We start from the raw sequence: 57190 nt of genomic DNA, 5'->3' as shown, positions 1-57190 counted from the left end.
GGGTTCATTGGTAAATCAATGTCAATAGCCCCAATTACTGGGGTTAACTGTAGTAGGGCAGTCCACTTAATGCCAATGCTCTTAAGCAGCATCATCATGCCCACATGCTCGTGTGGAACATAGAATAAGTCAAAGTACTGTAAATCCCTCTTAATGTTACTTACAGCATCATAAATGTACTTTGGGTAAGCGTAGAAGTGGGTTATCTCCATGGGTGGTAACTCCACGGTATTATTGATTACGAAGTCCCTGAACCTACCCTCAAAGTAAACATCAAGCATGTTAAGGAGCTTAACGTAGTAATTCTTAGGTATTAGGAAAGTAGGTCTCCTAGGGTACCTGGAGGACGCTTCCAGTATCCTCACATGCCCCCCAGTTAGTGAGGATAATATTGTGAATAACGCTACCTGCATCTCATGAACCATTGCGGGCCTATTTTATTAATATTTCCGTGAACACGCGTCAACTTAAAGTTAACTCACGTGCACTGCTTCCCAGGTGAATAATGCATATATAGGTAAAGGAACCTAACCCCCATGGCTAGGAAAGTAGTTGTAATAGGGGCTGGGGCTGCAGGTGCATCAGCGGCGGCTAGGGCTAGGAGGCTTGACCCTGAGGCTGAGGTGACTCTCATTGAAAAGGGACCGTTAATTAGCCATGCACCCTGTGGAATACCATACTACATAGGTGGTGTTGTTAAGGATGCGGGTGAATTAGCCATATATAGTCCAGAGGAGTTTGCTAGGGAGAGGAGGATTAACGTTAGGGTTAATGCTGAGGCTATTGACATTGACTCAACGAGGCACTTAGTGCTTACTAGGGAGGGTAATGATGTGGTTAAGTATGAGTGGGACGCATTAATAATAGCCACTGGGGCTAAGCCAATAATACCCCCAATTGAGGGAAGTGACCTAAAGGGTATTTTAACCCTAAGACTCCCCCATGAGGCGCCTAGGCTTAGGGAGGAGGCTCTGAGGGCTGGTAAGGTGGCTGTGGTTGGGGGTGGTTACATAGGCCTTGAGTTAGCTGAGGCTTTAAGGGCTTTGGGTAAGAGGGTGATGCTGTTTGAAATGATGCCTCACGTATTACCGACAACATTCGATGAGGATATGGCTAAGATAATACACGAGGAGTTAACTAGGAATGGTGTTGAACTACACCTTGGTGAAAGGGTAGTGGGCTTTAAGGGGGATGATGAGGTTAAAGGTATCTTAACGGAAAAGGGTGAGTATGAGGTTGATAAAGTATTCATGGGTGTTGGGGTTAAGCCTGACGTGGACTTAGCCCTAAAGGCTGGTGTTAAGCTTGGTGAAACTAAGGCAGTCTACGTTAATGAGTACATGGAGACCAGTGTTCCAGGCATTTACGCTGCGGGTGATGTGGCTGAAACGTGGAGTATGATAAACGGGAGGAGAATGTATGTTGCCCTCGCACCTCCAGCCAATAAAATGGGGCAAGTGGCAGGTGCCAATGCGGTTAAGGGTAGGTTCCTTAAGTTTCCTGGAGTGCTTGGAACAGCAATAACTAAGGTGTTCAACCTTTACGTTGCCAGAACCGGCTTAACCGAGAGACAGGCGAGGGAGTGGGGGTTTAAGCCCTATTCAGCGACTGTTAAGGTTAAGACAACTGCCCACTATTATCCAGAGGGGGGCAGTGCTACGATAAGGCTTACTGCAGATGAGGATTCTGGTAGAGTTATTGGAGCTCAGGTAATTGGTACGGATAGGCTTGTTGCCGGCTACATTGACGCGGCAGCAGCCTTAATAGGCAAGGGGGCTACTGTCGATGACTTCTTCTTCGCAGACCTATCATACTCACCACCAACTGCGCCAGTGTGGCATGGATTAATAGTTGCTGCCAGGGTTCTTTCAAGGGGGAAGTACTAGAAATGTGGAGGAGTTACGGCTAAGGGGGTGTCAGGTGGGTAGCCGCCTAAGTGACCCACCCTCATACGCCCCACTTTAAATGCGGTAAAGCGGGTTTTAATAACTAACTCGAATCAGGGTGTTTGGTCAGTTACCTTTACCTTCTTCTGGCTTCCATACATTTCAAATATCTCCTTAACAGTGGTTGCGTCCTCAGGTCTCTTATCAGTCCTATACCTACCAGTGAACCTTGGGAACCTTATCGCTAACCCAACATCACCCTTAAGCATTGTTGAGCAGCAGGTGTGGAGAGGGGACATTGTTATCTCGGCGCCGGTTATCTCTAGCACTAGACCTGGTGTAAACCACACGTCGGGTTCCATCTTAGACACAACCCTGGGGTGCCTATGGGGTATTTTATATGGCTCAAGCATCTGCGGTAGCTTCTTAAGATCCTCGTCGGTGAAGCCGCTTCCAACCTTACAGACCGTGTAGAATTGGTCTGAGTCAGGGTCGTATGCAGCTAGGAGGAGTGCACCGTAGGCTCCAGCCCTCTTGCCACGTCCCCAGAATGCGCCAACTACAACTAGGTCCATTGTGTCTGATAGTTCACTCTTATAATCCCTCTTATACTTAATCCATAACCAACCCCTAGCCCCCATCTCGTAGACTGAGCCTATTTTAATTGACTTACACATAACGCCCTCACAGCCTGATGATATTGCGTCAAGGAAGAATTTCTCAAGTAAGTCAGCGTCATCAGTTATTATCCACTCAGCGTGGTATACGTGATCATGAGGCTTAATTATTGAGAACAGCACTTTCTTCCTATCTGGTAAGGGTAGGTCTGTTAAGTCCTGTCCATTAACGTACATTACGTCAAATAAGTATAGGTTAATGGGATACTCCTCAATAGCCTCCTTAATATTGTGCTTCCTCTTCCTATGCATTAACTCTTGAAATGGCTTAAACTCACCAGTGTATGGATCAACAGCGACGCCTTCACCCTCAACTATGAATTCCTCTGCGTTAATCGCCTCACGGGCGTATTCAGCTACATCAGGGTATTGGTTCGTTATGTCCTCCATCCTCCTACTGAATATCTTAACTGTACCATCCTTAAGCTTATGTATCTGCATCCTTTCCCCATCATACTTAAATTCACACATCGCAACCCCACCCAACTTGTTCAAAATCTCCTTAGGGCTACTCAGCCTCTCAGCCAGCATTGGTTGTATTGGTACACCTGGTGTAACCCTAATTGCCTTAACAGCATCCTCACCCCCCTCAGCCAGGGTCTTGGCTATCTTACCGAGATCCGGGTAAACGTGATAAGCCTTCTCCAGTAAATCCCTATTCACATCGAAGGCGTCTGATAAGGCGTCTAGGATTGTCATGTCAGCTACCCCTAACCTCAGTCTCCCTATCACGAACCTAGTAATGTACTTAGCCTCATCTGGTTCAGCGTCAGTTAGTAGACTTGATAGTAACTTAACCTTAGTATCCTGTGCACCCTCCCCAGATGCCTTAGCTATGGCCATTAGGGTGTCGTAAACCTTACTAATCGTTAATGTTTTCCTAACGCCAGTACCAATGAAGTCGAATATTGTTCCACCAACACCCTTACTCTTCTTAATTTCAATAGCCCTCTTAGCCACCTCACCAGCGTCACCAAGCTTCTTGTATAATTCCTCAACCTGCCTCATTGGTAAGCCTGTGGCCATTGATATTGCCTTAAGCGTAAGCCTCTCGGCTAACCCTAGCTCCACGCCTTCCCAATCAGGTCTAAGGCTACCTAATAGGAAGTATATGACCTTATCAATTACTTGCGGGGGAGTCTTAGTAAGTAGGCTTGAAAGAGCCTTAGCCATAACGGTCCTTTGCGTTGTAGCCTCCACTAGCTTAAGTACTGATACAATGTTGGAAAACTCCAGGTCCGACTCCACGTTTTCTCTAAGTAATAGATATTAATTAACCTTACGTTAGGTTACTGAATTCACAACCGCATGGAGCCCCTTAATGTGATATTAAGTATTATTCTATTGTGAAGTCCGTGAACTCACCCTTATAGTTACTCCACTTAATGTTTAATTCCTTAATCTCCACAACATTAATGTTCCTCAATGACTCTACGAAAGCCCTAATATTACCCTCCTCACCCTCCGCAATTATGGAGACTGAACCATCCTCATTATTCTTAGCAATACCAGTTAATCCAAGGGATTTCGCATTCCTCCTAACCAATGGCCTAAAGCCAACACCCTGAACTTTCCCCATAACCACTATTTCAGCCCTTGCAAGCCTTAATGCGGGATGCCGCCTAGCAACACCCTGAAGAATGTTGGACGCCATGGTGAGCTTAGCAAGCATTGCCTTATCCTTAATGTACTTAGACACATAGTCTGGGACAATTAAAGCACCCTCACCTCTTCCAATAACTTCGCCTATGACCATGGGTTTTAAACCCGGTATTCTTCCTAGTTCAGTAAGCACATCATCAACTAGCTCACTGGAGACCACTAGGGCAACTGCTCCATTAGTGCCTGCCGTAGCGTCTGCAATAACGTAGTTCGATGCCGCAAACTCAGCCACCTCAGGGCTTATTAACGGTATGTTACTTAGCCTAATTTTCACATTGGCGGTTTCCGCAAGCTCCTTAAACACAAATATCCCTGGTCCACTGATGTCTATTGTTGCCGCTATGTGTGCATCACTGTTGAATTTCCGCCCAATTTCAGGTAAGTGCCCGTATATTACCTTGGCAACATCAATATTCGGCTTAGCCATTTGGCTTAGCGCGTATTCCTTAATCTCCTCAAGCTCATCAACACTCATAATCTCCTTCTCAAACTTATCATATAACTCTTCGTCAACGTGAAGGGCAACGTAAGTCCCTATAATGCTTAATTCACCGAATGGCCTTGTCACAACAATCTTAAACCCCTCCTTAACCTCACTGTAAAACATGGGTGGTTCCCTATCAAGCCTACTGGCCACTGTGGAGCCTATCAATAAGTAGCCTAAATTAGGCTGCTCAACTTCATGCAGTTTCCCACCTAACTCATTAACATAAGTCTTCACCTCATTAAATAACTTATGATTATACTCACCTGGTGCATCATAGATTGGGTAAAACTCAAGGTCTTTAAACGCACCCTTAGAGAATAAGTCATTAAGGGCGTTATTTAACGCCACTGAGACTTGCCTACGGGATGCTATTTCATCCATAGGGTCTATGACTTGTATTGTATCATTATTAACTAATGTATATGCATCATCCTTAATCTTCGTCTTAATGAAGTCCAGTACATGAACGCTTGCATTAGGTTGCGTACTCACTATGCTGTGTCCCTTACCTATCACTATTTCTCTATTTATCTTAGCTAACTCCCTGAACAACTTTATCATAACGTTGGCGAATGAGTCTGGGTCACTGGCATTGCCTTGAAACGCCTCAACAAGCAGTATTAATGAATCTGGGTTAAAATCATTAATGCTATTGATTGGTAACTTCGGTGAATCAACACTAGTTATAATTCTCATTACCTCCAGTTCACTTCCCTTGAGAACGGCCACATCCTCACGTGGGGCTATCTTAATGTTTAATTCACCTAATTCCCTTTTAACAATAGATAACGCTGGATACAGTACATTATAAAGGTCAACCTTAACAGAACACCCTAATGCAAGTGACGCTAAGTTAACCCCTATTGAGGCATATTTGCCAACGTGGTTCAGGAACCTGCTAATCCTCTCCTCCTTGCTTACTTTCATTAGCATCACCACTACTTGAATTGAATTTAAAGTAATGATTATGCTGCATTTTATGCCTAATTATTTCACATCTAAAAAGAAATCAACTTAAACCCCTACTATGAATACGCAGTATGAGATAAACGTTAGTGGTATGAGTTGCCCCACGCCATTGAATATAGTAGCAAGAGAATTAGTTAAAGTGCCTATTGGATCAAGGTTCGTAATAAAGACTGATGACTACGTGTGCTACATGATGCTTCTAAGATTCTTGAAAATACTGGGTGAGTCCATTGAAAGTAATGTTGAGCATGATAACGCTTACATAATCGTAGCAATTAGGAACTCTTAGTGTAGAGACTCGGTGGAAATGCCGTGATTAATATCATTAATTTAATGACGGTATACTTTTAACTACGCAGCTTGATCTGGAGGATATGATTAGGCTTAGGGAAGGTAGCTCTGAGGCTATTATTTATGAGAAGGGGGCTTACCTATATTCATGGAGTATTGGGGGAAGGGATGTGATCCTAAAGGGTAATCTTGATGCACCAACTAGGGGAGGTATGGCTATATTAATACCGTACGCCAATAGGGTTAAAGGAGCTGAATACGTGTTTAATGGAGTTAAGTATACGTTGCCTGTTAAGTGGTGGCCACCTAGGGAGGACCATGCAATCCATGGTCTGGTCCTTGATAAGGATTTCATAGTGAAGGAATCAACCGTTAACTCCGCCTTACTTAACTACGTGCTTAGGCATAGTGGATACCCATCAATACTAGATATCCTGGTCAAGTATGAACTCGGTGGTGATTCATTAAAGGTGAGTTTCACAATAAGGAACATCGGATCCTCAGATGCGCCACTCACAGTTGGGGCTCACCCTTACTTCCTAGTTTCCAGTGACTGGAACATAAGGACTGGTGGGGAATCATATCAATGTGAGGCAGTGGATAAGATACCTACAGGTAGGTTAATAAGGCGTGAATTAAGTAAGGGTGAGTGGGATGACTGCTTCATTGTTGATGACCCAATTGAATTAACCTCATCATACTCAGGAATAACCATAACTAGAGTTAACATGAAGTACCTCCAAGTCTACACTGGTATTCCTAATGCAGTAGCTGTTGAACCCATGAGCGGAGCACCTGACGCATATCATAATGGAATGGGTCTCATAACCATTAAGCCCAATGAGACTAGGGAATTCTCATTCACAATAAAGGTAACTAGGATTCCTACTTGAAACGTTTTAAATACCCTTAACTACTATAGCTTAGGTCGCAGTGACCGGAATTAGGATAAGGCCAGAGCTATGCTTAGCGTGTAAGGGATACAGGAACCTATGTGGATTACCCAAGTGCCCACTGTTGGAGAGAAAGATTACGCTAAGTCGAATTGAAAGGTATATTAACGGCAATGTCGATGGCTCCTCACCACCATCAGTAATAATCGGTGAGCATGGGTACCCATCAGTGAGAGTTATGGTTAGTATACCGCCTGGTGTGCATGGTGATGCAGCCTCTAGTTACGATAATCCAAGTGAATGGTGGGGTAAATTAAGCCTATTTGACATTATTAGGCTTAGGTCATCTATGGTTGCGGCCTCAACCACCGTTAAGGTTAATGAAGTCAGTAAGCTTTATGATAATGAATTATCATTGGCGTCAGTTTCAGAGAAACCAGTGGATATGGAGGCTCTACTCAAGGGTAAGTTAACTGGATTCAGCATTAATGAATTACTGGCACCCACGCCTCCCTCCGCGAGGGCTTTAAGGATAAGGATTAACAATAACCCCAGGGTACCTAAGCCTATTGAGATGTTAATTAACGATGATGTTGAGGCCGGTGATGCAGTTTGGGAAGCCTATAGAGCGGGTATAGGGGTTTACCCACTGGTAAGGGCATTATCAGTAGGCATGTTGGGTAGGAGAAGAAGTAGGAAACTAGTGCCCACTAGGTGGGCTATTACCGCAGTGGACTCAATAATAGGTGACAAGTTAAGGAGCAGGGTTACTTTAATGCCTGAGTTAAGTGAGGACTTACTCTTCTACGGTGAGTACCTTGGTAACAGATTCATGATAGTGCTTAGGCCTGGTGCATATAGGGCTAGGTGGATTGAAGTGTGGTACCCATCCTCAGCCTTAGTCTTAAGTAATGAAACTGCGGTGCATGTTGTTGACGAGAATCACAGGGGAAAAGTCAGCGATATGGATGGGGGCTTTTACGCTGCTAGGTTATCTGCCTTAGAGTACCTTAATAGTATTGGTAGATCAGCCGAAGTGATCATATTTAGGGAGGTTTTACCTGAATACTTCGTAACTGTAGGTAATTGGCATATAAGGGAGACTGTTAAGAGGGCGCTTGAAAATGGACCAATTAGGAGAGGTAATGAAGTTTACGCGGCCCTAGTTGAATTACTTAAAAGTAAGGATGTCATTAAACTTATGCCTAGTAGGCATAGCCGCATTACTGATTACATGGGTGTTAATTATGGTTAAGATAAAGCTAACGTCTGAAGTGGAAACATTGATACTTCGTAATGCACCAGCCATAGCACTTCTAATACTTTTAGTTATGCTTTACGATATCCTAGTTAGGTACATGTTCAAGATGCCGATAGGTGTGGGTACCTCATTATCAATACTACTATTCCTTCTACTGGTTTCATCAGCAATGGTTCTACTCACTAGGGTGTACGTCAGGGAAAGGATCATAACTTGTAAAAGCGCTAATGGATTAGTGGGCGGTATCACTGCACTATTGTATATTTCAATATACTCAGCATTAACCTATCAATCATTCTACGCCATGGCTACATCCATACTAATGGGTATTGCGTTAGGCTTCGGAATGTATATGACAATCCTAGTTGATGTATCAATATGCCAAAGGATACCAAGCATTAGGATTAGTTTAATTGATCCGCAACTCGAGTTCAATAAGATAATCCTAGTGAGGAATAGAGTTACAGTGGGGAGCGGTAAAGGCAGTGATATTATTCTGCCAGTTAAGGTAACGGACCTATCCATCATAATAACTAACGATAAGGGTAAGGTTACTGTTACGGGTAAGGGGTTAATGATTGAGGATAAGGGTAAGCTTAAAGGCGTTGACTCTATAGTGGTGGAACCAAGTGAATCTTACGTAATTTGGATTAACAACATTAGAGTTAGGATAACTCGCTTAAGTTAAGCCTCCGTCAATATGCGTAGGGATGCGTATAAAAGCATATAAACACCTATTAGATTGAATGCCGCAATGCAGAATAATAAGGGTAATACAACACTTAATGTTAAGGACCTGGGGACAGAAACCACTAGGCATGTGGAGCAAAAGCCTGTTAAGAGAATTAGGATAACTTTCATAGAATCAACGGTTGACTCACTTAAGAACACTGCAGTAGACCTTGACGTGGTTTACTTCGATTCAATAACTATAGGGAGGGCACCAGACAACATAGTGGTTGTACCGGATATAACAGTCTCAAGGAAGCACGCAATGATATCCAAGGATCCCAGCGGCTCAATAGTACTAGTTGACTTAAACAGTAAGAACGGCACATACGTGTACAATAATGGTGTTTTCGAACGCGTTAATAAAGTTGAATTAAGGGATGGGATAGTGGTAAGGTTAGGAATATACACTATATTAAAGATAAATCTAATTCAAGGCTAATTTAACTATGGTCAAGCATTAGTTACGTATCCTCATTAGTTTGAACCCACACTGCATCTAACCGCAGCTTCATTAATCATTAAGACCCTTGATTAAGCTAATCCACTGGTTAAGGTGATGGAGGGGCCGTGAAAACGCTGAGCACCGCAATAATCTCATCAATGCTTGGACGCATTTGAGGATCCACACTTAGGCTTCTTAGTATGATACTGGCAATCGGTGGAGGTATACGTGGATCCATGGGTGGCGTAATGCCCCTTAGGGTATACTGCTGCGGGTTGAAGCCCATGAGCATCTCGTACATTATTAAACCCAGGGAGTATACGTCAGCCTTATCTGTGGCTGCCTTATTCATAAGAACCTCGGGGGCTGAATACGCCAGTGAGAATTGGGATATTTCAACCCTCTGCCCTGCATAAACTCTTGAAGCCCCCAAGTCACCAAGCTTAACAACTCTCCTATTCTTATCCTTAAATAAAACGTTCTCCGGCTTAAGATCAAGGTGAAGCATACCCATGCTATGTAGTTCCTTTAAGGCAACAGCTATCTCGTAAGTTATCCTAACGGCCTCAGCTACATCTAACTTACCTTTCTCCCTAAGGTAACGTCTTAATGAACCATACTCCATGTAATCCATGACTATGTAAGGTGGATCCTCCAGGTAGGACTCAAGGTTCCTGTAGGGTAGTTTATCCTCATTTATGTGTATTTCATATACCTTAACCACCCTATCACTGTTAACCAGTAGGTAGCTAGTCATCTCCCTCTTAAACGATTGAACAACCTTTAAGTCACTGGCCAATGGAGTATTACTAGGACTAGTGTACCTAAGAACCTTAATAGCGTACTTCTCATTACCGTAACGACCCAGTAATACGTAACTGAAGCCTCCAATATCAATAACCTTCTCAATGTAGTAGCGACCACCAATCCATGCATCAACCCATGTTTCAGGCGGTGGCACACCCTTATGGAACCTCACCCTCCTGAACGTTGCTAATGCTGGGATTAGGAGAAAAGATGCTTGCGGTATGAAGACGAGTGGAATCGATGATAATGCAACAGCTAAAGCCCGCTTAAGCCTACTTGACTTAATCAGCGGTATTGTTAATACAAAGCTAGCCAGTATGCTTGGTGCAGCTTGAGATACGTTGGCATTTAATCTTTGGCTAAGGAGAATTAGCACTAGGGGGGATATTGAGAGAACATACATCACCCAAGGTGGGTACTTGTAGGTTGATTGAAGGGGACCACTGGATGCCCTCACTGCCATATACATTAATAGTAGGAAACTGAATATAATGTATATTAAGGAGTACGTGTTAGCTGTTGAAGTGACCACGAGCACATAATAAGCACCAAGTAGAAGGTAACGTAACCATACTGGTAGTTGAATGATTGTTAGTAAAACAGCCATTGAAACGCCTACCATGACTATTAACTCATTTACGAACCCTAGTGAATTAATGTTGCTATAGGTTATTAAGGCTAAGGCCAAGTATAGTGCACTTATTGTTGCGTAATTCTTAGCGAAGGGAAATAGAAGCACAGGGAGCATTGTTAACGTGGTTACTATTATCATAACCATACCTTCATTAAAGGTTATCCCAATGGCCGTCGTTAATACTGCTAAGGCTGAAGTCTCCGCAATCCTCTCAATTAAATCATAGTAACTATACCTTAATTCACTGCGCATTTCAGCTAAGCACCCCATGTAGGGTTTATTAACCTAGAGCCTAATGAAAAAGTAATGATGATTGAGGGTGTTTTAGTGGAGGGTATTGATGAGGTGATGGGATTAATTAAGGATAAAGTCATGATTGAAGCTCCAATAGGCCTTAATAAGGTTGCTGTGGCATTATCGAGAATAATCACTGAGAAGTATGGTGTTAAGGAGGTTATTGTAAGTGGTAGGAATGCTTGGGGGGCATGCGACATAATTGCTCCCCCACCTGGTTTTGATCTTATACACATTGGCCACGCATTACCCCCAAATATTGCTTCATTAATGAGGATGAATGGTTACGTTGCCGAGAAGAATGGTGTGAAGACAGTGATTACTGGTAAGGGGTTTAAAGCATATATTTTACCAGCCTACTATGTACCTGATGATGATGTTGTTGAGGCATTGGCTAGGAACCTAGGAAAGTATGAGGGTTCATTCGTCCTTTACCCAATTCTTTACAAGCTTTACGCGGAATCTCTGGCTAAGAGGATACATGGTACCGCATTGGGGCCATTCACCGGATGCTTCATGCCCGTTAAGGCTGATAAGGTTGTGGTTGTTTCAGGTGGTTACTTCTACGCATTGACTGCTAAGTTAATTAACCCAAGTTCAAGAGTAATGGTGGCTGATCCACATAGAGTTATTGTGGAGGATATTGAACCTGTTTACAGGAAGTACATTAGTTTGAAGGTTAATTCCCTGCTTAAGGCCATGGAGGCGAGGAGGATAGCCATAGTATTAACTAGTAAGCCAGGTCAAGGTAACATTAACCACGCATTAAGTGTTAAACGCAGGCTGCGGCAGAATGGAAAAGACGCCTTCATACTTTACGTTGACGAGGTTTCATCCGAAACTATAAACAATATTGATGCTGACGCAATTGTTATTGAGGCTTGCCCTAGGATATCATTAGATGACTTGGATAGGGTTAATAAACCACTTATAGCACCACTTGAGGTAAGGTACATTATTAACGGTAAGATAAGTGAATATAAGGCGGCGGCAGTAACCCTAATACCACTTAATGATGGGCAATAGTTTAAAGTCCTCCGCTCATATATTACTTGATTCATTATTAAAGGTTCCTTAAGATACTTAGCATAGTCTTAGCGTTCTCCAACATCCAGTGGTCATTATTGAAGAAGATATATACCTTAACTGGGTTAAGGGCCATTATTTCATTAGCGACTTCACGTAATTCACCATCACTATAATTGTGGAAGTACCAGTTACTTCTTCCATGCATCCTTAGGTAAACTACTCCATTATTAGACCCTACCCATTTAATATCCGGGGAGTCTACAGACACCACGGTGACTCCGATTTCATTAATAGTGTTAACTACATTATTATTGAACCAGCCGCGTTCCCTAAACTCAATCGCAACCTTTTCACCACCTCCTATTTCACTTATAAAGTCATGAAGCCTATTTAGGTTATCATCAGTGTACTTGAAAGATGGGGGTAATTGAATTAGGTAGAAGTCAATACTATTATTAAGTGGTTTAAACAATTCAATCATCTTACGCCACTCCTTAAGGGCATTACCACTGAGTTTAGCTACATGGCTAATGTACCTATAGGCCTTAATTGACCATCTTAGTGCCGAAGCCTTATTAACCCATGAGTTAACAACTTTAGGTTTAGGTAACCTATAGAATGATGAATTCAACTCAACTGCATTCAACCCACTATACTTAACATACCAATCTAGGGAACGACCCCTATTCCAATTGTATAACCAACCTGAAGTACCTACGTAAATTTCCACGTTAATCACCCAATTATAGTAATCTAAACCCTTGCCTTTTAAGGCATCTTCTCTTAGCTGACGGCTCCCTGTCTTGAAGGGTGGGGTTCTATACTCATTAGGGCGTCCCTCATGGCTCAAGCACCCCTCACAGGCGTGGCATCACACCTGCCAGACCCACAGCGCACTAACTTAAACATAATGCTCGCAAAACGCCTAATAAACCATACCCCACCACTAAAAAGCGAAACTTCTCATTAGATTTTATGAGCCCGTAACCTATATGCAGCATAGGTGAAGACGACTATGTGAAATAAAGGATTTATTATTAATGTACTAATGCCCACTGATAATTATGGTTCATAAGGTTGTTGCACACGTATCAGACTTAGAGAAGGTTAAGGCGGCGTTGATATCATGTAGGAACCTGCTTAATGATGTAAGTGATGTACAGCTTGAGGTTGTTTTTAACCAAACCGCCGTTAAGGCATTAGTTAAGGGTAGTGAATATGAGGATGATATTAATGAGCTTATTAGAATGGGTGTTCTGATTGTAGCGTGTAGAAATGCAATGAGGCTAAGTAACATTAATGAGGGGGAATTAATTAATGGTGTTGTAACCGTTAATGCTGGGGTAGGGGAAATTGTGAGGAAGATGGCTGATGGCTGGCTGTACTTAAGATTGTGATTAAGTCACTGTATTATTTTCTGAGTTACTCCCATTGGCATAATCCTTTGAAAATCATTGCCCTGGCTTACTTTGAGGCTTCTTCTTAGCCTTAGTAGCCTCCTCTATCCACTCTATCTTCCCTAGGAAGGGTTGCCTCATCGTCATTGATACATTCAACCTAACCCCATTGGCAGTTGATACGTAACTAACCCCCACTATCCTTGCTCTTACCACATCCCCTCTCCCAACCTTCTTCTGCCTATTCTTCTCCCCCATGAAAACACCGCTTTGCCTATCAAAGAGAACAACGTTTTCATCCATTACTTGAGATCTATGTACAAAGGCTGTCAGGGCACCAAGCCTAACGTGAGCACCATACTCCTTAACATCCACTACATCCCCTTCAACAATCTCATTAATTAGTGGAACAAAGACAAGGGCCTTAAATGAGACCTTGTGGTAGGTTGCACCGTCACCATAAACTATCACACCCCTCTTATCAACCTTAACGTCGAAGACTGCTACGAAGACTCCTAACTCCCTATCCACCCTACCCTCATAATTAGCCCTTAATTGCTCGTAGGCAATCTTATCAATAGGCTCATTAAACACTGAGGGGGGAACCCTAATGTAGTCCTCTACTGTTATTACCCTAAACACACCCCTACATGGATTAGGCTTATTTAAACCTTGCACCATAAGGCCTGCATAGGGAAATAAACCTTAAATAAGACTTAACAGTAAAGAAATGTTTATTAACACATAACTTAGTAGTGAACTCTTATGCTAGGTTATACGAATAGGATTGCGAGGGTTAATTTAAGCATTGGTAAGGTTTCAATTGAGGAAACGCCTGGGTGGCTAATAGACACCTTTATAGGTGGTAAGGGTTTCGTCTACGGTATACTATCCAGGGAGGTTAAGCCTGGCACTAACCCGTTATCAAGCGATAATAAGATTGTTATAGCTGCTGGCGCATTAGCTGGATTAGCCCCAGCGTCAGCGAAAACTATAGTGGGTGCAGTAAGCCCACTAAGCAACTTAATTCACGACACTAGCGTTGGAGAATGGTTCTCATACATGCTTAGGGGAGCTGGTTTCGATGCATTAATAATTGAAGGTGCATCCAATGAACCAGTGTACCTATGGGTGAATAAGGGCAAGGTGGAGATTAGGGATGCCTCAAGGATTTGGGGAATGACCACTAGGGAGGCCACTAGGGCTGTTAGGGAGGAGACTAACAGGGCTGCTTCAGTAATGGTTATTGGACCAGCTGGGGAGAACTTAGTTAAAATATCTAACATAATGGTTGAGGGTGAGAGAGCCGGAGGTAGGGGTGGTCTTGGGGCAGTATTCGGTAGTAAGAAGCTTAAGGCAATTGCAGCTCACGGTGTACCAGACATTAAGGTTGCTGACCCTGATGGGTTCCTGAAGGCAGCCCTCGACATATACAGGAGGTTCCAAACATCACCTAATACCTCAGAGTCTAGGGAGTTCGGCACAACCAATGGTTTAATGTACAGTGGCTCAATAGGGACAGCGCCAGCCTTCAACTACGGTAGGCCAAGGCTTGAGGAGGAACTTGCACGCAAACTCACTGGTGCACATTTCAAAGAAATCGGCCTTGAGGTTAACTTCCCACAGAAGCCCATTAAGATAATTGGTGCATTATGCCCAATTAAATGCTCAAGGTGGTTTAGGATACCTGGTGAAGAGGATTACGTTAAGCCTGAATACGAGACACTGGGCCTAATAGGCTCAGCCACAGGGGTCTTTGATGAGAGATACTTCCTCAAGGCTAATAGGTTAGCTAATGACCTCGGCTTGGATGCAATAGGTGTTGGTAACGTTATTGGGTGGGCCATGGAGCTTTACGAGAAGGGCTTACTAACAAGGGAGGATACTGGTAATGTTGAGTTAAGGTTTGGTAATGGTGAAGCCCTAGTTAAGATGATTGAGGACATAGCCTATCAAAGAGGGTTAGGGAAGGTATTAGCACAGGGTGTTGCAGACGCCGCCGAATTGCTTGGTAAAGGGGCAGAGTACGCTGTTCACTTTAAGAAGATAGCCTTACCGGCCTGGTACCCTAATGGCCCATTAAGGGGACTGGTGATATCATACTTAACGGCAGACGTTGGTGGAAGCCACCTTAGGGGCTGGCCACAGATGCATGATCCAGATACGCCACTTAAGAATACTGTGGAGTCAATGATAAATGATAGGGATAGGAAAGTTGTAATGGATGCGATGGGACTCTGCGTGTTTAACCCATACTCAGTGGATGATATGGTTAAGTTGTATAACTTAGCAACTGGTAAGAACATTAATGGTGAATACGCACTAAGGGTAAGCACTAGGATAGATACGATAGCTAGGATATGGCATATACTGTTAGGTTACGTGGATGTGTGGAGTCAAGTACCAAGGAAGATGATTGTTGATGAGCAGGGACCGAAGTTTAAGCGTGAGGAAATTGAGGAGGCTGTTAAGGAATTCTATAGGCTGAGGGGTTGGGATCCTGAAACTGGTTTACCAACCCATGAGTATTTGAAGCAACTTGGTATTGATTGGATGATACCGTATAGGGATGAGGCTGAGAGGGTTCTAAGGCAGTATGCTCCTCAAAAGTAGTGTTAAACCAACGTATATGAAGTAGACTGCAAAACCCATTATTGCAATTCCCGAAATCACCCTAACAATAACTTCATACTTACCCCCAAGGTACTTCTTCCCAGTGTATACTGCCAGTGGATACGTGACTATCCACATTAAAATACCTGTGAATAAGCCTGCAATACTGAATACACCCATTATTGATATTAACGTTAACCCGGCTGATAACCACCAGCCTATTTGGTAAGGATTCGTGATGCCCATGGCGTACCCTTTAGTGTAATTCCTAATTACACTGCCTAAGCCATGAACACTAGTAGTAATGTTAGAGGACCTTAACATTAACACTGCTAAGTATATCATTACGCCGCCACCGATGAAGTACACATATGATACGTAGGGCTTCACAAGCCTATACAGGAAGTAGGTTAACACCATTAGGGTTGCGTCAGCTGACATTGCCCCAGCCCCCACTGCAGTACCGTGAAGAGGAGTCTTCAGGGCCTCAGCAGCTATTAACGCATTCATGGGACCTGGTGGTACAGCCAGAGATAAGCCTAGGGCTAAGCCAAGTAGGTACTCATACACGGCGTCAATCATTACCTAAGCTTAGGTTGGCTTAACTTTTAAACATTGAATGAACCTCATTAAAGTCGAGGCCCATAACCAGTGGTTCAGTGGAACATTAACGGCGCATACTTACTTACGTATGGGTACTTGCCTAAGGCCCACTCATCCACGTTAACCCCAACCCCACTACCCTTAAGTCCTGTTAAGCTTACTTCCCCATCCTTAACCTCTACATCTATATCATATATGTCTTTCACCCAAGTCAGTGGCCATTCAACAATAGCTATGCTACTCATTACTGAAGCCGCGTGAAGTGTGTATAAGTGAGCTAGTATTGACTTATGAGGCCTATGGTGAGGGGCCACTGGTTTACCTAATGCTGCAATTGCCTTAACAACGTCAACGAACTTAATTAAACCCCCCACCTTAGATATGTCTGGTTGAACATAAGTTAACCCAATATGTGCCAATTCCCTGAACCCATGAATATAGTACTCATTCTCACCAGCCGCTATTGGCACTGGCGACTTATTAGCTACGTAAGCGAGTAGTTCATAGTCATTTGGAGGCCATGTTGGTTCCTCAACCCAGTAAGGTTCATACCTATGCACCTTATTCAGGAAGTCTAACGCCTTCTCAGGCTTATCGAAGGCGGCGTTTAAGTCTAATGCAACGCTAATACCATAACCAATGTTCTCTCTAATTGCCTTAATGGACTCAAGGGCATCGTTAACATGTTGATGAAGCTTAACAGTGTTAAACCCGCTATTTAATGCCTTATTAACAGCCTTAACAACGTAGTCAACTATTGAGTACCTGGGGAAACTGGCGTAAACCGGCAACCTATCTCTAACCCTGGGGCCTAGTAAGTCACTAACCGGCTTATTAAGGTACTTACCTAGGGCATCCCATAGGGCCATTTCAAGACCCCCAATGGTACCCGTCACAACACCACATAGACCCGCTGTAAACAGGAGCTTCTCAAGTCTACTAATTAACCTGTATATATCGCTTGCATTTTCAATTAATTCACCGGTAACCGCTGGGGTTACAACATCATTAAATACCCCAACGTATGAATCAACGATACCACTACCGTAAACCAGTACCTCACCCCAGCCAACAACATCGCCCAACTCAACCTTAACGTATAATTGACGACCCCAGGCTTCCTGAAATACGGTGGGTGGATCATCAATGTACTGTATTGAGATGGGTATTGGTTTAACTGTGGTTAACTTAGGCATTTCAATTCACGCACTCACGTATAGTTTAATGGGTGAGAATTCATCATGCTGCAGGGTCTCAGCTGCAGTTAACCTACCATTCATTACCCTTAACGCATAGTTTAGTATCCTGTCTCCAGCCTCCTGAAGGCTTACCTTAAGCTTCAGTAGGTCGGAAACATCAACATCAATGTGTTCACCCATCGCCATGATAGTCTTCGGGTTAGCTGAAATTTTAACCACCGGTATTATTGGATGACCCACGACATTACCTTGACCAGTGGTGAAGAAGTGCAGCACGGAACCCTTAGCGGCGAATAGTGTTACAGCCTCGGCTGCGGCTGATGACGTATTAACGAAGCATAGGCCCGCATTCCTTGGTACTGGATCAAGGTAGTCCGCAACGCATGTAATTGGCCTAGTGCCCAACTTCTGTATGTTACCAAGTGCCTTCTCCTCTATTGTCGATAAGCCACCCTTAATGTTACCTTCAGTTGGCTGTGAACCAAGTAGGTCAACTCCTTCCCTCTCAATAACCTCAATGTACTCGTTGTAGATTCTCATGAATTTTTCCCTTAATTTAGGATCCTTTATACGGCCGGCAACAATATCCTCTGCACCGGTTAATTCTGACGTTTCACCAAACATTACGGTGTTACCTAGGTCCACTAACTTATCTACAGTATACCCTAATGCTGGGTTTGAGGCTAGGCCGGATGTAGTGTCCGACTCACCGCACTTAATGCTAAACATGATGCTTGTTAAGTCAACCTCAGTCCTCTGTACTTCCCCAGCATCCTGCACAAGCTCCTTAGCCTTCCTAGCAGCCATCTCAATAGTCCTTAAGTCACCGTTACCCTCAATACCAAACACGTACACTGGTTTACCCGTCTTAGCTATCGCATCCGCAACCTTATTGGCCCAACTATCCTCAATACCAATAACTATGGCGCCATAGACGTTAGGGTTAGCCCCTGTACCAGATAGTACATGAAACAGTAGGTCCAGGTCCCTACCAAACTGTAACCTACCGTATGGGTGTGGTATGGCTACGGTACCCCTAATTAACTTAGCTACACCTAAGGCTGCGGTGTTTGATAAGTCATCAATGGGTATTACGGCTACGTGGTTTCTTACCCCTACGCTTCCATCGGGCCTAACGTAAGCCTTAATGGTTGGGTACTTGTTTGCCATTGCGATCACCTCTTTTTACCTAAATTACTCCATCTTAGTGATTTTAAATTATGTATATGAACATGCTCCCCCACCTTAATGTCCTTCACCGCAACCCCAATCACCCTACCATACTTAATAACCCTTTCACCAGCCTTAATGTCCCTTAGGGCTATCTTGTGACCAAGTGGAATATCTTCCATAGCCTTAATTACTGGTCCATTGGACTTATCCTCAATGTATATACCTTGAGCCTCATCCCCAGCCTTAATATCCTCTATAGCCACACCCACGTTATCCTCCCTATTATGTATTGCGAATTTAGCCATAATAGGCGGTTAACTGTAGAGTTTTATACTTTTCCGTATACATTAAGAACTGAATATAACTATTGAAGTGTTTACTTAAATATTTAACATTAAAGTTAAGCATTGAATTAAGGAATATTTGAATAATATCTAATGCACAACATTTAAATACTAATGCTTGGGCTATTTCAATATGAGCAGTGAAAATAAGGTGAACTCCAGTAAGGAACCATTCTACTTTAAGTCGTTTGATAAGATAATAGGAACCGCTCATAATGTCTCTGAACTAGCCAGCGAGTTTAAACGTCTATTAACCTCCAATGAGGAGGCCTTAAGTTACCACTTAAGGGAAGGGCATATTACCCAGTGGCTCAGGTATATTGGTGAAGATGAACTAGCCAATAAGTTACATGGCGTTACTGAGCCTCACAGGGCCCTTGAGATAATAAGCAACCACATAAGTAGAGTTAATTTAAGTGAAGCTAAAAGAACCAATAGCCCGCAAGCTAAACCCCATAGAAAACCCAGTGCAGGTAAGCGGCGTTAGTTAAAAACCACTTAATTAGCTTCAGTAACCAAGGTCTTAATGTCGTTTAGGATTATTGGACGTGAGGGAGTTTTACTGGCCGTAGCTAACTCCATAACCGGTATTATATGGGGTGCTAATTCAGTCGTATTATCGATATATATGCTTAACACGGGCATGAAGCCGGCGATAATAGGTACTGTTCTTGGTGTTTTCTCACTCATGAATGCTCTAGGGTCATTAATTACCGGTTATCTTTCAGACTTCATTAATAAACTAAACCTATTCACCGCATTCTCATTAGCAAGTGGTTTACTAATACTGCTACTAATGACTGGATTACCACCTGTAATAGCTGTTGCATATTCACTCATGGCGTTACTTAACCGTAACGTGATCTCAATTGCCATTGTTGGTGAATACGCTAAGCGAAGGGGGGTATCTAGTGAATTCTTCAGTTTATCATCATCACTTAGCGTAGTCTTTAGCGTAATTGGGTCTTCAATAGCGGTATTACCCAGCTACATGGGTAGGATTGGGTATGACCTGATCTTCATTATTGAGGCATTATCAGTGTACCTATCAATTCCAATAATGCTCAAGGTTGTTAAAAGAATAGGCATTAACATGTCTGAAGTTAAGATCAGTGGGGTTAGTTTAAGGGAGTTGAGGGAGTTAAAGTCATCGTGGCTACTTAAGAGACTCCTACCTGAATCCTTAATAGGGCTTGGTGCTGGTGTTATAATACCGCTCTTTAGCCTATGGTTTTACTTAAAGTTTCACGTTAGTCTCAGTAACCTAGGCATAGTATATGCTGCGTCAAATGCAACATTAGCCTTAGGCACATTAACAGCACCTGTAGTTTCAAGGGTACTGAAAAGTAGGGTTACATCAGTAATATTACTTGAAGGCTCAGCAACAGGCATACTGGCTTTAATGCCAATTATAGTTAATCTACCTGCATTACTGTTCCTTTTCATAGTTAGAAACACATTAATGAACATGGCGAACCCTCTACTAACATCATTAATCAATGACCTGGTACCTAGGGAGGAAAGAGGGAGGGTTTTCGGTGTATGGAACATGATATCATCGATACCACGTGCCCTAGGTCCTGGAATAGGGGGTTACTTAATAGATTCAGGCTACTTAGACTTACCACTATACATAACATCACTATTATACGCAATTGCAGTGATCTTATTCTACGTTCTACTTAAGGATGTTGAGAAGATGAGTAAGGTAACCGCAGTTAGGTGACCTCACATTAATTAAGGCACCGCAGAACCTTTAGCAATTGGTGAAAAATTCTACAGCTTAAATTAATACAACCCTAGCTTTAATAGGTAGACATGGGTATTTTAGATAGACTGGGTGTACGTAAGGTTATTAATGCCTGTGGCACACTTACAGTGCTTGGTAGTAATAGGGTTGATTCAGAGATTTTAGGTGCAATGAAGGAGGTTGCGGATTCCTTCGTAGACATGAATGAACTCTTAGTTAAGTCAGGGGATTATATTGCTAGGTTGCTGAACGTTCCTGGAGCCTTAATAACAAGTGGTGCTGGATCCGGCTTAGTACTGGCTATTGCAGCTGCAATTACTGAAGGCGACATTAATAAGATGAGTAGGTTACCGTTCACCGATGGTTTAAGGAATGAAGTGGTGGTGCAGTATCCGCATACTGTAGGTAACCCATATGTCTACTTCATTAATATCCCAGGCGGTAAATTAAGGATTACTGGCTCCCCAAGGGGGGTTAGTGAGAGTGACATTAGGGGTGCCTTAAATGATAAAACCGCCGCAATTCTACATTTCCAATACGAACCACAGGAGGGTGAAGTAACTTTAAGTAAGGTTATTGAGATTGCGCGTGAATTTAACATACCGGTTATAGTGGATGCTGCAGCTGAACTACCTCCATTAATTAACTTAACGAGGTTTATTAGAATGGGGGCTGACCTAGTAGTCTTCAGTGGGGGTAAGGATATTGGGGCACCTGGTGATACAGGCTTAATCCTGGCAAATAACCTTAAACTACTCAATGCATGCAGGTTAATGAGCCCATTCAGCTATATTAGTGTTAATGGCCAGACCAGAGTATTTATAGGTAGGGTTATGAAAATTAGTAAGGAGGATATTGCGGCTTTCATTGCAGCACTGGAGAGGTACATAAGCATTAACCATGAGGAGAGGTTAAGTTTAATGAATAAGATGGCTGATGAAATATTAAGTGAATTAACGGCAGCATTCCCAAGTCTTAAAATTGAGAAGAGGGTGAATCATCCTGGGGAGAGGATAAGGCCGGTGACTGTACCTAAGGTTGAGGTTAAGTTACCGGAAAATTACACGAAACTATACATTAGGCTACTGAAGGAGGGGAATCCACCGATTTATGCATGTGAATGCGACGGTAACTTATGCATTAACACTCATACTTTAAGGGAGGATGAGGTTAAGATAGTTATTAAGCGGTTAAAGGAGGTGATCAGCATGAATCCACCAAGTAAATAACCATCGGCTTCAAATTAAATTAGACTTAACCTATATTTGTTAATTCCAATTCTGAATCTTATTAGGGTTAATTATGCCTTAGGTGAGATTATGGAGGGAAGCTTTATTTATATGTGCTACCAAGCCTAAATTAAATGATAGAGAACCGGAAGGATGAGCATCTTAGGATTGCCGCAACGAGTAATGTTGAGGAGGGTAGTTCACTTTTTGATGAAGTTCAATTGATTCATAATGCCCTACCTGAAATGGATTTTGATGACGTTGAACCAGGAACCACAATCTTCAGTAAGAGACTTAGCTTCCCCTTCATAATAGGGGCCTTAACAGGTGGCACTGAAACTGCAGAGAGGGTTAATGCAACCTTAGCTAAAGCTGCTGAGGAGTTAAACGTAGGAATGTACGTTGGGTCCCAGAGGGTTGCTATAATGAAGCCTGAGACTGCAGGAAGCTTTAAGGTTGTTAAGGAGAACGCCCCAAGCGCCTTAAAGATAGCTAACCTAGGTGCGCCTCAGGTTTCAAGACTAAGCGACAGGGAATTAATTGACTGGGTTAATGAAGCTGTAGACATGATTAACGCTGATGCTGTGGCAATTCACCTTAATCCAGCCCAAGAATTGTTTCAACCTGAGGGTGAACCATGGTTTAAGGGCGTGTTAAGTAAACTGAAGCTAATTAGGAGGGTTACTAACAGACCCCTGATAGTTAAGGAGGTTGGTAATGGCATATCCATGGAGGTTGCTAGAGTACTTGCGGATATTCCACCGGATGCAATCGATGTGGCTGGTCTTGGAGGAACATCATTCATTAAGATTGAGTCCATTAGAAGGGGGGACACTACTGAAGCTGACGTGTTCAGGAATTGGGGTATACCAACACTTCTATCAATATGCGAAGTCAGCAGTGTTTACGATGGTTTAATATTCGCCTCAGGGGGAGTTAGGAATGGGTTGGATGGAGCTAAGGCAATAGCCGTTGGTGCTGATGCCTTCTCAATGTCAAGGCCCATGCTTCTTTCAGCGCTTAAGGGTTATGATTCGGTTAAGGAAACCATTAATAAGGTAATGTGGGAGTTTAAGGCAGCAATGTTCCTGACAGGCTCGAGAAAGGTGAATGATCTTAAGAAGGCACCGGTTGTAGCAAGCTTACCCATACTCCTATGGCTTATTCAAAGGGGGGTTAGGTGTAAGTTAACCATGAGCATATATGATACTTTAAAGCCAATAGCCAGCGTCCTAATAAGTAACTTAATTAATGAGTGAATTAAACACTGAGGATACTTCATCCACGAATTAAATGTGAGTAAAGCTGGTAACTAGAGCCTTATTGACTCCCTTAAGCCACTTATGGCTTTTCTGAGTAATTCATCAAGACTACATGAATATAATTCAATCATGTCAAGCCCTATCTTGAGCTCATTTAACTTATCCAGCATCATATCCGTTATCTCATAAAGATTACCACCCTTTATTTGATTCCCAGTTAACACCGTCTCACCGTTAACATTAACCCTTACTCTTTGCCCCTCATTCTCCAGTTCAATTAAGTAGCCAACCGTTGTTAATTCGTAAATGTAGTAATCCGTGGTATAGAGTTTAAGGAAGTTCCTGTACTTAGCTAGGTTATTCATAAGAGCACTAACTACATCAGCAGGTTCAGGTAACTTAAACTTATATTCACTGAAGTATTCGACATAAACATTGGAGTATATGTCAATTATGAAATCAACTGGCACATCGCAGCCAAGTATGTACGCAATCTTTAACTTAGCATTGTAGGATGGGGTTACATCCCTCTTAGCCTTCACGTCTAATTTACCCCCCTCAAGTGAGACGTTTAGGATGAAGTACTTCATTAAGGCTCTCTTATTCATGTGGTACACTATCCATTCCTCATTCCTCTTACACATCGTGATTAACTCATACTCACTACTAGTCAACTGAACGCATTCATTAAAATGCTCAGTGGAAACCTTATTGATGCTTATTCCTGGTTCTAAATTATTCATTAAATCCTCTACATTAGTGACTACGTACTCTATTATGCCTGAATCAAGCCTATAATCATACTCATTTAATGGGTAATACTTAAACACCTCCTGGGGGAGAAGGGGTTCAACATAACCTAGCGTAACGATCTTACCTATGAAGGCCTCCTTAATTACATCCTCATTAATAACCTTAGCTAACGCCTTTAATTTAACCACATTCACTGCACACTCACCTCAGTAAACATCTTTTAAGTATTTAAGCTGAAGGCGTTAAACTAGGTTTCAAAATATCTTAACTGATGCTTAATTTACATTAAACATGTTAAAAAACCTTAAATGAGATATTTCTAATCAGCTGAGTTGAGGCGTAATGTTTTAAAGTAGTGGGTATTAGCGATGCCTTATGCCTATAAGTGACCCTGAGAAGCTTAGGATAGCTGTTGAACACAGGTTTGGTTACTGGATATGCAGGAGATGCGGGGCACGGAACCCTATTGGGGCTGAGAAATGTAGGAGGTGTGGTAGTAAGGATTTAAGACCAAAGAGGTTTAAGCATTAATCCTACTCTGCTCCTTACTTCCACTATTCATTAATTCACTTAGACTGGTGGGTATGCTTAATCCCCACTTCTCGAAGGCTTGCCTAATGCTTATTACCCTGCAGTCACTGGTTCCGTAAGTTTCACTAAGCTTTTCAACACCCCTGCAGTAATCAGGGTGGAGTTTAGTTAAATTAACCCAAATCCACCTGGATGTCACCGGGAACTTATCCATGACGGTAGTGAACATTAACCAAGCTATTAACCTAATTTCATGGAATGCCCCAAGCCCTGTTCTAAGGGGTATGAAGTTTAGGAAGAATTCCCTAGCGTTCATTTGAACCCAAATCCTACTAGCCATGGCATTAGGTAAAACATACCTAGCATCCTCCGGTGCTTGGCTTCCCCTTAAATTAACGTAGCCCTTAGCTGCAGAGTCAATTACGTTACTCATTAGGTTTAATGCGTCAGGTGGTATAATGAATCTTAATTGACCCTTAACGTAATCCACGTACCTCTGGCTCTCCTGCCAATAGGAGGCTATCCTATGCCTAATTAACTCGTGGGTTAAAGCTCTACTACCTTCAATAAGCCATTGTGCGCCCATGAATTCGAATACGCTTGAATGCCCATCCTTAAGGAAGCTCAGTATCCTCCTTCTAACAATACTTTGATCAGTCCTAACTCTCTCCAATGCCTTATCAATTGAGTAACCCCTGTATATTACGTCAGCCATAGCTGCAGTAATATCCTCACTACCCCAGGTGGTTAGCAGGGTCACGGATGGCTTAATTAAGGAGTAAGCCACGTTAAATTATATTCGCTTAGGTTTAAAACTTAATTGTTCGCTTCAGGATATAATTCAAGAGAATTCGCTACTTAACCAAGTGATCTAAGTACTCTAACCATCTCATCAACATCCATGTTACTCATCGCTAAAGGTATCTTCTCCCTCCTTGCAACCTCAATGCCTAAGTAATCTGGCTTATCTAAGCCATGAAGCACTACTATAGATGGCTTAAAGTCAACGAAAGCCATCATAGCCTTTATAGCTACTAAAGGTGACCTACCGTACCTAGTATTAATGAATATTGCGGCTCTTTGGGTTGTTGAACCATACAGTTTAAGGTACTCGTATGATGGCACATCTAACAGTAATTTAATACTGTCAACCATGGTGTATCCGTGAATATCCATTCTTACTGCTGGAGGCACTACAAGGGATGCGTTTATGGCCTTTAGAAATGTTTCAAGACTTATTGGATTAACGTAATCCTTCATGTCAATTATGGCTAAAGTGTACTTATCACCAACGGATAGTTGTTTGATAAGTAATTGAAGCCTTGAACCACCCTTCTCAAGCTCAATATCTATTAAGGCTCTGACGAATTTCTTAATGAAGTATGACCCAGGTGACTTTCTCCTACCTGATTCATAATCACTGATTACGCTAGGGGTGGTTGATAATTTTATGGCTAATTCAGTCTGAGGTATGTTAAAGTACTCCCTCCAGCGTTTTAGCTCCTTACCTGGTGAATCAGCCATCACTATTGAACCCGCTATTAATGTAGCGACTTTATCCACTACCGTATTTTCAATAGTTTCCTCCACGGTTTCTATGAGACCAAGCTCTTTAATACCTTTTCGCTTAATTAGACATGAGCAAGACAAACAGTCTAAAAATGGTTTTACTAACAAATCTACGGCAATTCATCCTTTAGTCTTCCTTCAGAAGATTTACCACTACTTCCATTACTGTTTTACCTCAATATACCTATGAGGGACCATGAAGAAACCGTGAGGTTCCTATGATTAAAAAGAATTGAAATTGCTAGTATTACATGAGTCAGCCTTTAATTTAACAATATCTATGTTACCTTATATATAAGCACTTAGAGGTAATTGTCACTAACATAACTACAGTAATAATCATCTAAATGTCAAGAAATTGACAGTCTATTTCATTTATGTACTAATATTTTCCAAAATATATTAATCATGATGATTGTTTGAGTTAGTCGTGGTTGCCTATTTTTAAGTAGTTTCAATTAATATAGCAATATTATATATAATATATTATAGCGTAAAATTTATAAGGATGTATTGTAATATATTATTATGTCACCTAAAACTACAGTATCAGTAATAAAGGCTGATATTGGGGGAATACCTGGTCATGCTTGGGTTCACCCAAAGATACTTGAGTACGCTAGCAGTAGACTCAAGGATGCTGTTAAGAGTGGGTTACTAATCGACTACTACGTGTTTAATGTTGGAGATGATATGAGCCTATTAATGACCCATGATAAGGGCATTGATAACCCTGAGATACATGGATTAGCGTGGAGCATATTCAAGGATGCAACCGAGAATTACGCTAAGAAGTTTAAACTATATGGGGCTGGACAAGACTTACTTAAGGAGAGCTTCAGCGGTAACGTAAGGGGGCTTGGGCCTCAGGTGGCTGAGATGGAGTTTGAGGAAAGACCCAGTGAGCCATTAATAGTATTCGCTGCCGATAAGACTGAACCAGGCGCGTACAACTTACCCATGTATAAGATATTCGCTGATCCATTTAATACCGCGGGCCTAGTTATTGACCCGCAGATGCATGGTGGATTTAGGTTTGAGGTAATAGATGTTTATGAAGGTAAGGTTTACCTGCTTGACGCCCCTGAGCACATATACACTATACTAGGCCTAATAGGTACACCTGGAAGGTACATTATTAGGAGAGTCTACAGAAGGAGTGACCTAACCCAGGCCGCTGTAGTCAGCGTAGAGAGGCTTAACCTAATAGCTGGCAGGTACGTGGGTAAGGATGACCCGGTAGCCATAGTTAGGGCCCAGCATGGTTTACCAGCAGTAGGTGAGGTACTTGAGGCATTCGCCCTACCCCACCTAGTGGAGGGCTGGATGAGGGGTAGCCACACTGGTCCATTAATGCCGGGTAGGTTCGTAAGTATTGATCAGGCTAATAAGATAGCCATGGGTCCTAAGATGACTAGATTTGATGGACCACCCAAGGTTGGTGCATTAGGCTTCCAACTGCATGATGGCTACTTAGAGGGCCCAGTGGACATGTTTGATGATCCGGCCTTTGACTTAAGTAGGCAGATTGCGGCCTTCGTAACAGACTACATTAGGAGGATGGGGCCTATAATGCCACATAGGTTACCGCCTGAAGAAATGGAGTACACGACCTTACCCCAAATATTATCAACGCTTAAGTCAATTCCAGTTGAGGAGTATGAGAGGAATAGGTTAAAGTACTTGAGTGAGAAGGTAGGCTCAGTAGTGGTGGCTGGAGGAGGCGTTGGTGATTAAGCTTAAGGTTGCTGTGGGTTTTTAAACCGAGTTTTTACATAATAATCTTAATCACCATTGTTCAATATATTCATTATATTAACGTTAATCATGCTTCTAACCGCATCCTCAAGCCTACCTGCCTCCTTAACCTCACTGGTCGTGTATGTTAAGGCTGAGTCCCCGTTGCATGGCTTAACAGGTATTATCCTCCAAGGTTCCCTAGCGTACTTAATAACCACGTAAGCCTCCCCACCAGCCCTACTTGCGAATTCAAGCAGCCTATTAACCTTATCACACTGTATGCTTATTGGAGTTGGCTTAGCCCTATACTTAACCTCAAGTATAATCACCTTACCCCTAAACATTGCTACCAAGTCTGGGGCGAACCTACGCCTAACCCCACCCCCACTTGCAGGCGCCCTAATTACAGCGAACCCAAGGCTCCATAGCCAGTTAGCTAACTCCCTCTCATAATTAACCCCCCTACGCCCAAGCGGCATATTACCTACTTAGGCTAGTGTTATTAAGTTTAATAAGTAACGGGTGGTAACAAGCGGGGTTAACATTACCCTACTAGCCCTAACGCCTAAATCTACGTCTCATAAGTAGAAGGGGTAATGGCACTACTGAGGCTATAATCATCATGATCCACGGTAATGATGAATCACTCATAACGGCGGTGAACAATGGGCTTAGCCACATGCCGACAATCATGTTTAAGGTATTAACCGTCGCAAGCCCCATGGTTGGGTTCAAGTCATTAACAACTAGGGCGTAGGAGGCGGTAATCATAAGCTCACTGGTGTAACCCACTATTAGTGTTGAAGCAATCATGGCGTAGGGATTAAGTGTTATTATGAGTAGGAAGGATGAGGAGCCCAACACTGCTGGTATAATGACAAGGAGCTCCCTCCTACTTGTTAAATCAGCCAGCTTACCCGATAAACCACCTATTAGGCTTGAGAAGAGGAGGAGTGACGTTATTAATGATGCATTAGCTAAGCCTACCCCATGATTAACCGCATAGGTGGGTAGTAAGTTACCTGTAGCGTAATTGGCACCCCAGTATCCGGCAGTCGCTAAACCCACCAGTACCGCACCCTTGCTTATTGATAAACCAGCATCAATAGGCCTATTAAGTGGTGAACAAGTCTTAAGAAGCATTACAGACTCCAGTAAGCCTACCAGGCTAATTGCAAGTACTGCAATCCTCCAGTTAACCATAGTGTAAACAACCCCATAAACCAGCCCAACCCCAGCCCCAGCGCTAAACACTGCATTATATATACCTAGCATTAAACCCTCCCTACCCGGGTATAGGTTAGTCACAACTGTGGCTGCTGTGGAGAAGAATAGTGCAGCACCAATACCAGCCAATAGTCTTAGGATTAGTATCTCATTGAAGCCCACGCTGAAGGCCGTAGCTACTCCAGCTATTGATAATAGGGTTAATCCAATTACCGCAGTTTTAACATTACCAATGTACCTAGCTACAATGCTTGCTGGTATTTGGAATGAACCAGCCCCTATTATGAAGAAGAGGGGGACTAGGCCGAGTTCATAATTTGGTACGGCGAACTCCTGCCTAATTAACGGTAAGGCTGGCGCTAGGTAGTACCAGTAGATGCTGTATATGAATCTGGCAACCATTATGTTGGTTACCGCTATTGCTTTACTTACCATTGGATCCGCGTTAAGGGCCAGCGTTATTAAGCCTTAAACCACATGCCTATGATTAGCCAGGTTTAATGAATCCCTTGAAGGGTTCACTATCCTTAGGTATACTTATCTTAACTAATCCATCATTAAACAACACTAGGAACTCACCCCTAGCTAACCACCCCCCAACAGCCTTTAAGTGTTCATCAACCTCACTTATGAGGGCTGCCCTATACTGCCTAGCATCAATCTCAATCCAAACCTCAAGTATCTTAATATTATTAAGACGGTATAGAATCGGGACAATGGTATAATCATGTTCCCCAGGACCAACGTAATCCATAACCCTAACCGCATAGTCATCATTAAGCTTAACTATAATTGTATTCTCAAGGACCTCCATTAACCTAGCTAACTCCTCACTATTCATTGCTATTACTGTGTTGGGTTGCTTAATTTGTTTTCTTCAATGGGTAAAGTTTAAAAATAGGATATTTATCCCACTACTATGGATCTAAGGACAGTAACCTCACTGGTGCTGGTGGTTATACTGGTTGCGGCTGTGGGCTACTTAGCCTACAGGGTTAATCAACCAGTTAAACCCACCACAACTACATCGGTTGTGACATCAGTAGTAACCACTACTGTTACATCAGCAACAACAGTAACCACCACTTCAGTTAATACAGTAACAACAACCTCAGTTACCACCACTGTAACCACGGCTACAGTAACTAGTACGGCCACCATTACGTCAACAACCACCATTCCGGCTCAATCCCTCAGGATCGCATCCCTGGATCCAGCTTGCTCCCAAATACTATTCTCCTTGGGTCTAGGTGATAAGGTCATTCTACTTGATGTTTATTCAAAACAAATACTGAGTTACTTCAACGTAACGATACCATCAAACGTCACAGTGCTTAACTCAATATGGCCTGTACCATCAATAGAGGCTGTGGTTAATGCATCCCCAACGATAATATGCTACGACCTAGGCTTCTATGGACCAAGTAACCTAGCCTCCTTCTCAAGTATAGGTATACCGTTAGTAATAATAAACGGAACCGCTGATAAAACATTCCAGCAGATTGCGGCAGACGTCTACTTAACGGCCAAGGCCCTTGGCGTACCTGAGAAGGGATTAACGGTGGCATCTTGGATAATTAACAATGTTAAGTCTATTGAAGATAAGGTGGCCGGCTTACCTAAACCCACCGTTATATTCATGGATTGGTATAACCCGGTCTACTCACCGTCAAACATAACCTTCATAGGCTATGAAATAACGGTGGCAGGGGGTCTAGACATAGTTAACACGACTATACCATGGCCAACGTTAACGCCAAGCCAAGTAGTGGCTTACAACTCAGACTATATAATAGCCAGTGACTTCATGGGTAACTGTTCATCAACATTAGCGGCGATAATGCAGATCCCGGGGATAAACTACACTAAGGCCGTTAGGGAGAGGCACGTTTACATACTGGGTAACTTAGCTACAAGCCTAGTTGAGGAGCCAGGGCCATTATCAGTTTATGGAGCTGAGGTTATAGCCGCTATCCTGCATCCTGAGGCTTTTGGAATAAGTAATGTACCCCAATGCATAAGTAGTGAATGGGTGATGAGTAATCTAAGGCCAACTTTCCCAAGTCAGGAAGGCTAAGTGACTCATAATGAGTAGTTCACTTGTTAAAAAAGCAGTGTATCTTCTAGTCCCAATCCTACTATTAGCTGGTTTCATTCTAAATCTAATACTGGGTGAAGTTAACGTACCCTATAGTTGCCTAATACACTGCAGTCAAGTTAAGTACAGGATCATAATAGACTACATTAGGTTACCCTCAACTTTAGCATCAATACTAGTGGGTTATATACTCGGTGCCTCAGGTGCCGTTATGCAGGGCATGTTGAGGAACCCCTTGGCTGAACCCTTCACCACTGGTATAGCTAGCGCGGCTGTTTTAGGTGGATTATTGGGATACTTAATGGTCCTTGTCGGTAAGTTAACTGGACTCTACGCAACCCTAGCCATACCCCTATTAGCCCTAGCAATGGCCTTAGCATCATCACTGGTGGTGGTTATGATGGGTTCGAGACTTGGGGTGATTGGCCTAATACTAATGGGTATTCTAATAACTCTACTCTCCTATGCAGTATCAATGATACTTATGCTCATCATTGAGTCCATTAACCCCACAGCCTCAATGCAGCCCCTTTACCTACTTTACGGTAACATAAGTGGAATACTTTGGTGGCAATTCTACATCATACTAGCCTCAGCTGCACCAACAATGCTTGCCTTGGCTCACTCGTCGAGGTACGTGGACTTACTAATGCTTGGGGATGATGTAGCCAAGGCCAGTGGAGTAAACCCAGTGGCTGTTAGGAGGATCCTAGTAACCTTAGTCTCAATACCATTAGCCGTATCCCTAGCCTTCACTGGGGTAATAGGGTTTGTAGGCATAATAGCACCGTATGTGGTTAGGCAGATGACTGGAAGAGGTTCAGGTAGTATTACAATACCAATCTCTGGTATTATGGGATCCCTAATACTAGCCTACTCCTACCTAGCCTCTAGGATAATGGTTAAGGGGTATGTAATACCCATAACGGCTGTAACAGGATTAGTGGGAATACCACTACTAATGTGGATGATAGCGAAGGGTGGTTTTGGTGCATCAACATAAGGTACTGGTGGAGTTTAAGGAGGCTCACATAGGTTATGGATCAAGGATAGTGGTTAGGGGACTGAGTCTAACCGTTGAAGAGGGTGGCTTAACAGTTCTCCTAGGCCCCAATGGTAGTGGTAAGACAACCATAATGAAGGCGATATTTGGTTCAGCAAGGGTGATTAAGGGCCAGTTAATAGTCAATGGTTCAGTGGCCTATGCCCCAGCGGAGTTGGATGGTTTAGTTAACTTAACGGTATTGGAGACTGTTAAGACAGCTAGGAGGGGTTATAGGTGGGTTAATGATGAGGAGGCTAAGCGTGCCTTAAGGGAAATAGGCATTATTAACCTAGCCAACTTAAGGTTAAGTGAATTGAGTACGGGTCAGAAGAGATTAACCATGATAGCTAGGGCCATGGCGAGTGGGGCTGACCTGATACTCATAGATGAACCAACTGCAAACCTGGATCCAGGCAATAGGCGTAGGATAATTGAACTAATACTAAGATTATCTAAACAAGGCACTGTAATGGTGGCAACCCACGATGTAGACATAGCCTTGGCGGCAAAGCAAGTAGTCATGGTGAAGGACGGCTACGTAATAGGTGTGGGGGAACCAAACCAAGTGTTAACGGAGGAGAAGCTAACCCAACTATACGGCATAAGAGCAAGGCTCATTAAGGAAAACAACGAGGAGCATGTAATATTTCCATTATATTAAAAATCATCAAGATGAGTAACTCATGATTTTCCGTAATAATCAATAATAATTCAGAAGCAGTTAAAGTAGAATGGGAAAAGCGAGTCAGTAAACACATAAGTCTTAACCCAACATTAAAAGGTTGTGGCTTTTAATTATTAACTTTAGATTAAATACCCTTTAATCACTCACCTTAAGTCCTTAGCCATAATTACTTCATGGACACCATTCAACGTCATATTTTTTAAGAATCCCGCTATCTCATAGTTATGTTTAAGGTAGAATAATATTGCGGCGTGATTTATGTGCGATACCATTAACCATATTTTCCTAACTCCACGTTCACTGCATAATCTTTCAGTTTCCTCTAATAATAGGGATCCAATGCCTCGCCTTGAGTATTCAGGTAAAACACCAATTATTGATACGTACGCAGCATTATAATCACTTATAGTGAAGTTAACACACCCTACTATTGAATCGCCCTCAACAGCCACCATTGTTATACCATCCAATGCGCTCTTCCTCACATTCTCAGGCGATAACTTCTTCTCAAGCCACTGCGATCCAGGTAGCTTCATATACCACTCAAATGCTCTTTTAAGAACCCTTGAACATTCGACTTCATCCCCATCCCTGAACTCTCTTATAGAAATCATGGTTTATTTACACTAGATGATGTTAAAAATTTCACTGGGGAAACTTGGGAATCGTAGAACGGGACTAATCATGATTAGTATAGTGGTTTTCACTGCGTGTGTTTCCGTAATTAATGAGCCTCCTTGATTAATTCAGCGTCCTTAATTACTCTCTCCAATGCATGCTCAGAGCCCTGCTTAAAGTGCCTAATTATCCACCTACCCATTGGCATTAGGAGTGGGTGAAGTTTAATGTTCCATTCGCTGGTTAATTCCCCATTCATAACCTTAATGATATGAGTACCCTTAAATGGGCCCTTCAGGAAATTGAAGATAACCGTATAATCACCCAACTCCACGTATGCCATACCATGGTTTAGTGGGCCCTTAAATGCGAACTTTACATTAACTAGGAGTTTACCTCCACTATTTCCCACTATTTTAACTTCCCTATGGCCATGCCAATACTTTGGGTATTCTTCAATCATAGAGATGATGCTCCATAAGGTGTCCCTAGGTACGTTGATCCTCTTAGTAACCTTGAATTGAATCATCACTAGGTTAATTCATAATTATTAATAATCCCTTCGCGCTTAATGCCTTAGGTTCACTGAATAATGACTAGTTACCCAGAACCCTTAAGTTGACTGAACCTGTCTTGAACCTTTTAACTAGATTAAGTAGTATTAGGTTCCTGAAAATCTCCATGTATGCTTCAGCTGGTTCTGGTGAATGCAACTTAATTCCGTGTTTAATAGCCATGTCCTTAACGTTCCTAGTGCAGAGCATTCTAAGTGGGCATGTTGAACAGTAGTCTCTTGCCGAATCCCTGAATATTACAAGGCCATGAACTGGATCCACGAAGGCTCCCTTATTTGGTAGTAATCTGATTATGATTGTGCCATTAACCTCCTCTACAGTGGATACTACGTAGACTGATGCAGCGAAACCATAGCCACTGGAACCTTTAATTAACCATCCACTCTTAATAAGAGTCCTTAAGTGCCTTGATAACTGCCCCCTAGGTACTGATGTTGCCTTAAGTAATTCATTAAACCTACTGATGCCCTTAGCTATTGATGATACTACTGTTAAGTTAATGTCATTGAAAACCACGTTAAAATTACGTTCACTCATCACCACGTAGGAGCCCTCCTCAATACTTGCCTCAAGTCTACCTGGAAGTACAACAATATCAGGCTTAAACTCGGCCATATTTGGGAAGAGGGAAGGCTATTATTATGCTTTAATGACCCTTATTCCCGGCTTAACATCCTTAAACACACATTACACTACATAGTCCATATAACACTTAAAGTCAAGTTAAGCGAGGGAATAGGAGGCTAAAAGCCAGGACTCTTAAGAGTGTTCACTCAATTGAGTTAAGGCTATTAAGGAGGTGGTTCCTAGGTACAGTTATAAAGGGGGCTTAGGCAAGGGGTCATTATGCAAAATACCCAGGAGGCTGAGCAGGGTAGGGGTCATGGGAGGGTTATTGTAGCTGCAGTTAGGATTAGGGGATTGGCTGATGCTGAACCAGATGTTAGGCATACGCTTAACCTACTGAGGCTTAGGCGTAGGTTCACCTGCAGCGTATACGTGTTATCGGATTCAATCAGGGGGATGCTTAAGACTGTTGAAAGTTGGGCTACGTGGGGTGAGTTAAATAGGGATACCTTGATTCAACTGCTTAGGAGAAGGGGTAGGCTTGTTGGTGACTTACCTCTGACTGATGAGTACCTTAAGAAGTATGGGTGGGGTAGTGTTGAGGAGCTTGTTGATGCTTACCTTAAGGGTGAGGTTAAGAGCCTCTGGTGTAGGAGAAATGAGAGGCCAAAGATGATTAACGGTAAGGCCTCCTGTATACCTGGCCTTAAACCATTCTTTAGACTACATCCACCTAAGGGAGGATTCAAGGGGAGTATTAAGAAGCCTTACGGTGCTGGAGGGGAATTGGGGTATAGGGGTTTAGGCATTAATGAGCTTATACTAAGCATGATCTAGGCCTTAAGCCTCTTAACTACTAAACCAGGTGCATTAACCTCCTTAAACCTCTTAACCTTAATGATGGGTCCCCTAGGCGCATAGGTTAATCCATCTATGAAACTTACTTCACAGCATTCACCCCTCACAGGTTTAATGTACATTATTGACTCAAAGTTCCTGTAATCATCAAGGTTACCGTAGAATAATGACACCTCAAAAACCTCCGATAGGATTAGGGCTAATTGAACACCAGGTTGAGTTACAATAACCATTGAAGCTGGTTTACTTAAAATAGGCCTGGAAGGTAATAGGTCCCTAAGTAACTTAACTCCACCCAGGGTTATTACGTAAGGTAGCCTAATTAATGTGTCCTCCCTGATCCTATATAGAACAATTGATGATGGATTACCGTGAAATGATGTAAACATAACTATGTAATTAGCCCCAATGCCTAAGGCCACGGACGCAATATCTATTAATCCACTTCTACCCCTATTAACCTTAACCGCATTAGGTATGGCTAACTCAAGTTCATTCACGAATTGCCTAAGCCTTATTGACGCATCCCTGGACGTGGTTAAAACCACTACCATTCCAGGGAATTAACCAGGCTAAATTTATTAAATCTTCCCGCATTAAACCTACTTAACCATTGCGGTTGCATTGCTTAAACACTTAAAAATGAATCAACATTAGCCGCATCATGAGGAGGGGAAAGTTAACGCTTTGGGAAGCTACCGCAGTGGGTTTAGGTAACATTATTGGCGCTGGAATATTCGTTATGGCTGGTTCAGCAATAAACCTAGCGGGCCCTGGAGCTCTACTAGCCTTCATAATAACCGCCCTCCTGGCCATGAGTGTTGGGTTAAATAGTGCTGAAATGGCCTCAGCATTCCCAAGTGTTGAGGGTGGTGTTTACTCCTTTGCTAGGTTAACCTTAGGTGACTCAGTTGGTTTCCTAGTTGGCCTACTTAGGGTAGTTTCATACATTATAGGTGGGGCTGCTGTTGCATTAGGCTTCTCAGGATACTTAACCTCACTGGATGCGCCACGTTACTTAATTTACCCAACCTCAATCACCCTAATAGTAGCTTTATCCATACTATATAAGGCCGGCTTAAAGATTGCATCTGAGTTTGAGAAGTACTTAACCTCAATAAACATAGCCGGCTTAGTAATTTTCATAGTGGCTGGGTTAATATACTCTGGTCCACTTAAGACAAGTCACTTTAAACCCCTCCTACCTCATGGTTTATTCGGTTTAATCGAATCCTCATCACTAGCCTTCTTTGCGTATTCAGGCTTCAACACTATAGCCACCTTAACGCCATCAGTGAAGGAGGGTGAGAGGAATGTACCTAAGGCAATAATGCTGTCACTAGCCATAACAACAGTAATATATATTCTTGTGGTCTTCACAATGCTGTACATAGCACCATGGCAACTCTATGGGACTAGGCCTGATCCATTAAGCTTCGCCCTTGAGGAAGCTAGGGCACCAATGGCTATTAGGCTTACTGTATCGTCGGTTGCATTATTATCAACATTCACAGTAACCCTCTCAATGATTATAGCTGGTGTAAGAACTATGGAACAGATGGCCTACGATAACGTAATACCAAGGAGCGTTGCTAGGGGCAATAGGCCACTGTTAATAGTCACTATAGCAATGCTTATTTCACTGGCGCTTGGTAACGTTGAAACCCTTGGGCTCGTGGCTAATTTCGGTGTAGTATTCTCATACATAACTACACCAATAGCTGTTATAGTAATTAGAAGGAGGGGGATAACTGGATCCTTTAAGACCCCCATGTACCCAATACTGCAAATACTAGCGATAATACTGTCCCTACTAGTAACCAGTGCATTAGGCTATAAGTCACTTGAGATAGGGGCCATGACGCTAATCGTAGGTATACTAGTTTACGAACTGCATGAGGAGTTTAATTTAATTGAGAAAAAGCACCATAACTCAGTAGCTAAGGATTAGGTTATGGTTAAATTTTAAGGATTATCCTTCCATAGGGGAATTAAGATGAATTAACCCTTAGTTTTAAGCTATATTAATTAATGAAAATTAACAGACATAGCGATTAAATTTCGTAGTAATAATAGCACTATTTCTTAAATAATGTACCTAATATTTCAACCTTTATTATACTTACCTAATTTCTGTGCCTAGGAAGGAAAGTTTTATATATCCTTACCTAAATAAGGGGGTTAATGCGGATTCCGTTCTGCGAGTTCTGCGTGAAGACGAGGCTGTTTTGCAGTAAGTGCCAGTCTCTGCTTAACAGTGGGCAGTATGAGATGTATGACGTAGATGTCATAGATGCAATACTTAAGTTAACCGATAATGATCAGAAGCTTAAGAATATGCTGAGTAATGTAGAGTATTATAAGTCCTATGAGATTGATGACTCATACTTCGTGGCTCTAAAGGGTATTAGGCGAGTGCCGATTAATGTTGTTAGGCAACTTGAGGATAAGCTCTCTGAAGCCCTCAATAGGAGGGTTAAGATAATTGAATACACTGCAGACATTAATGAATTAGTAACACAAGTAGCCTACCCAGCTAGGCCAACTGTTGCAACAACCTGGCTACCTGATGGAACCAATGAAACTGAGGTTAGGATAATGAGGAGGGATGCTAGGAGACTTAGACTTAGACCCTCCGATATGGCTAGGTTACTGAGTGCCATAACTAACAAGAACGTTAAAGTGAAGGTAATTAGCCACGACCAGTTAAACACCGCGTAATCAGGTGGAGGAGGCTAAGCTAGGCATTAACCTAGCTTGCGCTATACATGGTTAAAGACCCGTAAGCCTCAACGTTACAAGTTAAGTTAACTTTAGTTACTTAATCTTCTGTAAATTAGACTCCACAGCCTTAATAATGAGCCCCTCAGCCTCATCAGTAACCCTACTCCACCTAGCTAACTTAGCCTCATACGTCCTCTTAATGAACGCTGCCTTAATTGGTATATAACCTACGTAGTCATTCACGTAACCAGCCACCATAATTACCTTAAACCCCATGTTCCTTGCTACATTACTTATTGCCATTGCGGACTCAATGAATGGCTCACCAGGTATGGTGGCGATTAGCAGGTCCCCAATCCTCACTAAGTTAACTTCAGTCTCTGTGAATCTACTATTGTCCTTAGATACTTCATACTCCTCATCACTGTACATTAAGGTTAAGTAATCCTCATCAGCCCATATTGACTCAGTCGGTTCACTAGGTAACCCACCCTTAGTCATAACTCTTCTAAAAGCCTCCTCATACCTTGACTTAGCCTCCTCATGGCTAATAGTCCTGAGGGGTAGGGTAACTTTAACTTCCTGAACGCCAATAAGTGGAGCAGTTGGCTTAAGGGAACGTACGGCTTCAATCACTGATGATGATAATGAATACCCCAGGTAACTCATGTAGCCCCTCCCCTTCCTAAGTGGATCAATATCGCCTGTTGCTCCAGTTAAGAACATTGATTCAATGCCATTACTGAGGAGTGACTCATACATTACACCAGGGTAATCGGCTGAGAAGCCTAGGTCAGTGTTGCAGACTGGGTGGCATGCGTAATTAACTAGGGCCACTCTGCCTTTACCTAAATTAACCATTAGTATTGGTAATTCACTACTCACTAAACCGCCCTTAAATGACCTATTGAAGCATAATTCCTCAGTCCTTCCTAAACCTATCCTTAACTCAGCCTTCTCCGTACTGTTAAGCTTACGCGCCACGTCAGTTAACTTATCCACAACACTGGTGAACCAGTTATTGTACTCAGCCTTCTCCCTTTCACTATAGGGTAGGGTGTTAGGCCACATTGGTATTATTGTTTCAGGTGCTGAGTGGGTATGTGTTGAGAAGACAATAACCTTATCCTCCTTAACCCCGGTCACCTTACTTACACTCCTCCTAATTAATGAAGCATCATTACTGTATAATCCAAGTAGATCAAGTTGAATCAGAATGATTTCCACATCACTACTTGATATCATTAATAACCTAGCGTATAAGTCATCGTGAACCTTACTTGATGGCTTACCAACCCTATGGGCATATCCCCCTAGCCTAAGCCCAATGGGTGGTGTTATGCTTACTTTACTATACGAGGCTTCAACGACCATAAGCACCACTTAACATTAGCTTAACATCACTTAAGCTTAACTCCCTTAATTCACCCCACCCAGTGCACTCACCCCTAATCCACTCATCAACGTGCTTCACAGTGAAGTCATCATCCCTAAGGTGCGGGTAAGATGAGTAAACCCTGTTGATTTCCTCAAGTTGCCCTGGGGACAAGTCCTCATCCTGGTTAAGCGTCCACCTACCAGTAAGTAGGCGACTCCTCCTGAGAACCTCATTAATACCTGGTATCACTCCCTTGAAGTCATTGGCAGCATCAAACACTGCACCATTAACATCAGTAATTTGGGCGCTTAGGGTTAGTAATTCCTTAGGTATATGCTCTGATTCAGCCACTGACTTAACAAGCCTAAATATCTCCATGGATCTCTTAGTCCAGAAGGACCAGTGGCCAAGTAACCCACCCACTACCTTAACCTCATTAATGCCTCCACGCCTATCAGTGAACTTGAACTTGGTTAATAGGTCAATAATTATATTATCATCATTACCCGTGTATAAGGCAACCTCCCCAACCTTACCAGCATCAGCCACAGCCCTTGCAACATCAATGGTAGCGTACCGGTTGAAGGGAGCGACCTTAATGGCAACCATGTTCTCAACCTCCTCAATAAGTCTCCTCCAGAAGCCGTAACTAAGCCTAACACCACCCACTGCTGGTTGAAGGTAGAAACCGAAGACCGGTATCTCCCTGGCTACGGCCTTCACATGTTCAATAATCCTATCCTGAGGCTCCCCAGCTAGGCTATGTAGGCTAACTAACCCAGCATGGTAACCAAGCCCATAGGCTAACCTAGCCTCCTTAACTGCCTGCTGTGTATTACCAACAATGCCAGCCACCTTAACAACCTTACCAACCCTCCCACTGCATTGATCAATAGTCTCAGCAGTAATCTTAAGTAGGGGTTCATACATACCATTCTCATGAACCTTAAACTGAGTAGTGTGGACACCAATCGCCACTCCCCCAGCCCCTGAAACTAGGTAGTATATTGTTAAGGCTCTCTGCCTAGATTCATCAATCCTCCTATCCCTAGTTAAGGCAAGTGGGTGAGCAACTATGGCTACACCATTCCTAATCATATCATACACATCCCGCGGCGGTTCAGGAAAAGCACTCATACTTTGCCTTATGTGCTAGAGAATTTAAACGCTCACGCCTTGGCATAATGAAGTATTAGGGTATTTTCTTAGTTTCCTCAAGGTGCTTCATAAGCTTTGAAGAACATCCTCCGCTTAGAACCCACCTGGGTAGTGAACGCCTCACCTAGGCCTATTAGATTAGTGGAGCCTCATGCCATTAAGCTCGGCAACTACTAGTGAATCCATGTACCAGTGAAGCATAGTCAATGGAAGTTAAAATGAGGATACAGGAGCAAACGGAAAGTTAAATAAACCAGTTTAAGTAACTGAGTTTAATGTCAACTAGGCGTAGGAGGAGGAATACTGGTATGCAACCCTTAATGAGCGCGGGCTTACTTATGTTTAGGGATGTTAAGGAGATTGAGAAGGTTAAGATACCGCCAACAGTAACTATAATGATTGGGTTAGCTGTGCCAATAATAGTCATACTACTTTACCTACTGGTTCCCGTTTAGTACTGCTCAAACCATTAACCATACAGTTCAGGTGTATGGTTTAAAAGCCTGCTCAACCCTATTGCAGTGTGGAGTGCGGTAAGGCTAGGGTTGAGGAATTACTTAAGGAGGCTAATGCTGAGTACAATGAACCAATTGAAACCTACAGGACAATGATTGAGGAGAACTGCTTCGCCCAGGCTAAGGTATTTAGGCTTAGGGATAAGTACCTTGTTTACATGGTTGATGAAGAGCAGGCATGCGTTGAGGTGACTAATAGTCTGGAGGAGGCTAGGGATATTGCTAAACGCTTCACTGACTCAATATGTGTTTAGAGGGGGGTTTATGGTTATTAATAGGCACATGCTCAGTAAGAAGGATATTAAGAAGCTCATTAATGAAGTTCCATGGTTAAGCGAGGTTTATGGAACCATTGATGAGGCTGAAGTCATCAAGGTTAGTGACGTATTGGAAATATATAGGATTATGAATGATGCTGCGCTGGTTAAGGCAATGGTTAATGTAAATAACTCCAATGTTAGCTTAATGTACCCAACACTGCTTGCAGCCAATAAGTACCCATCATTAGTGAAGCATTACCCAGTGGTTCAAGTTGATGAAGGGGCGGTTAAGCCAATAGCCACTGGGGCTGATGTAATGAGACCTGGAATAAGGGAATTAATTGGGTCTTTTAAGACCGGTGACGTGGTCTTAGTTAAGAGTCCTGGGGGAAGGATCATAGCTGTTACGGTTAGTTTATACAATAGTGATGAGGTTCTTAACATGAGTAGGGGGAAGGTGCTTAAGAATATTCACCACATTGATGATGAGGTTTGGAGATTAATGAGTGAAGTGCATGAGCATAAGTAATGTAGTAGCGTCCTATAATGAATTAAGTAAACTTGATTTAAGGGTTCTTAGGGTAATTGAGGTTCTTCACAGGAATTATGAATATGTCCCGGTTAGGAGGATTGTCAAATACATGAACTTAAGTGAGGAGGTTATTAATAAGTCCATTTCCAAGATGAATAAGCTTAAACTACTGGTTAGGAGGGGTCCTGATAATGTTAGGTTAACTTTCCCGGCATACGACATATTGTCAATCCACACTATGGTTAAGAGAGGCGTCATAGATGCTATAGCCCCTACGCCTCTTGGGGTTGGTAAGGAATCAGACGTTTATGCCGCTGAGTCATCAAGTGGAGATAAGTATGCGTTGAAGTTTCACAGGATTGGTAGGGTTAGCTTTAGGAATACTAGAAAGTATAGGGTTTGGATTGGGGAGAGGAGGCACATTACTTGGCTTTATGAAGCCAAGATATCAGCCCACATGGAGTACATGGCCCTTACTGAGGCCTATAGGGCTAAGGTACCTGTACCAAAACCCAGGGCTATTACGAGACACTTGGTGGCTATGGAGTACATTAATGGCATTGAACTGTTTAAGATTAGGTTAAGTAACCCAGAGAGCGTTCTTGAGCAGATTATTTCAGCAATCGAGGATCTCCTAAGGATAAACGTAATCCACGGTGACTTAAACGAGTACAATATACTAGTTAACCCAAGTAGCGAGAAGATAACGATAATAGATTGGCCACAATGGATGTACGCTAATGTTAAGGGATCCAAGACTATCCTCATGAGGGATCTCAACATAATACTAAGGTACTTCAAGTCAAACTACGGGTTAAACATAAGCATTGATGCCGTCATGGGTAGGCTAGCGCCCCTAATACCAAGCAGTGAATTACCACCAGAGAAGGTGTACTCTAGGTTAATTAAGAGGATTACCTCCCTAGTTAGTTAGATTAATTAGCAAGTAACCTAGTTAACGCGAAGCGCTTAGTAACTTATTTAACTCCACATCCTTGAAGAGCATCCTCCTATATAGTGCTATCGGGTAATCTGCATGAATCAATTTATCACGTTTCACATCATTATCCTGAGTAAGCACTACCCTACGGTCTTGATGAAGTACATATGCGTTGAAGGGCATTAGTAACTTAGTTAGTATCTTATCAATCATCTTAATCCCAGTAACATCCATGTATAGGCGTACATATATTTTAGTGTTGGTTGCATTAATAGGTGCGAAGAATGCCACTATTCTCATGCCCTCTGATACGTAGTTCTCCCAAAGGTTTGGGTAAATGAACCATAAGTAATTCCTTAACAAGCTTGCATCTATTTGACTACTCCTTAAGGGTCTTTGACCCCTATCTACTTCATTAAATGGGTAAACAATGAAGGAGTATTCATCGATAATTTTAACTAATGGCCCATTCACAAGCGTCCTACCTCCCCTACCTATCGTATTATAATGAACGAAAGGCAAGTGAAAAACATCCAGCTGATTCTCAACAGCCCTAGGTAAAGATACACCCCACACCTCACTTATCTCAGAGTACACGGTTAATCCCCTCATATCGTTAAAGAACCTTGGTGAATCACTTGGATTACCGTCACCATACCAAATCCAAATGATGCCATAATCCTCATGCACTGGAATAGGAAAAGCCTTTAAGTACTTAGGCATTTCCGATGCACTACCTAGGGCAGGGATCTTGACAACATTCCCTGAACCATTGAATTCAAATCCATGGTATGGACACTGAATGTTACCGTCAATCACTTTACCTAGAGATAACTTGGCATGCCTATGTGGGCAATTATCAAGTAGTGCATTAACTTTACCTGACTCATCTCGCCAAAACACTAAGTCAAGGCCAAGCCTTCTAACACCAAGGGGTTTACCCTTCCTTAATTCATTTGATGAAAGAACTGCAAGCCACATATATTAATGAACTCTATTTAATTCCTATAAAAGCATTACATCGTAATTACCTTAATCTATGGTTCTTAACCAGATCTTAACGTAGCGGATTATACGAATAAGGTTCCATTAATGAGCATTATAAGGTTAAATTGACTCCGTGAACATTTCTGCGAAAATCCACTTAGTGATTCTAACGTGCATTAATTTACTTCATTGCTTGATTAATCATTATGTGTGAATTAAATTGATAAAGTAGATTCATGGCCTTTAATCTCAACTATTAATCATGAATAATGATTAACTTAGACCGTAGTGAATTATTTAGCTACTGAGTCTTTAAGACCTCATCAATTCTCTTTAAATCGTCTTGGCTTAGCTTCACGTTTAATGCCCCTAAATTGTCCTCAAGGTGCTCCATTCTGCTTACCCCTATGATGGGTATTATATTGACTCCGAACCTCTCCTGCATGCTTATTAACCATGCCAATGAGACTTGACTTAAGGTAGCTCCCTTGGACTTAGCTATTTCATTAAGCTCAAGGAGAATCTTAAGGTTCCTATCATTGAAGTACCCTTGTAGGCCACTTGATATTGCTGCCCTTGAATCACTGGGTGTGGTCCACTTCTTAGTGTTGAAGTCAACGTACTTGCCTGTTAATACTCCTTGGGCTAGGGGTGAGTAGGCTAGTATTGCCATGCCGTACCTCTTGGCTACAGGTATCTTGTCTCTCTCAATATCCCTACTGAGGACATTGTAAACCTCCTGCATTGTTGTGAATGGCTCTAGGTTATGCTTATCGGCTAGTTCCATGAATTCTACTATGTCGTGGGCTGGGTGATTGCTTTCACCAATGTAGTTGACTAAACCATCCTCAACAAGGTAGTTAAGAGTCCTAAGAGTCTCAATCTTAGGAGTATCAGGATCGGGGGCATGTATTTGATATAGGTCAACGTACTCTAAGCCAAGTCTCCTTAATGATTCCTTAATCTGCCACCTAATGTGCTTCCTAGACAACCCCTCACCATTAGGCCAAGGAGCCATCTGTCCCCTAACCTTAGTGGCTAATACAATGGACTCCCTGTCCACAGTCTTCAGGAATTCACCAACGACTTTCTCCGAGTTGCCCACGTGGTTAAGGTCGACGGGCGCCATTGCCCCATGGTACCTGTTAGCCGTGTCGATGCAGTTGATTCCCTCATCATAAGCCCTCCTCATGATTTTAATGGTTGTATTAACATCAACCTTATGAACACCGTACTCATCCCTCTCATTAAGCCTAGGCAGGTACCAGGTGCCTAAGCATAGTTGCGAAACCTTAACCCCAGACCAACCAAGCTTAACATACTGCATAAGTCAGCTACTGGGCCTTAGTTTTTAAAACATTTCATGTCCAATAATGTTCACTTTAGCGTTTATAGCGCAGTAATGCTTAAAAATAGTTAACTGAACTACACCTATGAGGGACGGTAAGCTCCAATGGGTATAAGTAGGCCCGCCTTGGGCCTATATTTAACTGCAACATACCCAAGCAGTAGACGCTTCATAGAAGTCCTTGATAAGATAAAGGGCCTGGTGGACTTCCTGGAGATTGGTATACCAACCCGTGACCCTAAGTATGATGGGCCAGTTATTAGGATGGCTCATCAAGGCGCTGAACTAATGGGGCTTGAGGCCATTAAGGTTGTTGATGATTACAGTAAGTACAGTAAGGTACCAGTGCTAATGGGTTACATTAGTGACTACTATAATTCACTTAATGATGTGGCTAAAGTTGCTAGTGATGTTGGAGCAGTAACAGTGCTATTCCCTGACCTAATATTCGACTACCCTGAATTAATAGATAAATATATTGAAGTAATGAGGAGCAGTGGATTAACACCCAGCTTCTTCATATCAAGTAAAACCCCCTATAGGTTAATTAGGAGACTGAGTGAACAGGAACCATTATTCATATACCTAGGCCTATACGCTGCCACCGGCATTAAGTTACCTATTTACATTGAGCAGAACGTGGTGACTATTAGGGGTATTTTAGGCGACACCTTCCTAGTTGTTGGCTTCGCAGTTAATAATCCTGACATGGTTAGGTCATTAGTTAAGGCTGGGGCTGATGGTGTTGTTGTTGGTTCAGCGTTCATTCAAAGAATTAATGATCTTAATGATGCCTTAAACTTCCTTAAGGGTCTTAGGGGTGGTTTACCATGACTAATGTCCCAGCCTACTGGTATAATATTGCAGTTGACCTACCTAAACCACTTCCACCACCAATGGATCCATATGAGGGGGAATCCAGGATAGCGCTACTTAATAGGATAATGCCAAGTGAGCTTCTTCACCAAGAGTTCACATCATTAATGTACGTACCTATTCCTGATGAGGTTAAGGAAATATACATGAGGCTTGGTAGACCCACACCACTAAGGAGGGCTAGGGGGTTGGAAAGGTTAATAGGCAATGGCGTTAAGGTGTATTATAAGTTTGAGGGTGCATTACCAGGTGGTTCACATAAGCTTAACACTGCCGTACCACAGGTTTACTATGCCCTTAAGGATGGCGCCAAGGAAGTCGCCACTGAGACTGGGGCTGGGCAATGGGGCTTAGCGGTATCCATAGCCGCCGCGTTAATTGGGATTAAGGCTGTAGTCTTCATGACTAGGAGCTCCTACTTGAGTAAGAAACAGAGGGTCATGTTCATGAGAACCTACGGTGCCACTGTTTACCCAAGCCCCAGTGAGGTCACTAAGTACGGTATTGATGCGGTTAAGGCTAATCCAAATCACCCAGGTAGCTTAGGTTTAGCAATAAGTGAGGCAATAGATTATGTACTTCAAGGTGAGGGACGGAGGTACATTCCAGGTAGCGTCCTTGAGTTTGTCCTAATGCACCAGACCGTTATTGGGCAAGAGGCCCTCAGCCAAATACCGGAGGAACCTGACCTAGTGGTTGGCTGCGTTGGTGGTGGAAGTAACTTCGCCGGCTTAACATACCCATTCATAGGCGCTAAACTGAGGGGTGAAGGCTTCGACAAGACTAGGTTTCTTGCAGTTGAATCCAAGGCAGCCCCAAAGCTAACTCAAGGTAAGTATGAGTATGACTTCCCAGACTCAGGGGGATTACTACCCATGATTAGGATGCTGACCCTTGGGCACAATTACGTACCACCACCAAGCCACGCCGCCGGGTTAAGGTACCATGGAGCAGCCCCAAGCCTATCACTACTTGTTAGGGAAGGCATTGTTGAAACTAGGGCATATGCCCAGGAGGAGGCCCTTGAGGCTGGAGTCCTATTCGCACGGAGTGAGGGCATTATACCAGCTCCTGAGTCATCACATGCAATAAGGGCTGTTATTGATGAGGCTAAGAGAATGCCTAGGGGTAGTGTAATACTGTTCAACCTATCTGGGCATGGGTTACTGGACCCAGACGCCTACGAGAGGGTGAGTGTGCAATGAGGCCATTCCTAGAGAAGATAGCTAGGGGGCTTGAGTTAAGCCTTGAGGAGGCATACAGCGCTGCCTTAGCCATACTTAAAATGGAGGCAAGTGAAGTTGAGACTGCTGCCCTACTCATGGGGCTTAGGGTAAGGGGGGAGGGTGCCTTTGAGGTTGCTGGCTTCGCTAAGGCACTTAGGGAAACCTGCCTAAGGATACCGGTCAATGACCCATACGTAATAGACACAGCTGGGACAGGGGGTGATGGGTTAAGAACCATGAATGTGTCCACTATTTCAGCATTACTAGCAGCCTACTTAGGCGCTAGGGTTCTTAAGCATGGGAATAGGAGTGTTTCATCATCCTCAGGTAGTGCGGACTTCCTGGAGGCACTTGGCTTTAACATAAGTGTGAAACCTGAAACTGCATTGCTCATGTTGAATAAGTACAGGTTCTCATTTGCCTTCGCCCCAATGTATCATCCAGCCATGAGGAATGTAATGCCCATTAGGAAGAAACTTGGCATAAGGACAATATTCAACCTGATAGGGCCCTTAGCTAACCCAGGCCTAGTGAGGAGGCAGGTGCTTGGTGTTGCTGAACCTAGGGTAATGGACATTATTGCTAAGGCAGCGGTCCTACTGGGTTACGATCACCTAATCCTAGTCCATGGTGAACCAGGTATTGATGAAGCCTCAGTCTTCGGTAAAACAATAGTCTACGAGATTAAGGGTGATTCAATGGATAAGTACACTATTGAACCCAGGGACCTAGGCCTTGGGGTTCATGAACTGAGGGATGTGGTTGTATCAAGCCCAGTGGAGAGTGTGGAGAAGGTGAAGAGGGGATTAATGGGGGTTGATAGGGCTGCCTTAGACTTCATAGCAGTTAACACAGCTATGGCGCTTTACGTGGCAGGTAGGGTTAAGGATCCTAGGGATGGTGTTGAGGCTGTTAGGCAGATTACCGGTAATTCAAGTGACTTCTGGAGTTACATTAATGATGTTGCAGCAGTGAGTAAACGTGACGCTGCTTAAGGTATGTGGGTTAACGAGGAGGATTGACGTGGAGTTCATTGATAAGTACGCCGACTACGCAGGCTTCATAATACACTCAGATGTTAAAACACCGAGGCTACTGAATCCCCATGAAGCTAAGGATATGGCATCAGTGCTCTCCAGGGCTAAGCCAGTGGCTGTGGTTAGGGGGCTTGAGTTAAGTAATGCCCTAGAATTAGCAACTAGGTTTGATTTCCCGGTTCTTCAGTACCATGGTGTAGTTAAAGGTTATGAAGGTGGCGTTAATCTTGCACCAGTCATAGAGTACACTGACTATTCCTCAATGGTTAAGGCTATTCACGAGTACTCTGGGATTAAGGGGATAGAGTACATTCTTATCGATGCCCCAAAGATGGGGTATAGGGTATTTGAATACGGCTTAAAGATACCCTTAAGCATTGTTGAGAAGGTTGCGGGTTTAGGTAAAGTTGGGGTTGCTGGGGGTATTGGACCAGGCAATATTAAGTTCATTATCAAGTATAACCCATACCTAGTTGATGTGAATTCAGGTGTTGAATCAAGCCCCGGTATTAAGGATTGGGAGCAAGTGACAAGGGTCGCTAAGGTGATTAAGGGTGAAGGTACCCCTTGAGGAATTACCTAGGCCTAGGGAACTTGCTAGGATGCTTATTGAGAATGGGGAAGACTACGTCACCCTACTTGAAAGTGGCCCAGGCTTCCCTGAGCGGGCTAGGTTCACCATAGTGGCTTGGGGTGCTAATGATTTAATCAACATTAACGGTGACTTGTACGATGAACTTAAGGCGCTTCACCGGAAGCTCGGCAGGTTTGAGGACGGTAACATAGCCGTGGGTTACTTGTCCTATGAAGCAGTAGCATCAATAGAACCCCACTTGGCTAATGTAATTAAGACTAGTGACTGGCCTCAGGCAGAGTTCACGATACCTATGAACGTGGTTATTTACGACTACTTCCTAGGGAGAGCCTACGTTAAGGGTGAGTTACCTAGGGGCAAGCCTAGTGATGGGGGTGAATTTAACGTAACAAGCTTAATGGGTGCTACGGACCCCGTTGAGTATATGAAGTGGGTTTCAGAGGCGTTGGAGGATATTAAGAATGGTGAAGTGTTTCAAGTTGTTCTATCAAGGTATGAGGAGTATGGGTTCACTGGAGACTTAATGACCCTCTACGGGAGGTTGGCTGACCTTAACCCATCCCCATACATGTACTTCATGAAGATGGGTAATAGGCACATAATAGGTACAAGCCCTGAACTACTCGTTAAGGTTGATGGCCTTAGGGTTGAAACACACCCAATAGCTGGAACCAGGCCTAGGGGGAGGGACTCGTGGGATGACATTAGACTTGAGGAGGAGTTACTGTCAAGCATTAAGGATAGGGCTGAGCACATAATGCTTGTTGACTTAGCCAGGAACGATATAGGTAAAGTCTGCGTTTACGGGAGTGTTAAGGTTAAGGAACTATACGCTATTGAGAAGTACCAGAGCGTGCAGCATTTAGTGTCTAGGGTTGAGGGCACGTTGGCTAAGGGGAATGATGTAGTCGACGCGTTAGTGGCCACATTCCCGGCAGGCACGGTTAGTGGTGCACCCAAGCCAAGGGCAATGGAACTTATAGCTAAGTATGAGAATTCCCCAAGGGGACCATACGCTGGCGCATTAGGCATTATGCATGGAGGTGGGGGTGAATTCGCAATAATAATAAGGAGCCTATTCGCCACTGGCGGTACTATTAGGATTCAGGCTGGGGCAGGTATAGTTTATGATTCCCAACCAGAGCTTGAACTTATGGAGACTGAGCATAAGTTGGGTAGTTTGAAGACTGCTATGGGTGGTCATCATGGGTGACTTAACCGTAATAATAGATAACTACGACTCCTTCGTATACAACATAGCTCAGTACGTTGGGGAATTAGGCAGTAGGCCATTGGTCTTCAGGAATGATGAAGTCACGGTTAAGGTTATTGAGAGGATTAAGCCTGATAGGATAATAATATCACCAGGACCTGGTAATCCAATGAACCCAAGGGACGTTGGGATTTCAGGTAATATTATTAGGTACTTCACCGGTAAAGTACCAATATTAGGCATATGCCTAGGCCATCAGTTGATAGGGTACGTCTTCGGTTCAACAATAAGGAGAGCTAGGGTTATTAAGCATGGTAAAACTAGCATAATTAGGAGGGTTGCCTCATCACCAATATACAGTGGCCTACCTGATGAGTTTGAGGGAATGAGGTACCATAGCCTAGTTATTGATAAACCATCAGACTCCCTAATAGTAACCGCAGTGTCTAAGGATGATGGGGAAATCATGAGTGTTCAACACGTTGAGCACCCAGTAATTGGTGTTCAATTCCACCCTGAGAGCGTTGGCACTCAGTTTGGTGCTAGGATAATTAAGAACTTCCTTGACTTAATTTAAAGTAAGGCTTAACTAGGCTATTGCCGTTATTAATGAGTAAAGCATCCTCCACTGCACTGAAATACCGTACGCAATTCCCGCTAACGCAGCCATTATTACCCAAACCTTAGCCTTAGGCTTGGCCCTACTCATGGCCAGCACCAGGACTAGGGGTACTAGGGCTGCAAACTGCATTGTGTAGTAACTGTAGAGTGTAGTGTCGCCAAGTATGAACACTAGCCAGTAACCCAACCAAATGGTTAAGAGCATGACGGGTATTGATAATTCATTTATACTTAGTTTACTAAATAACCTACTCCTCAAGTGGGGTTCAATTAAGGCTAATGAGTAGGCCACTGCAACTAGGTATGCGCCCGGCAGCCCCATTGCATATAATGGTGGGGTCACATTGTTAACGAAGGAATCAATGCCTATTAGCCAGTCGAGGGGATTAGAGGCCACTGGACCAGGGGGCCTTGGCTCAGTAAACCACTTTAAATAGAAGAATACGTCTGATACGTAATTGTGAAGACCCCCAACTAGGTAAACTAGGGGTAATTGGGGTATTATGAATACTATGAAGGCTAATGCAATGTAAATTAACCCCCAGATGCCGTTCCTCCTATAAGTCTCCAAGTAAGCCCCAGCGAAGACCGTGAAGGCGCCTGGGTACTTACTTGCCACTGCTAGGCCACTGGTTATGGCTGAGGCAGTATACCTCTTAGTGAAGTACATGTATACTGTTAATAACGTGAAGAAGCCTACGTAGACGTCGAGAAGGGCTATTATACCCATATCCCTAAACGTTGCGTCCATTAGTAATGCCACTGATGCCAAGGAAGCGTAGGCAATGTTACCACTTATTCTTAAGGCTATGTAGTAGACTAGTATGAGCATTAAGGCTGATAGGATCATTGATGGCACCCTCCAGCTAACTGGCTTATCGCCTAGCAGGAGCATTGAAAGCACCATGAAGAGTTTACCTAACCATGGGTGTTCAAGGTTAAGGTAGGTTACGATACTTTGCTTATCGGGGTAGTAGTAACCAAACCTAACTATGCAGGTTGAATTATCCAATACATTTCTCAATTGAGTGTAGGTAACGTTACTGTACCAGGCCATGAGGTAATCCTTATAGTATATTACCGGTGAGGCACCGCTCACATTGCATGGTGGTGATGGGGCTAGGGTCACCCCATACTTGATCAGGTACTTGCCTAAACCAACCTCATTTATGAAGTTCCTGGCGGCGGAAACATACCAAATCTCGTCACTTGTATAGGAGTTTAAGTGGGGTTGAATAGCCACTAGGTAAAGCGTGAAAACCACCAGCACTATGGCTAGTGGTAGCCACCTCTTCAATAGGCTTAACATCGCCATAACGTAGGTTTAAAGCCTAGACTTAATAATTATTTTTCTAATGAACCCATGAACTTAGCTTAAATCATTATTAACTTAAAAACCCATACTAAATAAGAGCGCATGCATGAGGTTAAGAGGGTTCTTAGGTTCAAGCCCTGGATAACGGAGGACGACGCTAAGGCTGTGGTGGATGCCTTAATGAGTGGTAATTTAGTTTCGCCATATGGTAAGTATGGTAAGCTACTTGAGGATGAACTAGCCAAGTACTTGAATATTAAACATGCATTAGCGGTTTCAAGTGGAACAACGGCACTTCACTTAGCATTAAAGGCTATTGGAGTTGGGCCAGGGGATGAGGTTATTGTTCCAGCCTTCACCTTCCTAGCCACTGCATCGGCTGTATTGCACTCTAATGCAGTGCCAGTGTTTGCTGATATTTCCCTTGAAACCCTTGGCCTTGACTCAAGCAGTGTTGAGTCTAAGATTAGCGATAGGACTAAGGCAATAATAGTGGTTCACATGGCTGGTATGCCGGCTGAAATGGATGACTTAATTAAGGTAGCTAAGGAGCATAACGTATACCTAATTGAGGATACTGCCCAAGCCCTAGGTGCAGTATATAGGGGTGTTAAGGCTGGTGCCTTAGGGGACTTAGGTACATTCAGTTTTTACCCTACTAAAACCATAACCAGCAGTGAGGGTGGTGCGGTATCCACTAACTCCAGTGAATTGGCCAATAGGGCTAAGCTGCTTAGGAGTCATGGGGAAACCGGTAAGTACTACTATGAGGAGCTGGGTTATAATTACAGGATGGGTGAGCTGCAGGCTGCATTAGCCTACTCTCAACTCCTTAGGATTGAGGAAATAATTAAAAGAAAGGAGACTTTTGCCAATGCCCTCACGGAGGAGTTAAACAGCCTGGATAATAACCTACTGATATTACCTAGGCCTAAGTCGTATGTTAGGCATGCCTGGCATATATACCAAATGCTCCTCACTGATAAGGTTAAGGCGCCTCGGGATAAGGTTGTTGAGGAACTTAAGGCTAAGGGTATTGAGGCAGTAACAGTAGCCTACCCTATCCCACTCTATAGGACACCGTTATTCACTAATAAGGTTGGTCATGGTAAGGGTTGCCCATGGTCATGCCCATTCTACGGCAAGAAAATAAACTATGAACCATTACCCAATACTGAGGAAGCCACCAAGAGGGTGATTGGCATTCTTATTTCACCTTACTTCACCGAAGATGATGCCTTATACGCAGCCAGGGTAATCAAGGATACACTAATGGAGTTAAAGTAACCATTAATCACCTCTCCAATAATACAACAATTACTCACAAAGAGGTTGAGAAGCCTCACCTTTTATGGCAGGGTTTATTAAACCGTTTAGTCGTGATGCCTTAGGTGTTAAGGCTTAGTGAAACTAGTGGGCTATGAACCATGCTCTACCAAAGGCTGACAAGCGAACCTAAAAACATAATACCACCCCAGTGAGGAGCTCCGGAAAAGCGACGTAAAACCACGTTTCCTCAGAGTCAACGCATATCTTATACTTCCTTAAAAATGCTGTATAATTAATTTCACTATGTAGACGATGCGTTTACGCACACTAGATAATGTAAAATACTGAACATGAGCGCTAATGCTTAAATCTCCTTAACTCAGTGAGGAGTAGTATGAGTATTAAGTTTGATGTAATAGATGTTAAGTACCCATCCGATTCAAACATTATAATAGGGTACTCTCACTTCATAATGACTGTGGAGGATCTTTACGAGGCCCTAGTATCCTCTGTACCGGGCATTAGGTTTGGTTTAGCCTTCTGTGAAGCCAGTGGTAAGAGGCTTATTAGGCATGAGGGGAATGATGAGGAGTTGAGGAAAGCAGCGGTAGATTTATGCTCAAGGATAGCTGCTGGTCATGTGTTCGTGATATTCATAAGGAATGCCTACCCAATAAATGTCCTTAATGCCATAAAGAACGTTAAGGAGGTTACCAGGGTACTGGCAGCTACAGGTAATCCCCTTTCCATAATAGTTGCTGAGATTGCCCCTGAACGTAGAGGTGTGATTGGTGTTGTAGATGGTTACTCACCCCTAGGTGTTGAAGGCCCTGAGGATGCTAAGGAGCGTAAGGAATTAGTTAGGAAATTCGGCTACAAGATGATGCCCTAATTGGTGATTAAACTGAACTGTGAAGACGCCTATTGGGAATTGAGGAACAGGGTTGAGGTGGCTTGTGGCCCATTATCAATGTTCAGAAGGACAATGGGTATTGGTGACACTGACGACATTGCCATCTACGTAAATGATACTAGTAAGGTACCGGGGAACTTAAGAATCTTTAAAGTTGGGGTAGTGGGCTTCTCCAACAGGGCAATCTACATTAGTGGCTTACCGCATGTAAGCCTAGAAGATTTTATCTCATCATTGCCGCTTAACGGTATTGAGTACTGGGGATTAATTAATAGAGTTAACTTAACCCATATCAATACACCACTATTACTTAGGTTATCTGAGGAAGCTGGTACATTAAAATATATTACTAAGCTGCTTAAGGATGCTGGAGTTCTAATTAATGCATCTTAACTACTAAGGAGAAAATAAAATAGATAAGTATTGCCCCTTGATCTCAAACACAATACATAATACCCAAATAATTAATACTTGCCCTAATTCCTTAAAGAATAACATGTACATGCATGAATAAGCTTTAATATGCTAAGCCCAGCAGTGGAGTGCCCAAGCATGGACAAAGAGTGTGGACCCCTAAACCGCTGCTCTAGACGACCAATACTATGTTCACCTTATTTACTTCAGTGAATGCAAGGGTGGAATTGAACGAGAAGGTGATCACCCAAACGTGTTAGGACCCAAGAGCCTCATACTGCGCTTCCTCGCTATGGAGACTATCACCTATTCAAGCTTCTCATCCTCGATCTTCCTGAAGTCAGTGGTGATCACTATTACCACCTTGACCCCCTTCCCTCCTGCCTTCTCGAGGACTTGATAGACGTAATCCCTTGGAACGGTTATTACAGTCAGATCGACTGGCTCTGGGACGCCCTTGACCGACTTGTAGGCCTTAATCCCCTCCACGTCCTCGGCCTTGTTGTTGATAGGATAGACCCTCCCCTGAAAGTGGAAAGCAAGTTCTTAAAGACTACAACCCTGCCTTTTCCTTGGACTTGATGATGAAGAAACATCAAGGCCACTCAACTTAAGAGTACTCGTAGATGAGTAGTATCTGGTTGTCTCGAGGCTTGATGATGGCTAATGACTGAGGTTAAGGCACCAAGTACAAGACCCATCACCTTTGATGAAACGATCTTAAATGCATGAAGGTGAATTACTATAACAAGTAAGACAATAAGGGCAAGTAGGATAATCTGTAACCAGTCAGCGTAGCTCCTAAGTGAATCAATACCCCATAAATACCCTATAAAGGGAGGAGGCTAGTTAAAATCGCACCTATGGCAACTTTAATTAAGCTAGAAACGCTTATTAGGATAATCATGGTTCATGCTCGTGGAGGAGTTGCTTAGGTTAATCAATGAGGAAACTGAGAAGAGAGGTGTTGATATTGAACTATTTTAGCTGACTTATTAGCTCAAAAACTTGACCCAAGGGATAGGATTAACGTTTACTTGAAGCTTCACGAGAAGTACCTTAATGAGGCTGAGGAACTCTTCGATAAGGGTGACTTAATGCAGGCTAATGAAAAATATTGGGGTGCCGTTACTGCATTGCTTAACGCTATTGGTGAGGAGAGGGGCCTTCCACACTATAGCCATAGGGACTACTCCGTGATTACTGATAAACTCTATAGTGAGAGTAACGATAAGGAGCTTGTCATTGGTTTTCGACTAGCCGAGGGCCTACATGCGAACTTCTACCATAACTTCATGTCGAGGGAAGAGTTTCAATTACATAGGGAGGCCGTGGTTAATTTAGTAAGGAAACTGAAGAGTATGTTAAAGACCTCGAATTAAGTGTAAGAGATTCCTTAAGGAATAGTTTAAGGGCTTGTATTCATTTAAGCTAACTTATGGAAATACTATTGGGCAGTTAGGCTTAGTTAAGTTAGCAGACCTTGACCCTGTAATGGAGCCCCTGGATAAGTCACAGTGCTTAATAAGGTGCTCAATGATAGAAACCATTCCACGCAATACCGGGCTTCAAGTATTACCTGGCTGAATGCTTAAGCCTAGGTAACGCGACCTTTGGTCAACTTTACGCAAGGCTTGACCCATCCATGTTAAGCTACCTAGGTCCCATGGCCAACGTAACCCTGGCCCAGAATTGTGAAGCCGCAGTGGAAGCCCTTGAACCCCTAGCCCCCATGGTTAGCGTATTCTACTACGCAATGATAGGCTTCGGCATAGTTGCCTTCATAGCGGTCCTACTGATAATCTTCACCTACATGGTTGGGGTGCCCATTATTTCAAGAATAGCCGATACCATAAACTACGGCGTGATTGGATTACTCTTCGGCTATGACTCAGTAATGCCGATATTATCATCTATTATAGGCGTATCCTCAGCCATGGCTGCGGTGGCTGGTTGGGCGGCTAGGGAG

The 57190-nt window shown here is 43.0% G+C and carries 60 protein-coding genes and 2 pseudogenes (1 of these 62 cut by a window edge); 36 read left to right on the top strand and 26 right to left on the bottom strand.

The window, feature by feature from the left end; all coding sequences use genetic code 11:
- Window positions 1–413: the 5' end (the start) of a glycosyltransferase gene (locus tag Q0C29_RS06855; RefSeq protein WP_291999914.1), read on the bottom strand. The gene continues 829 nt to the left of window position 1, outside the view; the window shows 413 of its 1242 coding nt (coding positions 1–413); the start codon lies at window positions 411–413; its stop codon lies off the left edge, out of view.
- 123 nt (window positions 414–536) lie between these two features.
- Between Q0C29_RS06855 and Q0C29_RS06850 the strand changes: the two genes are divergently transcribed.
- Window positions 537–1886: an FAD-dependent oxidoreductase gene (locus tag Q0C29_RS06850; protein ID WP_291999913.1), complete on the top strand. Its 1350-nt coding sequence runs from the start codon at window positions 537–539 to the stop codon at window positions 1884–1886.
- A gap of 113 nt (window positions 1887–1999) precedes the next feature.
- On the opposite strand, the gene Q0C29_RS06845 is transcribed toward Q0C29_RS06850, so the two are convergent.
- Window positions 2000–3799: an ATP-dependent DNA ligase gene (locus Q0C29_RS06845; protein ID WP_291999990.1), complete on the bottom strand. Its 1800-nt coding sequence runs from the start codon at window positions 3797–3799 to the stop codon at window positions 2000–2002.
- A gap of 100 nt (window positions 3800–3899) precedes the next feature.
- The gene (locus Q0C29_RS06840) at window positions 3900–5639 is read right to left on the bottom strand and encodes a SelD-related putative sulfur metabolism protein (RefSeq protein WP_291999912.1); all 1740 of its coding nucleotides are present in this window, start codon (window positions 5637–5639) and stop codon (window positions 3900–3902) included.
- 100 nt (window positions 5640–5739) lie between these two features.
- Here Q0C29_RS06840 and Q0C29_RS06835 point away from each other — a divergent pair, with 100 nt between their 5' ends.
- The 5 genes from Q0C29_RS06835 to Q0C29_RS06815 all read left to right on the top strand — a co-directional run bounded on the left by Q0C29_RS06835 (window position 5740) and on the right by Q0C29_RS06815 (window position 9297).
- A complete protein-coding gene (locus tag Q0C29_RS06835; RefSeq protein ID WP_291999911.1) occupies window positions 5740–5970 on the top strand; it encodes a sulfurtransferase TusA family protein in 231 nt (76 codons plus the stop codon).
- An 88-nt stretch (window positions 5971–6058) separates the two neighbouring features.
- Window positions 6059–6865, top strand: a complete 807-nt coding sequence (locus Q0C29_RS06830) for an aldose 1-epimerase (RefSeq protein ID WP_367173646.1) — start codon at window positions 6059–6061, stop codon at window positions 6863–6865.
- Window positions 6866–6905: 40 nt separating this feature from the next.
- The gene (locus Q0C29_RS06825; RefSeq protein ID WP_291999909.1) at window positions 6906–8120 is read left to right on the top strand and encodes a hypothetical protein; all 1215 of its coding nucleotides are present in this window, start codon (window positions 6906–6908) and stop codon (window positions 8118–8120) included.
- The gene (locus Q0C29_RS06820) at window positions 8113–8814 is read left to right on the top strand and encodes a hypothetical protein (protein ID WP_291999908.1); all 702 of its coding nucleotides are present in this window, start codon (window positions 8113–8115) and stop codon (window positions 8812–8814) included. The genes Q0C29_RS06825 and Q0C29_RS06820 overlap by 8 nt, the downstream gene beginning before the upstream one ends.
- A gap of 66 nt (window positions 8815–8880) precedes the next feature.
- Entirely contained in the window at window positions 8881–9297 is a 417-nt protein-coding gene (locus Q0C29_RS06815) for an FHA domain-containing protein (RefSeq protein WP_291999907.1), read from the top strand.
- 109 nt (window positions 9298–9406) lie between these two features.
- On the opposite strand, the gene Q0C29_RS06810 is transcribed toward Q0C29_RS06815, so the two are convergent.
- Complete coding sequence (locus Q0C29_RS06810) at window positions 9407–10993, bottom strand: serine/threonine-protein kinase (RefSeq protein ID WP_291999906.1); 1587 nt, start codon at window positions 10991–10993, stop codon at window positions 9407–9409.
- Window positions 10994–11047: 54 nt separating this feature from the next.
- Here Q0C29_RS06810 and Q0C29_RS06805 point away from each other — a divergent pair, with 54 nt between their 5' ends.
- On the top strand, window positions 11048–12061 hold the full coding sequence (locus tag Q0C29_RS06805) for a diphthamide synthesis protein (protein WP_291999905.1): 1014 nt from the start codon (window positions 11048–11050) through the stop codon (window positions 12059–12061).
- Between the two features lie 37 nt (window positions 12062–12098).
- On the opposite strand, the gene Q0C29_RS06800 is transcribed toward Q0C29_RS06805, so the two are convergent.
- Window positions 12099–12794 (bottom strand): DUF72 domain-containing protein, encoded by a 696-nt coding sequence (locus Q0C29_RS06800; RefSeq protein WP_291999904.1) that lies wholly within the window; start codon window positions 12792–12794, stop codon window positions 12099–12101.
- A 334-nt stretch (window positions 12795–13128) separates the two neighbouring features.
- On the opposite strand from Q0C29_RS06800, the gene Q0C29_RS06795 reads away from it, so the two are divergent.
- Window positions 13129–13461 (top strand): DsrE family protein, encoded by a 333-nt coding sequence (locus tag Q0C29_RS06795; protein ID WP_291999903.1) that lies wholly within the window; start codon window positions 13129–13131, stop codon window positions 13459–13461.
- 54 nt (window positions 13462–13515) lie between these two features.
- On the opposite strand, the gene Q0C29_RS06790 is transcribed toward Q0C29_RS06795, so the two are convergent.
- On the bottom strand, window positions 13516–14103 hold the full coding sequence (locus Q0C29_RS06790; protein WP_291999902.1) for a DNA-directed RNA polymerase: 588 nt from the start codon (window positions 14101–14103) through the stop codon (window positions 13516–13518).
- Between the two features lie 123 nt (window positions 14104–14226).
- On the opposite strand from Q0C29_RS06790, the gene Q0C29_RS06785 reads away from it, so the two are divergent.
- Window positions 14227–16074 (top strand): aldehyde ferredoxin oxidoreductase family protein, encoded by a 1848-nt coding sequence (locus Q0C29_RS06785; protein WP_291999901.1) that lies wholly within the window; start codon window positions 14227–14229, stop codon window positions 16072–16074.
- Here the strand turns inward: Q0C29_RS06785 and Q0C29_RS06780 are convergent.
- The 4 genes from Q0C29_RS06780 to Q0C29_RS06765 all read right to left on the bottom strand — a co-directional run bounded on the left by Q0C29_RS06780 (window position 16048) and on the right by Q0C29_RS06765 (window position 19354).
- The gene (locus tag Q0C29_RS06780) at window positions 16048–16656 is read right to left on the bottom strand and encodes a LysE family transporter (RefSeq protein WP_291999900.1); all 609 of its coding nucleotides are present in this window, start codon (window positions 16654–16656) and stop codon (window positions 16048–16050) included. The two genes, Q0C29_RS06785 and Q0C29_RS06780, sit on opposite strands and share 27 nt — an antisense overlap.
- 74 nt (window positions 16657–16730) lie before the next feature.
- Window positions 16731–17873 (bottom strand): mandelate racemase/muconate lactonizing enzyme family protein, encoded by a 1143-nt coding sequence (locus Q0C29_RS06775; RefSeq protein WP_291999899.1) that lies wholly within the window; start codon window positions 17871–17873, stop codon window positions 16731–16733.
- Window positions 17874–17879: 6 nt separating this feature from the next.
- Window positions 17880–19046, bottom strand: coding sequence for a UxaA family hydrolase (locus tag Q0C29_RS06770; RefSeq protein WP_291999898.1), 1167 nt, complete (start codon window positions 19044–19046; stop codon window positions 17880–17882).
- A gap of 5 nt (window positions 19047–19051) precedes the next feature.
- Window positions 19052–19354 (bottom strand): UxaA family hydrolase, encoded by a 303-nt coding sequence (locus tag Q0C29_RS06765; RefSeq protein WP_291999897.1) that lies wholly within the window; start codon window positions 19352–19354, stop codon window positions 19052–19054.
- A gap of 172 nt (window positions 19355–19526) precedes the next feature.
- On the opposite strand from Q0C29_RS06765, the gene Q0C29_RS06760 reads away from it, so the two are divergent.
- The 4 genes from Q0C29_RS06760 to fni all read left to right on the top strand — a co-directional run bounded on the left by Q0C29_RS06760 (window position 19527) and on the right by fni (window position 23631).
- Window positions 19527–19880 (top strand): hypothetical protein, encoded by a 354-nt coding sequence (locus Q0C29_RS06760; protein WP_291999896.1) that lies wholly within the window; start codon window positions 19527–19529, stop codon window positions 19878–19880.
- A 39-nt stretch (window positions 19881–19919) separates the two neighbouring features.
- Window positions 19920–21119 carry an MFS transporter gene (locus Q0C29_RS06755; protein WP_291999895.1) on the top strand — a complete coding sequence of 400 codons (1200 nt, stop codon included), beginning with the start codon at window positions 19920–19922 and terminating at the stop codon, window positions 21117–21119.
- A gap of 92 nt (window positions 21120–21211) precedes the next feature.
- Window positions 21212–22372: a DegT/DnrJ/EryC1/StrS family aminotransferase gene (locus tag Q0C29_RS06750; protein ID WP_291999894.1), complete on the top strand. Its 1161-nt coding sequence runs from the start codon at window positions 21212–21214 to the stop codon at window positions 22370–22372.
- A gap of 134 nt (window positions 22373–22506) precedes the next feature.
- Entirely contained in the window at window positions 22507–23631 is a 1125-nt protein-coding gene (fni, locus tag Q0C29_RS06745; RefSeq protein ID WP_291999893.1) for a type 2 isopentenyl-diphosphate Delta-isomerase, read from the top strand.
- 53 nt (window positions 23632–23684) lie between these two features.
- On the opposite strand, the gene Q0C29_RS06740 is transcribed toward fni, so the two are convergent.
- Complete coding sequence (locus Q0C29_RS06740) at window positions 23685–24581, bottom strand: hypothetical protein (protein ID WP_291999892.1); 897 nt, start codon at window positions 24579–24581, stop codon at window positions 23685–23687.
- A 181-nt stretch (window positions 24582–24762) separates the two neighbouring features.
- Here Q0C29_RS06740 and Q0C29_RS06735 point away from each other — a divergent pair, with 181 nt between their 5' ends.
- Window positions 24763–24918: a 50S ribosomal protein L40e gene (locus Q0C29_RS06735; RefSeq protein ID WP_012186193.1), complete on the top strand. Its 156-nt coding sequence runs from the start codon at window positions 24763–24765 to the stop codon at window positions 24916–24918.
- On the opposite strand, the gene thyX is transcribed toward Q0C29_RS06735, so the two are convergent.
- Window positions 24908–25705 carry an FAD-dependent thymidylate synthase gene (gene thyX / locus Q0C29_RS06730; RefSeq protein WP_291999891.1) on the bottom strand — a complete coding sequence of 266 codons (798 nt, stop codon included), beginning with the start codon at window positions 25703–25705 and terminating at the stop codon, window positions 24908–24910. The two genes, Q0C29_RS06735 and thyX, sit on opposite strands and share 11 nt — an antisense overlap.
- Before the next feature lie 71 nt (window positions 25706–25776).
- Window positions 25777–26508, bottom strand: a complete 732-nt coding sequence (locus Q0C29_RS06725; RefSeq protein WP_291999890.1) for a transcriptional regulator — start codon at window positions 26506–26508, stop codon at window positions 25777–25779.
- A gap of 507 nt (window positions 26509–27015) precedes the next feature.
- On the opposite strand from Q0C29_RS06725, the gene fbp reads away from it, so the two are divergent.
- Window positions 27016–28224 carry a fructose-1,6-bisphosphate aldolase/phosphatase gene (gene fbp, locus Q0C29_RS06720; protein ID WP_291999889.1) on the top strand — a complete coding sequence of 403 codons (1209 nt, stop codon included), beginning with the start codon at window positions 27016–27018 and terminating at the stop codon, window positions 28222–28224.
- A gap of 47 nt (window positions 28225–28271) precedes the next feature.
- Here the strand turns inward: fbp and hjc are convergent, their stop codons facing one another.
- From hjc to Q0C29_RS06705, 3 genes are all read right to left on the bottom strand, one after another.
- Window positions 28272–28706: a Holliday junction resolvase Hjc gene (hjc, locus tag Q0C29_RS06715; protein WP_291999888.1), complete on the bottom strand. Its 435-nt coding sequence runs from the start codon at window positions 28704–28706 to the stop codon at window positions 28272–28274.
- A 79-nt stretch (window positions 28707–28785) separates the two neighbouring features.
- The gene (locus Q0C29_RS06710) at window positions 28786–29889 is read right to left on the bottom strand and encodes an MFS transporter (protein WP_291999887.1); all 1104 of its coding nucleotides are present in this window, start codon (window positions 29887–29889) and stop codon (window positions 28786–28788) included.
- A 52-nt stretch (window positions 29890–29941) separates the two neighbouring features.
- Window positions 29942–30295: a hypothetical protein gene (locus Q0C29_RS06705; protein ID WP_291999886.1), complete on the bottom strand. Its 354-nt coding sequence runs from the start codon at window positions 30293–30295 to the stop codon at window positions 29942–29944.
- Window positions 30296–30373: 78 nt separating this feature from the next.
- On the opposite strand from Q0C29_RS06705, the gene Q0C29_RS06700 reads away from it, so the two are divergent.
- Genes Q0C29_RS06700 through Q0C29_RS06690 form a run of 3 tightly spaced genes read left to right on the top strand, consistent with a single transcriptional unit; the run spans window position 30374 to window position 33258 of the window.
- The gene (locus Q0C29_RS06700; RefSeq protein WP_291999885.1) at window positions 30374–31531 is read left to right on the top strand and encodes an ABC transporter substrate-binding protein; all 1158 of its coding nucleotides are present in this window, start codon (window positions 30374–30376) and stop codon (window positions 31529–31531) included.
- A 10-nt stretch (window positions 31532–31541) separates the two neighbouring features.
- Complete coding sequence (locus Q0C29_RS06695) at window positions 31542–32555, top strand: iron ABC transporter permease (protein WP_291999884.1); 1014 nt, start codon at window positions 31542–31544, stop codon at window positions 32553–32555.
- A complete protein-coding gene (locus Q0C29_RS06690; RefSeq protein WP_291999883.1) occupies window positions 32542–33258 on the top strand; it encodes an ABC transporter ATP-binding protein in 717 nt (238 codons plus the stop codon). Before Q0C29_RS06695 ends, Q0C29_RS06690 begins: the two co-directional genes overlap by 14 nt.
- 167 nt (window positions 33259–33425) lie before the next feature.
- On the opposite strand, the gene Q0C29_RS06685 is transcribed toward Q0C29_RS06690, so the two are convergent.
- From Q0C29_RS06685 to Q0C29_RS06675, 3 genes are all read right to left on the bottom strand, one after another.
- A complete protein-coding gene (locus tag Q0C29_RS06685) occupies window positions 33426–33896 on the bottom strand; it encodes a GNAT family N-acetyltransferase (RefSeq protein ID WP_291999882.1) in 471 nt (156 codons plus the stop codon).
- A gap of 110 nt (window positions 33897–34006) precedes the next feature.
- Window positions 34007–34429: an SRPBCC family protein gene (locus Q0C29_RS06680; RefSeq protein ID WP_291999881.1), complete on the bottom strand. Its 423-nt coding sequence runs from the start codon at window positions 34427–34429 to the stop codon at window positions 34007–34009.
- Window positions 34430–34496: 67 nt separating this feature from the next.
- Window positions 34497–35090 (bottom strand): ArsR family transcriptional regulator, encoded by a 594-nt coding sequence (locus Q0C29_RS06675; protein WP_291999880.1) that lies wholly within the window; start codon window positions 35088–35090, stop codon window positions 34497–34499.
- 231 nt (window positions 35091–35321) lie between these two features.
- Between Q0C29_RS06675 and Q0C29_RS06670 the strand changes: the two genes are divergently transcribed.
- Entirely contained in the window at window positions 35322–35879 is a 558-nt protein-coding gene (locus Q0C29_RS06670) for a 50S ribosomal protein L30 (protein WP_291999879.1), read from the top strand.
- Here the strand turns inward: Q0C29_RS06670 and Q0C29_RS06665 are convergent.
- Window positions 35876–36454: a ribosomal biogenesis protein gene (locus Q0C29_RS06665; RefSeq protein ID WP_291999878.1), complete on the bottom strand. Its 579-nt coding sequence runs from the start codon at window positions 36452–36454 to the stop codon at window positions 35876–35878. The two genes, Q0C29_RS06670 and Q0C29_RS06665, sit on opposite strands and share 4 nt — an antisense overlap.
- Window positions 36455–36564: 110 nt before the next feature.
- Between Q0C29_RS06665 and Q0C29_RS06660 the strand changes: the two genes are divergently transcribed.
- Window positions 36565–37851, top strand: coding sequence for an APC family permease (locus Q0C29_RS06660; RefSeq protein ID WP_291999877.1), 1287 nt, complete (start codon window positions 36565–36567; stop codon window positions 37849–37851).
- A 233-nt stretch (window positions 37852–38084) separates the two neighbouring features.
- Window positions 38085–38621 (top strand): transcription elongation factor NusA, encoded by a 537-nt coding sequence (locus tag Q0C29_RS06655; RefSeq protein WP_291999876.1) that lies wholly within the window; start codon window positions 38085–38087, stop codon window positions 38619–38621.
- A gap of 96 nt (window positions 38622–38717) precedes the next feature.
- Here the strand turns inward: Q0C29_RS06655 and Q0C29_RS06650 are convergent, their stop codons facing one another.
- Together Q0C29_RS06650 and Q0C29_RS06645 are read right to left on the bottom strand one after the other, a co-directional pair.
- Entirely contained in the window at window positions 38718–39998 is a 1281-nt protein-coding gene (locus tag Q0C29_RS06650; protein WP_291999875.1) for a hypothetical protein, read from the bottom strand.
- The gene (locus Q0C29_RS06645; protein ID WP_291999874.1) at window positions 39988–41139 is read right to left on the bottom strand and encodes a dihydrodipicolinate synthase family protein; all 1152 of its coding nucleotides are present in this window, start codon (window positions 41137–41139) and stop codon (window positions 39988–39990) included. The genes Q0C29_RS06650 and Q0C29_RS06645 overlap by 11 nt, the downstream gene beginning before the upstream one ends.
- A gap of 296 nt (window positions 41140–41435) precedes the next feature.
- Here Q0C29_RS06645 and Q0C29_RS06640 point away from each other — a divergent pair, with 296 nt between their 5' ends.
- From Q0C29_RS06640 to Q0C29_RS06625, 4 genes are all read left to right on the top strand, one after another.
- Window positions 41436–41615, top strand: a complete 180-nt coding sequence (locus Q0C29_RS06640) for a preprotein translocase subunit Sec61beta (RefSeq protein ID WP_291999873.1) — start codon at window positions 41436–41438, stop codon at window positions 41613–41615.
- Between the two features lie 68 nt (window positions 41616–41683).
- Entirely contained in the window at window positions 41684–41929 is a 246-nt protein-coding gene (locus tag Q0C29_RS06635; protein WP_291999872.1) for a hypothetical protein, read from the top strand.
- A 10-nt stretch (window positions 41930–41939) separates the two neighbouring features.
- Entirely contained in the window at window positions 41940–42464 is a 525-nt protein-coding gene (locus Q0C29_RS06630) for a PUA domain-containing protein (RefSeq protein ID WP_291999871.1), read from the top strand.
- Window positions 42451–43401 (top strand): RIO1 family regulatory kinase/ATPase, encoded by a 951-nt coding sequence (locus Q0C29_RS06625; RefSeq protein ID WP_291999870.1) that lies wholly within the window; start codon window positions 42451–42453, stop codon window positions 43399–43401. The genes Q0C29_RS06630 and Q0C29_RS06625 overlap by 14 nt, the downstream gene beginning before the upstream one ends.
- A 21-nt stretch (window positions 43402–43422) precedes the next feature.
- Here Q0C29_RS06625 and Q0C29_RS06620 read toward each other — a convergent pair whose 3' ends face one another.
- Both Q0C29_RS06620 and Q0C29_RS06615 read right to left on the bottom strand, forming a co-directional pair.
- Entirely contained in the window at window positions 43423–44388 is a 966-nt protein-coding gene (locus Q0C29_RS06620; protein ID WP_291999869.1) for an aromatic ring-hydroxylating dioxygenase subunit alpha, read from the bottom strand.
- 307 nt (window positions 44389–44695) lie between these two features.
- Window positions 44696–45721 carry an aldo/keto reductase gene (locus tag Q0C29_RS06615; protein WP_291999868.1) on the bottom strand — a complete coding sequence of 342 codons (1026 nt, stop codon included), beginning with the start codon at window positions 45719–45721 and terminating at the stop codon, window positions 44696–44698.
- Between the two features lie 126 nt (window positions 45722–45847).
- Between Q0C29_RS06615 and trpA the strand changes: the two genes are divergently transcribed.
- Genes trpA through Q0C29_RS06585 form a run of 6 tightly spaced genes read left to right on the top strand, consistent with a single transcriptional unit; the run spans window position 45848 to window position 51266 of the window.
- Window positions 45848–46576, top strand: a complete 729-nt coding sequence (gene trpA / locus Q0C29_RS06610) for a tryptophan synthase subunit alpha (protein WP_291999867.1) — start codon at window positions 45848–45850, stop codon at window positions 46574–46576.
- A complete protein-coding gene (locus Q0C29_RS06605; protein WP_291999866.1) occupies window positions 46573–47823 on the top strand; it encodes a TrpB-like pyridoxal phosphate-dependent enzyme in 1251 nt (416 codons plus the stop codon). The genes trpA and Q0C29_RS06605 overlap by 4 nt, the downstream gene beginning before the upstream one ends.
- Window positions 47820–48839: an anthranilate phosphoribosyltransferase gene (gene trpD / locus Q0C29_RS06600; RefSeq protein WP_291999865.1), complete on the top strand. Its 1020-nt coding sequence runs from the start codon at window positions 47820–47822 to the stop codon at window positions 48837–48839. Before Q0C29_RS06605 ends, trpD begins: the two co-directional genes overlap by 4 nt.
- Window positions 48826–49452: a phosphoribosylanthranilate isomerase gene (locus Q0C29_RS06595; protein ID WP_291999864.1), complete on the top strand. Its 627-nt coding sequence runs from the start codon at window positions 48826–48828 to the stop codon at window positions 49450–49452. Before trpD ends, Q0C29_RS06595 begins: the two co-directional genes overlap by 14 nt.
- Window positions 49436–50689 carry an anthranilate synthase component I family protein gene (locus Q0C29_RS06590; protein ID WP_291999863.1) on the top strand — a complete coding sequence of 418 codons (1254 nt, stop codon included), beginning with the start codon at window positions 49436–49438 and terminating at the stop codon, window positions 50687–50689. The genes Q0C29_RS06595 and Q0C29_RS06590 overlap by 17 nt, the downstream gene beginning before the upstream one ends.
- A complete protein-coding gene (locus Q0C29_RS06585; protein WP_291999862.1) occupies window positions 50682–51266 on the top strand; it encodes an aminodeoxychorismate/anthranilate synthase component II in 585 nt (194 codons plus the stop codon). The genes Q0C29_RS06590 and Q0C29_RS06585 overlap by 8 nt, the downstream gene beginning before the upstream one ends.
- 12 nt (window positions 51267–51278) lie before the next feature.
- On the opposite strand, the gene Q0C29_RS06580 is transcribed toward Q0C29_RS06585, so the two are convergent.
- Window positions 51279–52625: a phospholipid carrier-dependent glycosyltransferase gene (locus Q0C29_RS06580; RefSeq protein ID WP_291999861.1), complete on the bottom strand. Its 1347-nt coding sequence runs from the start codon at window positions 52623–52625 to the stop codon at window positions 51279–51281.
- 102 nt (window positions 52626–52727) lie between these two features.
- Between Q0C29_RS06580 and Q0C29_RS06575 the strand changes: the two genes are divergently transcribed.
- From Q0C29_RS06575 to Q0C29_RS06565, 3 genes are all read left to right on the top strand, one after another.
- On the top strand, window positions 52728–53912 hold the full coding sequence (locus Q0C29_RS06575) for a DegT/DnrJ/EryC1/StrS aminotransferase family protein (protein WP_291999860.1): 1185 nt from the start codon (window positions 52728–52730) through the stop codon (window positions 53910–53912).
- Between the two features lie 376 nt (window positions 53913–54288).
- Complete coding sequence (locus Q0C29_RS06570) at window positions 54289–54786, top strand: adenosine-specific kinase (RefSeq protein WP_291999859.1); 498 nt, start codon at window positions 54289–54291, stop codon at window positions 54784–54786.
- Window positions 54787–55200, top strand: coding sequence for a hypothetical protein (locus tag Q0C29_RS06565; RefSeq protein WP_291999858.1), 414 nt, complete (start codon window positions 54787–54789; stop codon window positions 55198–55200).
- A 327-nt stretch (window positions 55201–55527) separates the two neighbouring features.
- Here the strand turns inward: Q0C29_RS06565 and Q0C29_RS06560 are convergent, their stop codons facing one another.
- Entirely contained in the window at window positions 55528–55710 is a 183-nt protein-coding gene (locus tag Q0C29_RS06560; RefSeq protein WP_367173640.1) for a CoA-binding protein, read from the bottom strand.
- A 494-nt stretch (window positions 55711–56204) separates the two neighbouring features.
- On the opposite strand from Q0C29_RS06560, the pseudogene Q0C29_RS06555 reads away from it, so the two are divergent.
- Window positions 56205–56603: pseudogene (locus Q0C29_RS06555) on the top strand (PaREP1 family protein); the annotation flags it as partial.
- A gap of 284 nt (window positions 56604–56887) precedes the next feature.
- Window positions 56888–57190: pseudogene (locus Q0C29_RS06550) on the top strand (cytochrome ubiquinol oxidase subunit I); the annotation flags it as partial.

This window comes from Caldivirga sp., from assembly GCF_023256255.1.
GTDB lineage: Archaea > Thermoproteota > Thermoprotei > Thermoproteales > Thermocladiaceae > Caldivirga.
Note: the sequence above shows the minus strand (reverse complement) of the source record. Positions and strands in the feature narration are given on the sequence as shown.

Bases quoted from the DNA above. Each gene is read 5' to 3' on its own strand.
- Q0C29_RS06815 (WP_291999907.1), top strand. From the start codon at position 8,881: ATGCAGAATAATAAGGGTAATACAACACTTAATGTTAAGGACCTGGGG.
- Q0C29_RS06835 (WP_291999911.1), top strand. From the start codon at position 5,740: ATGAATACGCAGTATGAGATAAACGTTAGTGGTATGAGTTGCCCCACG.
- Q0C29_RS06805 (WP_291999905.1), top strand. From the start codon at position 11,048: ATGATGATTGAGGGTGTTTTAGTGGAGGGTATTGATGAGGTGATGGGA.
- Q0C29_RS06840 (WP_291999912.1), bottom strand. From the start codon at position 5,639: ATGAAAGTAAGCAAGGAGGAGAGGATTAGCAGGTTCCTGAACCACGTT.
- trpA (WP_291999867.1), top strand. From the start codon at position 45,848: ATGGGTATAAGTAGGCCCGCCTTGGGCCTATATTTAACTGCAACATAC.
- Q0C29_RS06615 (WP_291999868.1), bottom strand. From the start codon at position 45,721: ATGCAGTATGTTAAGCTTGGTTGGTCTGGGGTTAAGGTTTCGCAACTA.
- Q0C29_RS06760 (WP_291999896.1), top strand. From the start codon at position 19,527: ATGAGCAGTGAAAATAAGGTGAACTCCAGTAAGGAACCATTCTACTTT.
- Q0C29_RS06685 (WP_291999882.1), bottom strand. From the start codon at position 33,896: ATGATTTCTATAAGAGAGTTCAGGGATGGGGATGAAGTCGAATGTTCA.
- Q0C29_RS06810 (WP_291999906.1), bottom strand. From the start codon at position 10,993: ATGCGCAGTGAATTAAGGTATAGTTACTATGATTTAATTGAGAGGATT.
- Q0C29_RS06765 (WP_291999897.1), bottom strand. From the start codon at position 19,354: ATGGCTAAATTCGCAATACATAATAGGGAGGATAACGTGGGTGTGGCT.
- Q0C29_RS06695 (WP_291999884.1), top strand. From the start codon at position 31,542: ATGAGTAGTTCACTTGTTAAAAAAGCAGTGTATCTTCTAGTCCCAATC.
- Q0C29_RS06630 (WP_291999871.1), top strand. From the start codon at position 41,940: ATGGTTATTAATAGGCACATGCTCAGTAAGAAGGATATTAAGAAGCTC.
- Q0C29_RS06575 (WP_291999860.1), top strand. From the start codon at position 52,728: ATGCATGAGGTTAAGAGGGTTCTTAGGTTCAAGCCCTGGATAACGGAG.
- Q0C29_RS06785 (WP_291999901.1), top strand. From the start codon at position 14,227: ATGCTAGGTTATACGAATAGGATTGCGAGGGTTAATTTAAGCATTGGT.
- fni (WP_291999893.1), top strand. From the start codon at position 22,507: ATGATAGAGAACCGGAAGGATGAGCATCTTAGGATTGCCGCAACGAGT.
- Q0C29_RS06650 (WP_291999875.1), bottom strand. From the start codon at position 39,998: ATGGTCGTTGAAGCCTCGTATAGTAAAGTAAGCATAACACCACCCATT.
- Q0C29_RS06755 (WP_291999895.1), top strand. From the start codon at position 19,920: ATGTCGTTTAGGATTATTGGACGTGAGGGAGTTTTACTGGCCGTAGCT.
- Q0C29_RS06820 (WP_291999908.1), top strand. From the start codon at position 8,113: ATGGTTAAGATAAAGCTAACGTCTGAAGTGGAAACATTGATACTTCGT.
- trpD (WP_291999865.1), top strand. From the start codon at position 47,820: ATGAGGCCATTCCTAGAGAAGATAGCTAGGGGGCTTGAGTTAAGCCTT.
- hjc (WP_291999888.1), bottom strand. From the start codon at position 28,706: ATGCCGCTTGGGCGTAGGGGGGTTAATTATGAGAGGGAGTTAGCTAAC.
- Q0C29_RS06580 (WP_291999861.1), bottom strand. From the start codon at position 52,625: ATGGCGATGTTAAGCCTATTGAAGAGGTGGCTACCACTAGCCATAGTG.
- Q0C29_RS06665 (WP_291999878.1), bottom strand. From the start codon at position 36,454: ATGGTAGTGGTTTTAACCACGTCCAGGGATGCGTCAATAAGGCTTAGG.
- Q0C29_RS06680 (WP_291999881.1), bottom strand. From the start codon at position 34,429: ATGATTCAATTCAAGGTTACTAAGAGGATCAACGTACCTAGGGACACC.
- Q0C29_RS06585 (WP_291999862.1), top strand. From the start codon at position 50,682: ATGGGTGACTTAACCGTAATAATAGATAACTACGACTCCTTCGTATAC.
- Q0C29_RS06710 (WP_291999887.1), bottom strand. From the start codon at position 29,889: ATGGTAAGTAAAGCAATAGCGGTAACCAACATAATGGTTGCCAGATTC.
- Q0C29_RS06750 (WP_291999894.1), top strand. From the start codon at position 21,212: ATGGGTATTTTAGATAGACTGGGTGTACGTAAGGTTATTAATGCCTGT.
- Q0C29_RS06640 (WP_291999873.1), top strand. From the start codon at position 41,436: ATGTCAACTAGGCGTAGGAGGAGGAATACTGGTATGCAACCCTTAATG.
- Q0C29_RS06780 (WP_291999900.1), bottom strand. From the start codon at position 16,656: ATGATTGACGCCGTGTATGAGTACCTACTTGGCTTAGCCCTAGGCTTA.
- Q0C29_RS06570 (WP_291999859.1), top strand. From the start codon at position 54,289: ATGAGTATTAAGTTTGATGTAATAGATGTTAAGTACCCATCCGATTCA.
- Q0C29_RS06675 (WP_291999880.1), bottom strand. From the start codon at position 35,090: ATGGCCGAGTTTAAGCCTGATATTGTTGTACTTCCAGGTAGACTTGAG.
- Q0C29_RS06700 (WP_291999885.1), top strand. From the start codon at position 30,374: ATGGATCTAAGGACAGTAACCTCACTGGTGCTGGTGGTTATACTGGTT.
- Q0C29_RS06850 (WP_291999913.1), top strand. From the start codon at position 537: ATGGCTAGGAAAGTAGTTGTAATAGGGGCTGGGGCTGCAGGTGCATCA.
- Q0C29_RS06795 (WP_291999903.1), top strand. From the start codon at position 13,129: ATGGTTCATAAGGTTGTTGCACACGTATCAGACTTAGAGAAGGTTAAG.
- Q0C29_RS06705 (WP_291999886.1), bottom strand. From the start codon at position 30,295: ATGAATAGTGAGGAGTTAGCTAGGTTAATGGAGGTCCTTGAGAATACA.
- Q0C29_RS06620 (WP_291999869.1), bottom strand. From the start codon at position 44,388: ATGTGGCTTGCAGTTCTTTCATCAAATGAATTAAGGAAGGGTAAACCC.
- Q0C29_RS06645 (WP_291999874.1), bottom strand. From the start codon at position 41,139: ATGAGTGCTTTTCCTGAACCGCCGCGGGATGTGTATGATATGATTAGG.
- Q0C29_RS06655 (WP_291999876.1), top strand. From the start codon at position 38,085: ATGCGGATTCCGTTCTGCGAGTTCTGCGTGAAGACGAGGCTGTTTTGC.
- Q0C29_RS06605 (WP_291999866.1), top strand. From the start codon at position 46,573: ATGACTAATGTCCCAGCCTACTGGTATAATATTGCAGTTGACCTACCT.
- Q0C29_RS06625 (WP_291999870.1), top strand. From the start codon at position 42,451: ATGAGCATAAGTAATGTAGTAGCGTCCTATAATGAATTAAGTAAACTT.
- fbp (WP_291999889.1), top strand. From the start codon at position 27,016: ATGTCACCTAAAACTACAGTATCAGTAATAAAGGCTGATATTGGGGGA.
- Q0C29_RS06735 (WP_012186193.1), top strand. From the start codon at position 24,763: ATGCCTATAAGTGACCCTGAGAAGCTTAGGATAGCTGTTGAACACAGG.
- Q0C29_RS06775 (WP_291999899.1), bottom strand. From the start codon at position 17,873: ATGCCTAAGTTAACCACAGTTAAACCAATACCCATCTCAATACAGTAC.
- Q0C29_RS06660 (WP_291999877.1), top strand. From the start codon at position 36,565: ATGAGGAGGGGAAAGTTAACGCTTTGGGAAGCTACCGCAGTGGGTTTA.
- Q0C29_RS06770 (WP_291999898.1), bottom strand. From the start codon at position 19,046: ATGGCAAACAAGTACCCAACCATTAAGGCTTACGTTAGGCCCGATGGA.
- Q0C29_RS06670 (WP_291999879.1), top strand. From the start codon at position 35,322: ATGCAAAATACCCAGGAGGCTGAGCAGGGTAGGGGTCATGGGAGGGTT.